Here is a 57,671-nt window from a genome sequence, read left to right as displayed (position 1 = left end):
CTGGACCCCGAGGCGGTCGAGCGTGACCGCGGCGCCCACGGCTCCGTCGCCGAACAGGGCGCTGCGACGTGGGCCCGGGGCGCCGATGCCGTAGCGCAGGAGCATGGCGACGTCGGCCTGCGCCGACTCTTCGTCGGTCTTGCCGGGGTTCATCGGTACCTCCGTTCCGGTCATCGCACGGTGACCGTGTAGATGAAGTACGCCGGGTCGTTGCCGGGGTTGCCCGTCGCGGTGCGGTCGTGGTCGGGGCAGTCGCCCAGCACGCAGTAGCTCATTTTGATCTTCGTGGTGCCCGCGGCAACGGCCTGGAAGGTGAAGGTCTGCGTACCGTCACCAGCCCCGTCGACACCGCTGTCGCCCTCGAAGTCCTCCTCCCGGCCGCCCTCCTGGCGCACCGTTGCATGGTCGGGCCCGGGGCGCACGATGCTCCAGTCCTGGCCCATCGAGGGGTTGGCCGGAAGCGTCAGCTCGAACGTGTCGCCGGCGTCCACTTCGATGGACCGCTCGTCGGCCTCGAACGTCTCGGGGCCGAAGAGGCCGCACCCGGACAGCATCACGGCCGTCAGCGGCAAGGCCAGGGCGGCGGACAGGCGGTGGCTGGACTTCACGGGGGTCGGCCTTCCGTTCACTGGGCGGGCAGGTGGACGCCGTAGGCGTCGGGCAAGTCCTTGTCGGAGGCCTTGTCCATGTTGCCGTTGACGAAGTCGTCCTCGCTGACCCAAGTGGTCGTTCCCCAGGGGTTGTAGACCTGCAGCATGTCGCCCTCCTGACCGACGATCATCATGGAGTGGCCGACCCGGTCGCCGTTCTCGTCCTCGCCCTCGACGCCGATCGGCACCGGTCTGCCCTCGGCGACGGCCCGCTGGATGTCGGGGAGCGCGTCCCGGCGGTCGTCCGCGCTCCTGACCTCCTGGAACTCGTACTCGCCGCCCGTGTGCGGGCTGATCTCCTTGTTGAGCAGTTCGTTCATCTCCGCCGGGKCGCGCCCGACCGGGCAGAAGTTGCTGCCGCTGACGGTCAAGAAGGACGCTTCGACCAGCGGACACGCTCACTGAAGTGAGTGAGGCGATGCGGCGCATCGTCGACGCATGAGCGTCCGTGGGGTGGTGTGACCTTGTGAGCCCCTCCTATCTGGGAGGGGCTCAGTGGTGTCCGGTGACCTCAGTGCGAACGGCACGCGCGAGGCACCGGACCCGCCGCAACGAACATGTTCGGTAGTCTCCTGTCATGACCTCCCGACCTCACCCCGTAAGCCGCCGTGAGCGTCCGGCCAAGCCGGCGCTGACCCGTGACGGGATCATCGCGACCGCGGTCCGCGTCATGCGTGCCGAGGGACTGCAGCGGGTGACGATGCGACGGCTGGCCCAGGAGCTCGATACGGGGCCGGCCTCGCTGTACGTCTACGTGGCCAACACCGCCGAGCTGCACGCGGCGATCCTCGACGAACTGCTGGGCGAGGTCGATCTGGCGCCCGCCGCCGCGGACGGGGACTGGCGGGAGCGGATCGATGCCGTTCTGTCCTCCTACAGCCGCCTCCTCTACCAGCACCCGAGCCTCGCTCAGTCGGCGGTGGTCGCCCGGCCTTCGGGCCCCAACTACCTGAATCTGCTGGAGGCGCTGCTGGCGCTGCTCAGCCAGGGCGGTGTGCCGGACGACCAGGCGGCATGGGGGGTGGACGTCCTGCTCCAGGTCGCCACCGCCAGCGCTGCCGAGCATGCCGGCCAGAAGGACTCGCCCCACTTCGCGGAGGAGTGGAACGCAGTCGCCGCCGCCGTGGCGAACGCCTCCGCGGCGAAGGTGCCCCATGTTGCCGCGCTCGGGTCCGAGCTGCTGTCGGGGACCCCGCAGGAACGCCAGATGTGGCGGACCCGGATGCTCCTCAACGGCATCCTGCAGACGCCGCGCTCCGCCTCTTGACCGACGCCGGTGCACCGGCACGGGCGGCATGCGGCTGAACGAACTGCGGCTGAACGAACCGCGGCTGGACGGTCTGCTCGACGCCGGCGTCAGGCCCGAGCGCGCGGCCTGGGAGTGGGGATCTGCGAGCGCGCCGACGAAAAGACGTTCCCGCGGCTCGCCCAGCTGCACCACGTGTTCTTCGCCGGACCGGGTTCCCGCCGTTTCGACTGGGCCCCGCACAGCCCCACCAACGGGCATCACGCACACCCCGCTGCCGCCTCGGGCGATACCTGAGCACTGGCCCTAGCGGACAGCGAAGCCCGCTAGGGCCAGTGTGCCCGCTCAGTGCCATCCAGCAGTTGGTCGCCGGCATCGGATCGGCCGTCATGATCACTGTCTTCTTGCACCTTCTTCCACCTTCTTCCACGCTCTCGGCGGCGGCCAGGCCCACGCGACGATGAACGAACTTGTTCGGTACGAACATGTTCGTTATGGTGGATGGAGTCCTCCATCCAGCCAACGCGTTCCCGAAAGGGGTGAGCCGTCATGTCCGCAACCACCGCATCCGCGGCCGACGACACGCCCGTCGTGCCGAAGAACATCCGCTGGGTCCTGCTCGGTGTCCTGATGGCGATGCTGCTGTCGATGCTGGACGGCCTGATCGTCGGCACCGCGATGCCCACCGTCGTCGCCGACATCGGTGGCATCGACCACATGTCCTGGGTGGTCACCGCCTACACGCTGACGACCGCCTGCTCCACTCCGGTGTGGGGCAAGCTCGGCGACTTGTTCCACCGCAAGTACATGTTCCTGGCCGCGATCGCGGACCGCGATGCCCACCGTCGTCGCCGACATCGGTGGCATCGACCACATGTCCTGGGTGGTCACCGCCTACACGCTGACGACCGCCTGCTCCACTCCGGTGTGGGGCAAGCTCGGCGACTTGTTCCACCGCAAGTACATGTTCCTGGCCGCGATCGCGGTATTCATGATCGGCTCGGTCCTCTCCGGCCAGGCCTCGTCGATGGGCGAGCTGATCGCCTTCCGCGCTCTACAGGGCGTCGGGGCCGGCGGCCTGATGGCGGGCGCGTTCGCGCTGATCGGTGTGCTGCTGCCGCCCCGCGAKCGCGGCAAATACCAGGGCATGGTGGCCATCGTCCAGGCCGTCGGCAGCATCGGCGGCCCGCTCGTGGGCGGCTTCATCACCGGCCACCTGGGCTGGCGCTGGGCCTTTTACGTCAACGTGCCCGTCGGCCTGATCTGCCTGGTGTGGTGCGGGCTGCTGCTGCACGTGCCGGCCGCCCGCCGTGGCAAGGTCGTCATCGACTGGCTCGGCATCACCCTCATGACCGCGATGATCAGCACCGTCGTCCTGGCCGCGACCTGGGCGGGCAGCACGTACGACTGGGGCTCCTGGCAGATCCTGAGCCTCGCCGCGGGCGCCGTGGTGCTGCTCGCGGCCTTCATCGCCTCCCAGCAGCGGGCCGCCGAGCCGCTGCTGCCGCCGCGGATCTTCACCGGGCACCGCAACTTTCTGGTCTCCGCCGTGCTGCTGCTGGTCGCCGGAGTAGCCATGTTCGGCGGCACGCTCTACCTGCCGCTGTACCAGCAGATCGTGCAGGGCGCCTCCGCCTCCCACTCCGGACTTCTGCTGCTGCCGATGATGGCCGGAACCGTCGCCGCGTCCACGACCGCCGGCAAGGTGATGGCGAAGACCGGCAAATACAAGATCTTCCCCGTCGTGGGTGCCGCCTCGCTCGCCCTCGGCATGGGACTGCTGTCCACCATGGACACCACAACCACCCGCTTCACCACCAGCGCCTACATGGTCCTGGTCGGAATCGGAACAGGCTTCACCATCCAGATGGCCAACACGATCGCCCAGAACGCCGTCGAACTGCGCGACATGGGCGCGGCCTCCGCGGCCACCAGCCTCTTCCGCACTCTGGGCGGCTCGCTCGGCGTCGCCGTTTTCGGCTCCCTGTTCACCCGCGCCATCCAGGGCCACGGCGGCGGCGCTCCGACCGACAACGGCGTCTCGGCCACACCCGGCATGTCCCAGTCGGCCAAGGACGCCTACCTGCAGGCCGTGTCCCACGGCACCCAGCAGATCTTCCTGGTCGGCGCCCTCTGCGCCGCGGCTGCCTTCGTCGCCGCGCTCTGGATAAAGGAAATTCCCCTACGCGGCAAGCCGGCCGGCTCCCCGCAGCCCGCGACCGAACCGGCCAAGACGGCCTGACCGTCGGGCGCAACGACCACGTCTTCCATCGCACCGACACCCCGAGTACACGCCGCAGGGACCCGACGCCGGCTCACCCCGGCGCGAAAGGAGTCACCATGAACACCCACCACCCCATCGCCATCGTCGGCGCCGGACTCGGCGGCCTGACCCTGGCCCGCGTCCTGCACATCAACGGCATCGAAGCCGCCGTCTTCGACCTGGAAGCCGACCGGCACGCCCGCACCCAGGGCGGCATGCTCGACATCCACACCCACAACGGCCAGATCGCCCTGAGCACCGCCGGTCTCCACGATGGCTTCCTTTCCCTGGTCCACTCCGGCGGCGAGGCCACCCGCGTACTGGACAAGCACGCCACCGTGCACTGGGAAGAGGCAGACGACGGCACCGGCGACCGACCCGAAGTCGACCGCGGCCAGCTGCGCGATCTGCTGCTCGACTCGCTGCCCGAGACCACCGTCCGCTGGGGCCGCAAGGTCACGGCCGCACGGCCGCTGAGCGACGGCCGACACGAGATCACCTTCGCCGACGGCACTGTCCACACCACTGACCTGCTCGTGGGCGCCGACGGAGCATGGTCCCGTATCCGCCCCCTGGTCTCGGACGCCTGGCCCGCCTACACCGGCATCTCCTTCATCGAAACCAATCTCCTCGACGCCGCGACCCGTCACCCCGACAGCCTGGCCGTCGTCGGAGACGGTGCGCTCTTCGCGCTCGCCGAGGGCAAGGGCTTCTTCGCCCATCACCAGACTGACGGCAGCCTGCACATCTACACCGCCCTGCGGGTCGCGGAGGACTGGCTCGACGCCATCGACTTCACCGACCCCGAAACGGCCGCGGCGGCAGTGCTCGCCCGGTTCGACGGCTGGAGCGACAGCATCCGAACGCTGCTCACCGCATCGGACACCGCCCTCGTTCCTCGTAAGGTCAACGCCTTGCCGATCGGCCACCGTTGGGACCGCGTTGCGGGTGTGACCCTGCTGGGAGACGCCGCACATGTCATGTCGCCGTTTGCCGGAGAAGGCGCCAATCTCGCGATGCTGGACGGCGCCGAACTCGGCGAGGCCATCGCCCATCACAAGAACGACACCGAGAAGGCCCTCACCGTCTACGAGGAAGCACTCTTCGAACGCAGCGCAGTGAAGGCCCAGGAGTCCGCCGACGGGCTGGAGCTCTGTTTCGGCCAGAACCCGATCGGCCAACTCGTCAGCCTCTTCAGTGGGGAAGCGGAGGAGACCGACTGAACTTCACCTCCCGCAGGCGAAGGTGATCTCGTACGAGATGCCCAGCCGACGTCGGAGCAACGGCGGCTGAGCAGTCGACAACGGCAACGGACCCTCAGCGCGTCGTCCGTGACCAGTTCAGCTGCTGCCGGGGGCCGAGCCATAGAGCGCAGCGATGTCCTTGGATGTCGCCCAGCCGCTGTAGGTGGGTGACTGGGGCCAGTCCGCGGGCGAGTCCTGCCATTCCTCCTGACGTCCGTACGGCAGGAGATCGATCAGGGCGAAGGTGTGGCCGAGCTGTTCGGTACCCCGGCCGTTGGTGTGCCAGGTGCGATAGACGGTGTCGCCGTCGCGCAGGAACACGTTGACCGCGAAACCTCCGTCGGGGGGTGCGCCGACATCGGTCCCGAAGGAGCTGTTCGCAGTCGAGTACCACGTCATCCGGTTGCCGACCCGTTGCCTGTAGGCGAGTGCCTCTTCGATCGGGCCCTGGGTGACGATGACGAATCGTGCGTCGTAGTTGTCCAGGAACTCCAGGCGGGTGTACTGCGAGGTGAACCCCGTACATCCCGGGCACTGCCATTCCTTGTCGGCGAACCACATGTGGTTGTAGACGATCAGTTGGCTCTTTCCTTCGAAGACGTCCGCCAGCCGGACGGGGCCGTCCTCGCCCTCAAGGGTGTAGTCGGGCATCTCGACCATCGGCAGGCGACGACGCTCGGCGGCGACGGCATCAAGCTCCCGCGTCGCGGCCTTCTCCCGGGCACGCAGTGCCCCGAGCCGGTGCTCCCAGGTTGCGGCGTCAACGACGGGTGGTAGCGCGTGTGCGTGGGTGGTCATGGTCGGTCCCCTCACAGAGCTCGTACGCAGCTTTCGCTTGTGCAGAGGCAGACCCCGCCGGGCTCCGGAACTCATCGGCCGTCGGCCGATGTGACAGCAGGATGCCCAAACCTGGGCGTCACCACTGTCAGGGAGGTTGGAGAGGGCGGCGGAGGGCGCCCATCAATCGCTTCACGGTCGCTCCGCCGCGTCATGGCTCCCGTTTGCCTCGGTGGTGGAGCGGGTGTGTGCTGGACGTGGTCGACGCCGCGGGCGGCAGGCCACGGATCGCGTCTGATGCGCAGCTGTGGCGGGTGGGCGGTGGGTGCGCCGAAGCGGGAGTCTGGCGTAGGGAGGTCACATGCGATGACCGGACCTGACCGCAGCCATGCGATGGATCACGTTGTCGCGGTTCTCTTCGAGAACCGGTCGTTCGACAACCTGCTGGGGAGGCTGTACGAGCCGGGTGAGGTGCCGAGCTTCGAGGGCGTGATCGGGAAGGACCTGGGCAACCCGATCCCGTCGTGGGCCGAGGACGGGGCGGACCGTGAGCGAGTGCCGTACGGTGTGGCGCCCGACATGGACACTCCGAACCCGGATCCGGGAGAGGAGTACCAGCACCTCAACACCCAGTTGTTCGGCGTGATCGATCCGCCGGGCAACCGGGGAGTGCCGGCCGAGAAGATGGCCTCGCCCTACAACGCCCCCTCCGACGCGGGCCGAGTGCCGACCATGGACGGCTTTGTCGCCGACTACATCAGCGCCGTCACCGCGGAGACCGGCCGTCAACCGGTATACGACGAGTACGCGCAGATCATGACCGGCTACGCCCCCGCACAGATGCCCGTGCTCTCGGCACTGGCCCGCGGGTTCGCCACCTTCGACCACTGGTTCTGCGAGGTACCGTCCCAGACCTTCACCAACCGGTCGTTCTTCAACGCGGGCACCGCCTCGGGCTACGTCGTCAACATGTCCCCGGCCGACTCCTTTCCCGTGCACAACACGGCGGAGACCGTCTTCGACCGGCTGGAGGCCCACGGGCTGACCTGGCGGGTGTACTGCAGCCCGCCCGCGCGACTGCCCTTCACCGGAATCATCCACGCCGCCCGGCTGCGCGACCGGTTCGCCAACTTCCACTCCACCGACCGGTTCTTCGAGGACGCGGCGAACGGGACGCTGCCGAACTACTCCTTCATCGAGCCCGCTCTGGTGTACGGCCACAACGACATGCACCCGCCCGAGGGCGCGCTGTTCCCCGGGCTGACCTTCGACACCCCGTCCTCGCTGCTCGGCGGCGAGGCACTGCTCGCCCAGCTCTACGACGCCGTCCGCTCCTCCTCGTCTCCCACCGGATCGAACGCCTACAACACTCTGTTCGTGGTCACCTTCGACGAGGCCGGAGGCACCTACGACCACGTCCCGCCCCCACCGGCACCGCCACCCGACCCCGCCGCGCCCGCGGGCCAGTACGGGTTCCGCTTCGACCGCTCCGGCATCCGCATCCCCACCGTCGCCGTCTCGGCCTGGGCACCCGAGCGCGCCGTCGTGACCGGCGTCCACCGCAGCACCTCGGTCATCCACACGCTGCGCGAACGCTGGTCGCTCGGACCGGCATTCTCCGCACGGGAAGCGATCGCCCCCGACCTGCGTGCCGTCCTGACGCTGGAGACCCCGCGCGATCCCCAGGACTGGCCCGATGTCCGCCCCCGGCCGGTTCCCGAATTCAACGAGGCCATGGTCCCGCCTGACCTGCCACTGCGCGGCCTGGCCAAAGCCATGTTCTTCGCCGCCATCGGCCTGGGCCGGGAACTCGGCCAAACCGTGCCCGACATCGGCCCCGACACCCCGCTCACCGGAGCCGAGGGGATCGCCATGATCCACGACGTATTCGGCCACATGTTCCCCAGCCTCAACAACCAGCGCTGACCGCGAGCCCCTTCCCGTCTGGGAGGGGGCTCTCGGCGTGGTGGAGTCACCTAGTGCATGAGGTCAGAACCGCCGTGGCTGGGGCGGTCGGCCGCACGACGACGGCGCACGTGCGGAACGCGGTGGGTCAGGCCGGAGTGTCGGCGTCCTGCGCGGATGCCGCGAACGCCTCGGGGCCCTGCTCCACCGCCGCCGGGTCCATCCACATGACCTGCCAGCCGTGGCCGTCGAGGTCGAAGAAGCTGCGTGAGTACATGAAGCCGTAGTCCTCCGCGTCATCTGCCTTGGAGCCGCCCGCCGCGAGCGCAGCGGCGCTGACCGTATCGACCTCGTCGCGGGATGACACGCTGAAGCAGTACAGCGCCAGCGTGTGTGTGGTGGGGTCGGCCATCGGCAGTTTCGCGAACTCTGCGAACTTCTCGCGGCTGAGCAGCATGACGAAGGCGTGCTCGCCGACCAGCATGCAGGCGGCGGTCTCGTCGGTGAACTTCGGGTTGAAGCTGAACCCGAGCTTGGTGAAGAACGCTTTGCTGAGCTCGAGGTCCGTAACGGGCATGTTCACGAACAGCATGCGGCCGGGGTGTGCGGGACTGGTCATGGTGGGTCTCCCATGGGTGGCTCGATGGTGTGCGTTCAGGTAGACCGGCCCAGTCGGCGGAACTCATCGGTGGATCTCGGCCAGGTCGCAGTCGCAGGGGAAAGGAGCGGGCCCAGGTCAAGCACGGCACCGGCTACTGAGTTTCTCCGGCCCCCGCGGTCGACCCGCGCTTCAGTGGTCCGTGGCCCTGTACTCCGCCACGGCCCTGCCGAGGTCGCGTTCGACGTCGCCGGGGGTCTGGAGGCCGCGGCTCGCCAGGTCGTCCAGGCGTTCGCGGGTTTCGGGCAGGGCGACCAGGCCGACGAACCTGGCCGCGTCGGAGCGGACGTGTGCCGGGTCCGGCAGTGTGAGGTCGTTGATGGCGCGCTTGGCGGCCTTGACCCCGGCGGGCGGGAAGCCGGCGATGCGTTTGGCCAGACGCTCGACGAAGGCGTCCAGTTCGGCGTCGGGCAGGGCGCGGTTGATCCAGCCGTAGCGTTCGGCGAGGTCGGCGTCGAAGTCGTCGGCGCTGGTGATGGCTTCGATGGCGCGGGTTCTGCCGAGCCGTCGGGCCAGATGCTGTACTCCGCCGGCGCCGGGCAGGGCGCCGGTGCCGGACTCGAACTGCCCGAAAACCGCGTTCTCGCGGGCCGCGAAGATCATGTCGCAGGCCAGGGCGAGCTCGTTGCCGCCGCCGCGGGCCCTGCCGCGCACCTTGGCGATGGTGATCACCGGGACGTGCGCCAGCTTGTACAGGAACATGCCGAGGGAGGCGTCTCCGGGTCCTCCGGCCTTCGCGGCTTCCGCGGTGTACTGCGGGATCGCCGTAAGGTCCACGTGCGCCGAGAAGTATTCGGCCGAGGCACTTTCGATGACGGCGACTCGCACGTCACCTGGGTCGCGGTACAGCGTGTCGACGAGCGAGACCAGGTCCCGGACGAGGTCGACGCCGATGAGATTGAGGGGGCCGGCGGCGAGGGTGGCGAACAGGACGCCGTCTTCCTGCCGGGTGTGGATCGACGCGTAGGCGAAGCTCATGATCACTCCTTGGCGACGAGTACTTTGCCGTTCGGGGCCGATCCGGTTACTCCACCCACTCCACGCACTCCACGCACTCCACTCGCTCCACTCTATGGGGAATGCGTGGTGCGCATCTCGTCAGGAGAATTGCGGTCTGCCGAACGGGGGAGCCCCGCGTGCGCAGGAATGGGGGACGTCAGAGCCTGGTGCCATGAGCATCCGCCCTTGGGTCGTCGTCGAGGCGCCGGACAGGCGTGGTCTTCGCCGGGTGACCATGGGCGGTGGGACGGTGGGCAGTGCCTGGTCGTCGGGTGATCTGCGCCGAATACTTCGACGGCTCGATTTCCCGGACGACATCGATCTGGACGACACGGCATTCATTTGCTGGCGCGGAGGTGGCAGCGGCACCTGGCCGGACCGTCCGTGGCGAAGACGCGCGACCWTCGCGCTGATGACGGCCGGACTGCTGGCTTCCATGGTGCTCAGCGCGATGGTCGGCTGGCCGGACGCAACCGGGGCGCTCACTTTCGCGCAACGAATGACCGGGGTTCTCTTCGTGCTGTCGGGCCTCGTGCAAGGCGTGGCCGCGGTGGCGGCGTTCGACTACTGGGAGAGACGGCAGGTCAGGATCTCCGGCGCGCTTGTTCTGCTGGGGGTGCTCATCGCGCTGGCCACGGACAGCCTCCTTCTCTTCATGTGGCTCGAAGAGAGGGAGTACACGCCCTATCTGCTGATGTTCCTGCCGCTTTGGTGCTGGTCTCTGTGGGCGCTCGTCGTGCTCGTGCGGGAGGACTGCTGGAAAGGGGTCCCGCGGCCCAAGAGGTTCGCCGCCGGAGTGGTCGTCACCGCGCTCCTGACCGGTGTCAGCCTGGCGTACTCGACCATGTACCAGCCCACCGCTGCCCCCATGCACCTTTCCTTGAAGGCGAAGTTCGGGACGGCGCGGGCGGATCGTGGGCTGCCCTTTGTCCATGTCCCGCTGTCGCTCTACATGAAGAACACCGGCGGGATTCCCGTCTATGTCACCAATGACATCTACACGGTCCGCGGTAGAGATGCCAAGTATTCCGAATTACCCGGCGCGGAGGACATGTTGAGGGAATGGCGGGAGACCGCGGGAAGACAGGGGAATCTGGGGGACGTCGAGTTCTACGCCGGTGATCTCAGGCGAACCATCATCAGTAGCAGTCAGGTCTACGGGCCCGGCAAGTGGCTCGAGGTCGGGCAGGAGTTTTCCGTCGAGCGCGTGTTCCAAATCCCCAAAGACGCGCCTTACGGCACCGTTTCCGTCAGTATGCAGGTTTCCTACATGAGGAAGGATCGAGGGAAGCTGGATGTGGACGAGTTCAAGACTCCGCACTATACGTGGCGTGAAAGCGAGGGCAGATACTACTGTCGATGGGAGGTGTGCGGGCAGCAGCTCATTTACAACGGGCGGGTCCGGCACAACAACAACCTCATCAACGTGACACGCAAGCCACGCTTTGTGAGAGCGACCTGGGTGCCGGGGGAACCTCCTACTTCTTCCATCTCGTCGATGCGCTTCTGGGACACGAAAAGTTCTCCGCGGGAAGTGAGGCGGGAGTTGGACAGGTACGGAGCTGCGAGCATTCGGGCCGATGCGGAGGTGCCCGTCGCGGAACTGCTGAGATCCGCCGGTCTGTGACGACGGTCTTCGCCGTCCTCCCGGCCTCCGGTCACCAGTCCTGGGTCGTGAGCCAGTCTCCCGCGGTGATGCCCTGCCGATCCAGGTACACAGCGGTCTGCTTGCAGTGGGCCGCCGGCTTTCCCGCGAGGGTTACGGTCAGATCCTTCTGCGGCACGACTTCGGCGAGGTTGGTGATGAGCCGCGCGACCTCGAAGGGGGCGTGGGTGTGCTCGTCGTTCTGCAACTGGGCGCGGACGTCGAGCAGGTCGTTTCCCTCGTCGCTGGCCTTCCAGAAGTCCTTGACTCCCGCGCTGTCCCAGCTTTGGGGAGTCACATCCTTCAGCCCCTTCGAGAGTTTCCGTTCCTGGACGGCTGCGAATATGGCGTTGGTGCACACCTCGGCGGCCTTCCCGAGCGAGGCGTCCGGCCGATCCCGAGCCGCGGCGGCCTCCTCCTGCGCATCCCTCATACGGGCCGTCCCCTCCCTCATCTCCTGCCGGGCTTCGTCCCGCTCCTGAGGCGAGGACTCGGGGTCACTGGCCTGCCTGATGTGCTTGCTGACCCGCGTCGACTCCTCCCCGACGTCCTCCCGCAGCCCCTTCGGTATGTCCGGGTCGGCAAGGGGCTCCGCCCCCGAGCTCGTCCACAGCGTTGCGAGGCCTTCCTCTCCACTGCCCTGGTTCTGCTCCGCCCCCTTGTTCACGTTGTTGATGAGCGTTTTCGCCTGCCCCCGCAGCTTCGGGGGCGTTTCGGGATCGCCGACCATCTTCAAAGCGGGAGTCGTCCGCTTCACCACCAGGAAGACCCTGGACCGGTCCTCGGGCCGCACATCCGTCTCCTGGCCCGCCTTGAGCGTGGCCGTCACCTGCTTCACCAGCGCGGTCAGCTGCTCCCGCACCTTGCCGGGGGTGCCGTCGTCGCTGATGACCTTCAGCGTCGAGTCCACGTCCTGCGCGCTGTCGGTGACCGCCTGTCTGTCCTGGGGTGACGTGTCCGGCTCTTCAACTGCCCGGAGTACGGCGGTCAGGGTGTCGACGGACGACGTGAGCTCCTCGGGTACGTCCTCCCGCCTCTCGTTCAGAGCCGCCGTCACCTCTTCGACCGCCTGCGTCTGCTCCGGCGGGGGCCCGGTCGTCTCCTCGCCCTCGGTGGCCGTACCTGACGTCCGATCAGTCGTCGACGTGCCGCCCGAATCTGTCGCATCGGTCGGAGCGGACTCGGTCGGTGCGGTGGTCGACGTGGTGGTCGGCTGCGTAGGAGGGGGAGTCGTCGTCGGGCCGGGCGGCGTCGAGGGCGGCGTGGACGCAGCGGATGGTGTCGTCCGAGCGGGTGCGTAGGGCCTGCTCGCGCTGTGCGTCGAGTGCGTCTGCTGCGCTGCCACCGCACTCGTCAGACCCGCCGGCACCGCGAGTGCCGCGGTCAGGAGGGATACGTGGACCCTGTGGAAGGCGTACCGCCGAGTGGTTCTGGCCATGATGGTTCCAGATGCGCTGGGCGTTGTACCGCATCAACTGTGGGCCGACCCGGGCCTGTGAATCCACTGTCAACCCGCTCCGCGCATCCCGCAATGCGAACGTCCGGCCTCGGGCGGGGTGTTGTTCCCGGGGGTTGTTCTCAGGGGTCCGTACATGGTTGGCGGTGGATGGTTGTGGGGTACAGCGGGATCCGGACAGGTGGCTCTGGCGTCTACACGGATATGGACCTTGAGAAGCCACCGCCCAGGCAGCAGCACCCAGCGCCTGAGGGGTGCCTTGCCGTCGCGATCCGGGTGCCCGTACGGATCGTGGTGCTCGTGCTGGTCGTGCCGGTGCGGATGGTGTGGGACGCGCTCGTCGTCGGCGGGCGGTTCCTGAACGACACGGTGTTCCGGCCGGTGGGCCGGGCGCTGCTGTGGCTCGGCCGGGCGGTGTTCGTGTGGCCGTTCGTGGCGCTGTGGCGGTACGTCGTCGTGCCCGTGGCCAAGGGGCTCGCCTGGCTGGGGAACGTGCTCGTCGTCATACCCCTGGTGTGGCTCTACCGGTACGTCCTGACTCCCGTCGGGCACGCGTGCGCGTGGGTGGCGCGGGGCATCGGGGCCGGGCTGACATGGCTGTACGCGCGCGTGCTCACTCCTCTCGGGCACGCCGTGATGTGGGTCCTCAGGGGGCTCGGCGCGGTGCTCGCCGCCGTCGGGCTCGGCGCGTTCGGCGCGGTGGCGTGGCTGGCGCGGTACCTCCTCGTCATCCCTGCCCTGTGGGTGTACGAGTGGATCCTCACGCCGGTCGGCCATGCCGTCGCCTGGTGCGCGAAGGGCGTCGCGTGGCTCGTGAGCACCGTCGCCACCGGCATCGGGATCGCCCTGTACTGGACCGCGCGCGTGCTGTTGGTGCTGCCCGCGCTGGCCCTGTACCGGTGGATCCTCGCCCCCGTCGGCCGGGCGCTCGCCGTCGTCGGCCGGGAGATCCGGGACGCGCTCGGGCACGCCTGGCGGGTCGCAGGCCGGATCTCGCTCGCCGTCGGGCGGTTCCTCGCGAATCTGTTCCGGTGGATCTTCGTCGAGCCGATGCGGTGGGCCTACCGGACCGTGCTCACGCCCATCGGGCACGTCGTCCGGGACACGGTGCTGCGGCCCGTCGCCGAAGCCGCGCGCAGCGTGGGCCGCACCACCCGGCAGGCCATCGCCTCCGCCAAAGAATCCGTACGACAGGCGCGCGCCGACTTCCGGCGGATGCTGTTCGGGGAGCCTCGGGAGCGTGAAGCGGTGCCCGGGCGGGAACCTCGCGGCCGCGAGACACGTACTCTTGGTAGCAGTACGACCGCTCTCACGAAGGACTGAACGACACTGGGCAAGCGACAGCCCGAAGGCCCGCCGCCCGCACCCGCGGTGCAGCGCATCCGACTGCGCTACACCAAGCGCGGCCGCCTCCGGTTCACCAGCCACCGTGACTTCCAGCGCGCCTTCGAGCGTGCGCTGCGCCGTGCCGAGGTGCCGATGGCGTACTCGGCGGGGTTCACGCCGCATCCGAAGGTGTCGTACGCCAATGCCGCACCCACCGGCACGGGCAGTGAGGCGGAGTATCTGGAGATCGCGCTCACCGTGGCGCGGGATCCCGAGAAGCTGCGGGTTCTCCTCGACGAGTCGTTGCCCACCGGCCTCGACATCGTCGACGCGGTCGAGGCCCGGATCTCGGGGCTCGCCGACCGGCTCACCGCTTCCGTGTGGGAGCTGCGGCTGGCCGGCGTGGAGCCGGCCGAGGCCGAGCGGGCCGTGGCGGCGTTCAATGCCGCGGAGGCGGTCGAGGTCCAGCGGATGACCAAGAACGGCGTCCGTACCTTCGACGCCCGCCCCGCTGTCGTACAACTTGAAACACAGAGTGAAACGGCTGATAGGCCGACCGACCAGGCCTGTGCGATACTGCGGCTGGTTGTTCGGCACGTGACGCCTGCCGTACGACCCGACGACGTCCTGTCCGGTCTCCGCGCCGTGGCCGACCTGGCGCCGCCGGTCCCCGCAGCGGTGACCAGGCTGGCGCAGGGGCTGTTCGATGAAGAGACAGGCACGGTGACCGACCCGCTCGCGCCCGACCGCGAGGCAGCGACGGCCCCAACCGAGGCCGAGCCCGCTGCCGCCGCGACGGCGCCGGCGTAAGGAAGGTTCCGCGTAGGGACGTACGTCGAAGCGCCGCCCTCGTACTCGGGAGCCACCTGGGTCGGGCAGCGCACCGACCACAAGACTTTCGCCAGGCCGTACGCATTCGGCGTACGGAACCGGTGAGACAGGACACAGAGAGCTCCCGTGCGGCGCCCGCGCCCCGGACGGCGGCAGTCGCGCACCGCGCGAGCCGCGGACGTCACCGGCATGCCGCCGGACCAGGCGCGGCGCCCGGGAGCCTGACGGGAGAAACGCCCGCATGCTCGAACCGACCGAACCCACCGAGGGTTCCGAACTGAACACTCCCAGCGACACCCTGCCGCCGCGCCGTCGGCGTCGTGCCGCGTCCCGCCCGGCGGGACCGCCCACGGCCGCCAACGAGACGCAGCCCGCAGAGGTCGTCGAGCCGGCCATACCGGTCGCCGATGCCGCCGATGTCGCGGCACTGACCGAAGAGGCCGAGAAGCCCGAGGACGGCATCGAGGCCGTCGTGGCCGTCGTGGCCGAGGCGACTTCTGAGGCCGCAGACACCGAAGAGACCCAGGAGACCGAAGAGACGCAGGAGACGGCAAAGGCCGCCCCTGCCGGTCGTACGCGTCGGCGCGCAGTGCGTCGCGCGTCCGCGCCGACCGCATCGCCGGCGGCTGCCGAGGCCGCCGAGACCGTGGTGCCGGTGACTGCCGCCGCATCCGTGGCCGAGCAGGCGAGCGAGGAAGCCGCCGGCGCGCCTGCGACCGAGAGTGCCGTGGAGGCCGAGGAGACGGCGCCGTCTCGTACGCGTCGCCGTGCCGTGCGCCGGGCGTCGGCGCCCGCCGGTGCTCCCGCGCAGACGGAGGCCGCTGAGACTGCGGTCGCCGAAACGGCCGCTGAAGTGTCTGCTGCCCCGGCCGAGGACGCCGAGGAGACCGCCGAGGCGGCCCCGCGTCGTACGCGTCGGCGTGCCACGCGGCGGGTGACCGCGCCCACCGGTGCCGACGAGGCCGCTGCCTCTGAGGTGGCCGACGAGAGCGCCGAGGCACCCGTGAGTGTCGAGGAGACCGCAGACGCCGAGGAGACCGCCGAGGCGGCCCCGCGTCGTACGCGTCGGCGTGCCACGCGGCGTGTGACCGCGCCGACCGGTGCCGACGAGGCTTCCGAGCCCTCCGAGGCCGCCGCTGACGAGGCTCCCGCCGAGACGCCCGTGACGTCCGGTGCCGAGACCGAGGCCCCCGCTGCCGAGGCTCCCGCCGATGAGAAGGCCGCCCCGCGCCGCCGTCGCCGTGTCGTCCAGCGGGCCGCCACCGGGTTCGCGGCGCCGGCTCAGTCCGCCGCCTCCGAGTCCGACGAGGCTCCGCGCCCCGCGCGTCCCGCCATGGCCGTGTTCCAGGCGCCCGTGTTCACCGAGCCGCAGTTCCAGACGCCCCAGCGCGCCGCCGCCGAGGCCGCCGCGGAGGCGGAGACCGAGGACGTCGAGGAGTTCCCGGAGGAGCAGGCCGGCGCGTCCAGGCGCCGTCGCCGCCGCCGTGGCGGCTTCGCCGAGGAGACCGAGACCCAGAGCGTCGAGACCGCCGCCGAGGACGAGACCGAGGAAGCCGAAGAGGCGGAGGCCGAGGACGTCGCCGAGGGTGACGAGACCGAGGAGACCGGTTCGCGTCGGCGCCGTCGGCGTGGTGGCCGGCGTCGTCGTCGCGGCGAGTCCGCGGACTCCGAGTCCGAGGGCGGTGACGAGGGCGAGGATGTCGCCGCGGCGCAGGCCGACCAGGACGCCGAGGACACCGCCGAGCAGGAGGAAGAGGACGAGGACGACGCCCGGGGCGAGGACGGCGGTTCCAGCTCCAGCAGCCGTCGCCGTCGCCGCCGTCGTCGTCGCGCCGGTGACTCCGGCGTCGACTCCGAGCCCGGCGACGGCGACCCCGAGCGCACCGTCGTCAAGGTCCGCGAGCCCCGTCCCCCGCGGGAAAGGGGTGCCGAGCCGTCCGACGAGGTGCAGTCCATCAAGGGCTCCACGCGTCTGGAGGCCAAGAAGCAGCGCCGCCGGGAAGGCCGTGAGCAGGGCCGCCGCCGCGTGCCGATCATCACCGAGGCCGAGTTCCTGGCCCGCCGTGAGGCCGTCGAGCGCGTGATGGTGGTCCGCCAGCACGGCGACCGTACGCAGATCGGTGTCCTCGAGGACAACGTGCTCGTCGAGCACTACGTCAACAAGGAGCAGTCGACCTCGTACGTCGGCAACGTCTACCTGGGCAAGGTCCAGAACGTGCTGCCGTCGATGGAGGCCGCCTTCATCGACATCGGCAAGGGGCGCAACGCCGTCCTGTACGCCGGTGAGGTCAACTTCGAGGCGCTCGGCATGGCCAACGGGCCGCGGCGCATCGAGGCCGCCCTGAAGTCCGGCCAGTCCGTCCTCGTGCAGGTCACCAAGGACCCGATCGGCCACAAGGGTGCGCGTCTGACCAGCCAGGTCTCCCTGCCGGGCCGCTACCTCGTGTACGTCCCCGAGGGCTCCATGACCGGCATCAGCCGCAAGCTGCCCGACACCGAGCGGGCGCGGCTGAAGACCATCCTCAAGAAGATCGTCCCCGAGGACGCGGGCGTCATCGTGCGCACCGCCGCCGAGGGTGCGAGCGAGGACGAGCTGCGCCGGGATGTCGAGCGGCTGCAGTCGCAGTGGGAGGACATCCAGAAGAAGGCCAAGAACGGCAACGCGCCGACGCTGCTGTACGGCGAGCCGGACATGACCGTCCGGGTCGTCCGGGACATCTTCAACGAGGACTTCTCCAAGGTCGTCGTCAGCGGTGACGAGGCCTGGCAGACCGTCCACGGGTACGTCTCGCACGTCGCGCCCGACCTGGCCGAGCGGCTCCAGAGGTGGACGTCCGAGGTCGACGTCTTCGCCACGTACCGGATCGACGAGCAGCTCGCCAAGGCGCTGGACCGCAAGGTCTGGCTGCCCAGCGGCGGTTCGCTGGTGATCGACCGGACCGAGGCGATGGTCGTCGTCGACGTCAACACCGGCAAGTTCACCGGCCAGGGCGGCAACCTGGAAGAGACCGTCACCAGGAACAACCTGGAGGCGGCGGAGGAGATCGTCCGTCAGCTGCGGCTGCGCGACCTCGGCGGCATCATCGTCATCGACTTCATCGACATGGTGCTGGAGTCCAACCGGGACCTGGTGCTGCGGCGCCTGCTGGAGTGCCTGGGCCGGGACCGTACGAAGCACCAGGTCGCGGAAGTGACCTCGCTGGGGCTCGTGCAGATGACCCGCAAGCGGGTCGGCCAGGGTCTGCTGGAGTCCTTCTCCGAGACCTGCGTCCACTGCAACGGCCGCGGTGTCATCGTGCACATGGAGCAGCCGACGGCCGTCGGTGGCGGCGGCGGTGGCAAGCGCAAGAAGCGTGCGCGTGCCGGTGCCGGTCCTGAGCACGTGCACGAGGCGTCCGTCGCCGTCGAGACGGCCGAGGAGGAGGCGGAGACCGAGGCCGAGGTCGCTGCCGAGGTCGCCGAGCCGGCCGCGCTCGCTGAGCCCGCCTTCGCGGCGGACGAGGAGCTGTACAGCAGCGTCGCCGAGGCGGAGGCCGCCGTACGCGGTGGTCGTTCGCGGCGCCGTGGGGGCCGGCGGGTGTCGGCTCCGGCGGGCGCGCCGCGCAAGGCGGAGGCGGCTGCGACCGCTCAGGACGTGACCGTCGCCGAGGAGGTCGAGCGTCCGGTGCAGCCGGAGCCGGCCGCGCAGGCGAAGGCCGAGCCGGCGGCTGTGGAGGACGCGGTCGTGTCGACTGAGGCCCCGGCGGCCGAGGAGGCTGCGCCCAAGGGTCGTACGCGCCGTCGCGCCACCCGCAAGGTGTCCGCGCCCGCCGGGTCGCCCGCGGGGGCCGAGGCCGCCGTGGTGACGGTCGGGGAGAGCCCGGCCGAGGCTCCGGTCAAGGCCGAGGAGGCTGTCGAGGCTCCCGCCGAGGCGGTTGCCGAGAGCGCCGCTCCGGCCCGTCCGCGGCGCCGTGCCGTGCGCAAGGCCACCGCGCCGACCGCGTCCGACGAGGCGGCCGTCCTGGTCGTCCCGGCGGCCGAGGCGCAGGCCCCGGCCGTGGAGGAGGGCGCCGAGGAGGCGGCTCCGGCCAAGAAGACGGCCCGTAAGACGGCCAAGAAGGCCACGGCGAAGAAGGCCGCCACCAAGAAGACCGCGGCCAAGAAGACGGCCGCCAAGAAGGCGACCGTCAAGAAGGCGGCGAAGACCGCCAAGACGGCCGCGGCCAAGTCGACGGCGAAGAAGACCACGGTCTCCGCCGCCACCGACGAGTGACGCTCACCGACGGGTGATGCTCACCAACCAGTGAGGTGCGGCCGGTCCCTGTGACCGGCCGCACTCCGCTTGGGCCCGGCCCGGTTTGACCCCCTCGGCCACCGCCCCGTAACCTTGACCGTCGGCGTGTCCGTAGATATAGGCACGCCACATCCCCGTAAACCTCATCCTCCGGAGCACACGGTGTCCCGGAGAGGCCGCCCGTCTGTCGGGTGGCTGGACTGCGGGGGTGCCGTTCCCGAGCGAGAGAGTGAGATCCGCGTGTACGCCATCGTGCGCAGCGGTGGTCGCCAGCACAAGGTTGCTGTCGGCGACATCGTTGAGGTTGACAAGATTTCCACTGCCAAGGTTGGCGACACGGTCGAGCTCTCGACCCTGCTCGTTGTCGACGGCGACGCTGTGACCAGCGACCCGTGGGTGCTGGCCGGCATCAAGGTCCAGGCCGAGGTCGTGGACCACCACAAGGGCGTCAAGATCGACATCCTTCGCTACAAGAACAAGACCGGTTACCGTCGTCGTCAGGGCCACCGCCAGCAGTACACGGCGATCAAGGTCACTGAGATCCCCGCGGCTGCGAAGTAAGGGACTGAGGAGAAATGGCACACAAGAAGGGCGCATCGTCCACCCGTAACGGTCGTGACTCCAACGCTCAGCGCCTCGGCGTGAAGCGCTTCGGCGGTCAGGTCGTCAACGCGGGCGAGATCCTGGTCCGTCAGCGCGGCACCCACTTCCACCCTGGCTCCGGCGTCGGCCGCGGCGGCGACGACACGCTGTTCGCGCTTCAGCCGGGTGCGGTGGAGTTCGGCACCAGCCGTGGCCGCAAGGTCGTGAACATCGTTCCGGTCGCCTGAGTCTTCTGACTTCACGGCTTCGACCGAACGATTCGCGAGGCGGACCTCACTTCCCAGGTGGGAAGGCGGGTCCGCCTTTCGCGTGTTACAGCAGAGACATACCCGTACGTTTTTGAAGTGCTGGAGGCACCCGGATGACCACCTTCGTGGACCGCGTCGAACTGCATGTCGCCGCGGGTAACGGAGGCCACGGCTGTGCCTCCGTCCACCGTGAGAAGTTCAAGCCGCTCGGCGGGCCCGACGGCGGCAACGGCGGGCGCGGCGGGGACGTGATCCTCACCGTCGACCAGTCGGTCACCACGCTGCTCGACTACCACCACTCACCGCACCGCTCGGCCACGAACGGCAAGCCCGGCGAGGGCGGCAACCGGTCGGGCAAGGACGGCCAGGACCTGGTGCTGCCGGTGCCCGACGGCACCGTGGTGCTCGACAAGGCGGGCAATGTGCTCGCCGACCTGGTCGGGCACGGCACGTCGTACGTCGCCGCGCAGGGCGGCCGGGGCGGTCTCGGCAACGCCGCGCTGGCGTCGGCGCGACGCAAGGCGCCGGGGTTCGCGCTGCTCGGTGTGCCGGGGGACCTCCAGGACATCGTCCTTGAGCTGAAGACGGTCGCCGACGTGGCGCTGGTCGGATATCCGAGCGCCGGCAAGTCCTCGCTGATCTCCGTGCTGAGCGCCGCCAAGCCGAAGATCGCGGACTATCCCTTCACGACCCTCGTGCCGAACCTCGGCGTGGTGACGGCCGGCTCGACCGTGTACACCGTCGCCGACGTGCCGGGGCTCATCCCGGGCGCGAGCCAGGGCCGGGGCCTCGGCCTGGAGTTCCTGCGCCACGTCGAGCGGTGCAGCGTGCTCGTGCACGTCCTGGACACCGCGACGCTGGAGTCCGACCGCGACCCCGTCTCCGACCTGGACATCATCGAGGCGGAGCTGCGGGAGTACGGCGGGCTGGACAACCGGCCCCGCATCGTCGTCCTGAACAAGATCGACGTACCGGACGGCAAGGACCTCGCCGAGATGGTGCGGCCGGACCTGGAAGCTCGGGGATACCGGGTCTTCGAGGTGTCGGCGGTGGCGCACATGGGGCTGAAGGAGCTGTCGTTCGCGCTGGCCGACATGGTGGCCCAGGCGCGGGCCGCGAAGCCGAAGGAAGAGGCGACGCGGATCGTGATCCGGCCCAAGGCGGTCGACGACGCCGGGTTCACCGTGACGCGCGAGGAGGCCGGCGGGGAGCTGCTGTTCCGGGTGCGGGGCGAGAAGCCCGAGCGCTGGGTGCGCCAGACCGACTTCAACAACGACGAGGCGGTCGGGTACCTCGCCGACCGGCTCAACCGGCTCGGTGTCGAGGAGGAGTTGATGAAGGCGGGCGCCCGCTCCGGGGACGGCGTCGCCATCGGACCCGAGGACAACGCGGTCGTCTTCGACTGGGAGCCGACCCTGATGGCCGGGGCCGAGATGCTGGGCCGCCGTGGCGAGGACCACCGCTTCGAGGCGCCGAGGCCTGCGGCGCAGCGGCGGCGGGACAAGGATGCCGAACGGGATGAGGCGGCGCAGGAGTTCGACGACTTCAAGCCGTTCTGAGACAGCCGGTTCTGAGGACGCCGGGGTGCCGAGAGGCGCCCCGGCGTTGTCGTGCCCGAACTCGGCACTGGCCGAATTGGTGAACGGCGGGAAAATTCCCGGGGTATCCGAGGGCAACCACCCGGCATGCCGGTGAGTCGTACTGGGCGTCGTGGATGAGGATCTTGGACCTCGTCACGCACTCCAACCGCCTTTCCGACCGTCGGAGTTGCCGTGCCCTCGCGTTCCCACCGCCGCACCCTCCTGTCCCGCCGCAGACGCCTGGCGCTCGCCACCGGCGTCGCGCTCCTCTCCGGTGCACTGGTGGTCCCCGCCGTGAACGCCGCCACGGAGGCGACGACCGCAGCGCCGAGCAGCAAGCGGCTGCATGACGACTTCAACGGTGACGGGTATCCCGACGTGGCGATCGGAGCCCCGGGCACCGCGCTCGGCAGGGAGACGAAGGCCGGGGCCGTCAGCGTGCTGTACGGCTCGTCGAGCGGTCTGGCGACCTCGCGCAAGCAGGTGCTGACCTGGTCGAGCCGGACGGGAGTTTCACCGGCGCGGACCGAGTACGGCTCCGCTCTCCAGAGCGCCGACCTCGACCGGGACGGATACGCCGACCTGCTGTCGACCACGAGGTCGAGCCCGTTGAGCGGCTACGAAGGACGGTTCGTCGTCGTCAACTGGGGAGGGCCCAAGGGGCTCTCCGCCGAGCCGACCTTCCTTCGGGACATACCGGCCACGAGCCTGGGCGCCTTCGCCGTGGCGGACGTCGACGGGGACAAGAACCCCGATGTGACGATGATGGGCGACCCGTACGGCGACGAGCTCGGCCAGGGCGACGGCAGTGTGCTGCGCGGTCCGTTCACCCGCGACGGCGGCTCGGCGAGCGCCGAGCGTTTCACCGTCGACCCCGACGGCATGAGCTTCTTCGGACTGATCGCGGCCGGTGACGTGACCGGCGACGGCATCGCCGACCTGGCCGTGGGCAGCACCTCCACCGAGGAGCCCGACTCGCGCGTGGTGTCGCTGCTCGTCGGCGGGCCCGGCGGCTTCACCGACAAGGGCGTACTCAAGGACGGTCAGGGCCGCATCATCGGTGGCGAGGACATCGAGATCGGTGACCTGAACAAGGACGGGTACGCCGACATCGTCGTCGGCCACTCAAACGACAGTTACGACAGCGACGTCGAACTCCCCACCAAGGGCGGCGCGTTGATCGTGGTGTACGGCGGATCCGGCGGCGTCTCCACCACCCGCAAGCCGGTGTGGATCAACCAGGACAGCCCCGGTGTGCCGGGTGCCGGTGAGTACCACGACGGCATGGGCTCGGGTCTGTCCGTCGGTGACACCAACGGCGACGGCTACCTCGACGTCGCGACCGGGCTGCCCGGCGAGGACTTCGACGGCATCACCGACGCCGGCACCGTGCTGGTGCTGCGAGGCAGCGCGAGCGGGCTGACCGCGAGCGGATACAGGTCGTTCAGCCAGAACACCGCCGGGGTGCCGGGCACCGCCGAGAAGGCGGATCGGTTCGGCGCGGAGAGCGCCCTCGTCGACGGCAACGGTGACAAGAAGGACGGCCTGGTCGTCGGCGACCCGGCCGAGAACGCGGGCAACGGCTCCCTGTGGGTCCTCTCGGCCACCTCCGGCGGCATCACGGCGAGCGGCTCCTTCTCGTTCGGCTCGGCCACCATGGGCCTGCCCGCGACCGGGGCCCTGTTCGGAGCCTCGACGGCCGACTGACGGCGACCACATCCCCGTACGAACGCGACACAGGAGAAAGCGACATGAACAAGCACCGTGGCACGCTCCGCAGGGGCCTCGCGGTTGTCATGGCCGTGACCGGCGCCGTCGTCCTCCCGGCGGCGCACGCGGGGGCCGGTCCCGCGCCGGCCGCCGCCGAGCTGCACGACGACTTCAACGGCGACGGCTACTCCGACCTCGCCGTCGCGGCGCCCGAGGCGACCGTCGACGGGAAGTCGAAGGCCGGATACGTCGCCGTGCTGTACGGGTCGGCGAGTGGGCTGAAGACCGCCTCCAAGCAGGTCGTCAGCCAGAACACCCCCGGCGTCACCGACTCCGCCGAGACCGACGACCGGTTCGGCAGCGCTGTGAGCAGCGCCGACCTCGACCGGGACGGGTACTCGGATCTCGTCGTCGGCGTCGCGGGTGAGGACTCGGTCGAAGGGGGCGCCGAGACCGGGCTCGTGCAGGTCGTCTGGGGCGGGCCGAGGGGGCTGTCGGGCGGGGCGCCGCTGGCGTACGGGCACCACACCTACGACCGGCTCAGCGACCAGGGGCAGCTCACCCTCGGCGATGTGAACGGCGACGGGGCGACGGACCTCGTCGTCGTGGAGAGCCTGTACAAACTGCGGGTTGTCAAGGGTCCCTTCGGGCGGGACGGGTCCGCGAGCGGCGGGGAGCAGATCGTCGTCGACGACTCCGACCCCCGCTTTCTGGACCTGGCCACCGGCGACGTCGACGGCGACGGCATCGACGACGTCGTCGGGACCATGCACGACGGCGACGAGTATGACGCCCGCCGCGTCACCTACTGGCGGGGCACGCCGGACGGGCTCGCCGAGGGGATCGTGCTCCGCGACAGCAGGGACTGGCGGGTGCAGGGCGGCGAGTCCCTCGACCTCGGTGACGTGAACGGGGACGGTTACGAGGACATCGTGGTGGGCCGGCCCGTCGACGGCTACGACAGCGACCTCGACACCCCGATCCCCAAGGGCGGCCGGGTCGCCTTCATACCGGGCTCCGCGAACGGGCCGGTCGGCACGAAGGTGACGTACGTCAACCAGGACAGCGCCTCAGTGCCCGGCGCCGCCGAGCGCGGCGACGGGTTCGGCTCCGACATCTCGGTCGCCGACGTCGACGGCGACGGGTACGCCGACATCTCCACGGGCGTGCCCGGCGAGGACTTCGACGGGCTGAGCAACGCGGGCGGCGCCGTCGTACTGCGCGGCGGCGCCAGCGGTCCGACCGGCGCCGGCGCGAAGGGCGTCAACCAGAGCACCGTCGGCGTGCCGGGCGCGGCGGAGACCAACGACGCCTTCGGCCGCACCACCCACCTTGTGGACGCGAACCACGACGGCCGCGCGGAACTCGTCGTCGGCGCGCCGGGGGAGAACGCGAACGCCGGATCCGTCTGGGTGTTCAGGTCCACCTCGGCCGGCATCACCCCGACCGGCTCGTTCACCTTCGGGGCCGGGACCCTCGGCACGGTCGCGGCGAACGCGAAGCTGGGCTCCGGGTTCAATCACTGACCGAGGGGGATTGACCGACTGACCGACCGACAGACCCGTTGCGGCAAAGGCGCGTTGCCGTGCTCGCAGCGGGTCTTCTGTTGTCTCCCTAGTTGTCATGCACGCGAAGCTCGCAGTTCAGCGGACGGGCCGCCCTCGGGCGTGAGCATCCGAAGTGTCCAAGAGGCCAGCGAGGCAAGGGAGTTCGCCGATGACCGGAGAGTACAGATCCGTGTCCCCCGACCGACGCCGTTTCCTGACCGCCGGAGCAGCCGTGCTCGGCGCCGCGGCCTCCGCCCAGCTGTGGCTGCCGACCTCCGCCCGGGCCGCCGAAACCCCGCTGCCCGACGGCGTGTTCAGCCTCGGCGTGGCGTCCGGCGACCCGCTGCCCGACGGCATCGTGCTGTGGACGCGGCTCGCCCCCGACCCCTTCAACGGCGGCGGGATGCCCGACGCCGCCGTCCCGGTCGAGTGGGAGCTCGCCGAGGACGAGCGGTTCCGCAAACCGGTGCGCCGCGGTGTCGCCCAGGCCCGGCCCGAGCTGGGGCACAGCGTTCACGTGGATGTACGGCGGCTGCGCCCGGGCCGTACGTACTGGTACCGCTTCCGCGCCGGCGGCCAGATCTCGCCGACCGGCCGCACCCGCACCGCGCCGCACCCCCACAGCTCCGGCGGCCGGCTGCGCATGGCGCTGGCCTCCTGCCAGAACTGGCAGCACGGCTACTTCACGCCGTACGCCGACATGCTGGAGCAGGACCCCGACTTCGTCCTGTTCGTCGGCGACTACATCTACGAGTCGACGCCGTCGTCGACGGGCGTGCGCCGGCACGAGGGCACGGGCGAGCCGTACAGCCTGGTCCAGTACCGCAACCGGTACGCCCAGTACCGCACCGACCCGGACCTCGCGGCGATGCACGCGAACGCGCCCTTCGTGGTGACCTTCGACGACCACGAGATCGACAACGACTTCGCCGGCGAGATCCCGCAGGACCCGGACAAGCAGTCGCACGACGCCTTCGTGGCCCGGCTGACCGCCGGCTACCAGGCGTACTACGAGCACATGCCGGTCCGGGCGAGCGCCATCCCGAACGGCCCGCACATCCAGATGTACCGCCGACTGGAGTTCGGCCGCCTGGCCCGGCTCAGCGTGCTGGACACCCGCCAGTACCGCAGCGACCAGGTCAAGACCCAGGAGGCGGCCCAGGACCCGTCGCTCACCATGCTGGGCGCTGAGCAGAAGGAGTGGCTGATCGACGGGCTGCGGCACTCGCCGGCCCGCTGGAACATGATCGGCTCGCAGATCATGATGGCCGAGACCGACCTCCAGGTCGGCCCGGGCAAGCTCTGGTTCTACGACGCCTGGGACGGCTACCAGGCCGAGCGCAACGCCCTGATGGAGGAGCTGAAGCACGTCCGCAACCCGGTCGTCCTCACCGGCGACCGCCATCTGACGATGATCAGCGACCTCAAGGAGGACTACGCCGACCCGGACTCCGACGTCGTCGGCGCCGAGTTCGTCGGTACGTCCATCTCCAGCAACGGCGACCAGGATCAGGCCGCGTTCCACAAGGAGTGGGACCCGCGCGTGCCTGACAACCCGCACTGGAAGCTGCTCGACGCCCACCGCGGCTACCACCTCTTCGACGTCCGCCGTGACGGCATCGACGCACAGGTCAGGGTCGTGGACACGGTACGCAGCCAGACGGCGACTCCGAGCACGCTGGCACGGCTGCGGGTCGAGGCGGGGCGGCCGGGCGTCGAGGTCGTCTAGCCGCTGGGACGGGCCTGGGACTCATCCTCGTCCCAGGCCGCTCTCAGGGCACTCTTAGCAAGCTCTCTTACCGTCCTCTGACCATGGAGACGGACTGTACGAGAGACGAACCCAGGGGCAACGGTGGCGTCATCACCCCGCTGCCCACCGGCACCCGCCTGCTGCACATCGGCCCCCACAAGACCGGCACCACCTCGATCCAGGGCGCGCTGTTCGCGGCCAAGGACGACATGGCACGGCACGGGGTCGAGTGGCCGGCCGCCACCCGGCACCCGATGGAGGCGGTTCTGGCCGCCTGCGCCCGCGCCGAAATGCTGGGGGACACCCCGCCCACCGAGCGGCACTGGGAACGGCTGCTGGAGCGGGTGCGCGCCACGGGCCGGCGTACGTCCGTGCTCAGCAGCGAGTTCTTCGCCGACGCGCCCGACGACGACACCATCGGGCGGATCGTCGGGCAGCTCGGCGGCGACCGCGTGCACGTCCTGGTCACGCTGCGCCCCCTCGCGCGGATCATGCCCTCGCAGTGGCAGCAGTACGTGCAGAACGGCCTGCGCATGAGCTATCAGGACTGGCTGGAGCACATGCTCAGAAAGCCGCCGTACGAGAAGCCCAACCCCAGCTTCTGGCGCCGGCACCGGCACGACCGGCTGGTCGAGCGGTGGGCCCGGGTGGTCGGAGCGGAGCGGGTCACCGTCGTCGTGGTGGACGACCGTGACCGGGAGGGGCTGATGCGCACCTTCGAGGCGCTGCTCGGGCTGCCGGAAGGTCTGCTGCGCCTCGTTCCGGACGCGGCGAATCGTTCGCTCACCCTCGCCGAGACCGAAATGCTGCGGAATCTTAATAGGGAATTCCGCGCCAATGAACTGCCCGAGGAGCTGTATTCACAGCTCGTCCGGAACGGCGCCGTGATGCATATGAAGAACACGTGCGCTCCAGGTCCCGGCGATGTGAAGATCGGTACCCCGCAGTGGGCCGTCGAGGCCGCCGCCGAGATCGGTGCGGAGATGGCGGAACGTATCGGGGTGATGAGTGTGCGGGTCCTCGGTGACATGCGCCTTTTGTCCGCCGTACCGAAGCCCGCAACCCGTACCGAGGCACAGCCGCGCATCGCCCCCGAGGCCGCCGCGCAGGCGCTGTACGGAGCCCTCGCCGCGGCCGCCGCCGCGCCCGTACGGCACACCGCGCCCGCCAAGTCGCGCACGGTTCACCAGACGTCGTCGGGAGAGCTCGTGCGGGTACTCGGGCATCGCTGCCTGAAGCGGCTGCGGCTTCGCTGATCCCTCGGCCGCAACCTGTGCGGTTACTCACAGCAATTACCAGGAACCCCCGGAGGGCCCCTCGGCAATGACCATGCGTACAAGGTGAATGACAGGTTGCGCGCACATATGCAGCCGGGGACGCTCACCTTGCACTGCGGTAACCACAAGTGGGACCATTTCCAAGTTCCCAGTCGCCACAAGGTAGGTCACCTGTGTCCCAGCACATAGCCAAGCCCCGTACCACCGCAGTGATCCTGGCCGGTGGCACCGGTCAGCGGGTGGGTCTGTCGATCCCCAAGCAGCTGCTGAAGATCGCCGGCAAGGCAGTCATAGAGCACACCTTGACCACCTTCGAGAAGGCCGACTCGATCGACGACATCATCGTGCTGATGGCGCCCGGTTATGTGCCGGACATCGAGAAGATCGTCGCCAAGGCCGGGTTCACCAAGGTCAAGAAGATCATCGAAGGCGGCTCGACGCGAAACGAGACGACCGAGCGGGCCATCGAGGCCCTCGGTGAGGGCCTGGCCGAGGGCGAGGACCTGAACGTCCTGTTCCACGACGCCGTCCGCCCGCTGCTGTCACAGCGCGTGATCGACGACTGTGTCGTGGCGCTGGAGCGCTTCCAGGCCGTCGACGTCGCCATCCCGTCCGCGGACACCATCATCGTCACGCGCACGCACGGCGAGGACGGCGAGTTCATCACCGAGATCCCGGACCGCTCCCGGCTGCGCCGCGGCCAGACGCCGCAGGCCTTCAAGCTGTCCACGATCAAGCGGGCCTACGAGGTCGCCGCCGGTGACCCCAACTTCCAGGCCACGGACGACTGCTCCGTCGTGCTCAAGTACCTGCCGGACGTGCCGATCCACGTCGTCGCGGGCGACGAGTACAACATGAAGGTCACCCAGCCCGTCGACGTCTTCATCGCCGACAAGCTCTTCCAGCTGGCCTCCACCGCCACGCCCGAGCAGGTGAGCGAGGAGACCTACCGCGAGCTGCTGACCGGCAAGACCGTCGTCGTCTTCGGCGGCAGCTACGGCATCGGCAAGGACATCGCCGAACTGGCCGAGTCCTACGGCTCCAAGGTGTACGCGCTGGGCCGCTCCACCACCGGCACGCACGTCGAGAACCCGGAGGAGGTCGACGACGCGCTGTCCAAGGCGTACGCGGAGACCGGCCGGATCGACTACGTCGTCAACACCGCCGGTGTGCTGCGCATCGGCAAGCTGGCCGAGACCGACAACGCCACCATCGAGGAGGCGCTGAAGGTCAACTACCTGGCCCCGGTGCAGATCGCGCGGTCCTCGTACAAGTACCTGTCCGAGACCAACGGCCAGCTGCTGCTGTACACCTCCAGCAGCTACACCCGCGGTCGCGCCGAGTACAGCCTGTACTCCTCGACCAAGGCGGCCATGGTGAACCTCACCCAGGCCCTGTCCGACGAGTGGGCCGGTGACGGCATTCGGGTGAACTGCATCAACCCGGAGCGCACCGCCACCCCGATGCGCACCAAGGCCTTCGGCCAGGAGCCCTCGGGCAGCCTGCTCTCCTCCGAGGCAGTCGCCCGCACGTCCCTCGACGTGCTGCTTTCCGAGCTGACCGGCCATGTCATCGACGTCCGCCAGCAGGACCCGACGGCGTCCGCAGGTCAGGCCTCCGGCTTCGAGCAGGCGCTGGCCAGTGTGCTGGACCGCCAGGACGGCATGGCATAATCAAGATTTAATAGCCTTATGGAATTCAGGCCTCTGCGTTTCTTCGTTCACGAAGAATTCACAGGGGCCTGAGTCCTTCGCCCCTTCTCTCTGCACTCCTTCAGACCGGCCCCTCTCCCTGAGCAGGTTCTCCGTGATATCCACCGCTATTCGCGTCGCCCGGGTGGGCAGCGCGGCCGAGCTGGCCGCGGCGGCCCTCATGATGCTGGGCTTCCCGGCACTCATGCTGGCCGCGCTCGTCCCGAGCGTTCCCGCCTTCGCGGCCGCGGCCGCCGTGACGTACCTGGCGGACCACTATCTGCACCGCAAGGGCAGCTATCTGGTCAACCGCCTGAGCAAGGTGCGGGCAGGTCTGTCGATCCGTTTCCTGATCAGGCAGCTGCTGCTGATCCTGCTGCTGGCCCGGCTCGGCCTCGCGGACGACCTGATCTACTACGGTGCGATCGCCTGCTTCATCGCCTTCTACGGCCTTCAGGCCCCGCACGGCGCGCTGGTCACCCTGATCCGCAACCGCCGCCGCATGCCGGTCGCCACCCGCAACGTCGACCTCGCCTCGCGCATCCGCATCCCGGACGCCCCGCCGCGGCGGCTGATGCACCGCTCCGCCGAGAAGATGCTGCACCTCGACCTCGCGGCCGTCGCCGGCATCCTCGTCTCGGCCTCCTTGGAGTCGGCCGTCGCCGGCTTCGTCGGCATCGGCATCACCGTGGGCCTGGGCTGCCTGTACGTGCTCGCGCTCGTGCCGTACGTGCGGGGCGCGAAGGTCCCCCCGAACGCGGAGAGGGTCCTGGCCGCCGTGGACGACTGGCTGGCCGAGTACCGGCCCGAGACGGTGCTGTACTTCTCCGGCTCCAAGGACTCCGCGTACCAGCTCAACATGTGGCTGGAGACCATGGAGCAGCTGGACTCCAAGCCGCTGATCATCCTGCGCGAGCGGGTCATCCTCAACAACATGGCGGCCACCACGGTCCCCGTCATCTGTGTGCCCGGCGGTGTGCACCTGATGAACCTGGACCTGACCAACGTGCGCGTCGCCCTGTACGCGGCGAACGTCGGCAAGAACATCCACCTGCTGCGCGTCCCCACCATGAAGCACGTCTTCATCGGCCACGGCGACAGCGACAAGCTGGCCAGCGTCAACCCGTACAGCAAGGTCTACGACGAGGTGTGGACCGCCGGCCGTGCGGGCCGTGACCGCTACGCCATCGCCGACGTCGGCGTCCGCGACGACGACATCGTCGAGGTCGGCCGCCCGCAGCTGGCGCCGATCCAGGGCTGGAGCGGTGTCCCCGAGGGCCGGATCCCGACGGTTCTCTACGCCCCGACCTGGGAGGGCTGGGACGGCAACCCCGGCAACACCTCGATCGTGCTGGCCGGCGAGAACATCGTGAACCAGCTGGTCAAGGCCGACCCGCCGGTCCGCGTCCTGTACAAGCCGCACCCCTTCACCGGCACCGTCAGCAAGGAGGCCGGCGCCGCGCACCACCGGATCACCGCCCTGGTCGAGCAGGCCGCCGCCGAGCGCGTCACCGACCCGCGCTTCCTGGCCGACGCCGCCGCGCAGACCCTCGCCAAGGCCGAGCTGACCCGGATCGAGGCCCGTCTCGCCGAGCTGTCCGGCAAGGGCAACGGCAAGGGCAACGGCAAGGGGGGCGACGAGGCCGAAGCCACTCGTGACGGCCTGGTCGACATCGCCCGGCACGAGGAGATCGCCCGGCTGCGCGCCGAGTGGAACACCGAGTACTGGCGTTCCTTCGGCAGCCACGAGCACCGCGTCATCACGGGCGCCGAGCCGCGTCTGTACGACTGCTTCAACGTCTCCGACGCGATGGTCTCCGACATCTCCAGCGTGGTCTCGGACTTCATCGCCAGCGGCAAGCCGTACGCCGTCACGGACTCCGCCGAGCTGGGCGTGGAGGAGTTCAAGCGGGCGAACACCGCGGTACGCGCGGCGACGATCCTGTCCAACAGCGCGGGCGAGCTGGGCGAGCTGCTGGATGCCGTACGCGACCCGGCGGCCGACCCGCTGGCCGAGGACCGCGGCGACCTCAAGCGGTACCTGCTGGGACCGGACGAGCCGACGTCCATCGAGCAGTTCAACACCGCGGTGTCGAACCTCGCGATCAAGGCCGAGACCCGCAATGTCGGCCAGGAGTCACGGGCGGCGGCCCTGCCCGAGCAGCGGGTGTCGGTGGCCGGGGACGACCTGACGGCCTGACTCGCACACCGCACGAACGGCTCGGCCCCCGAGGAGCGAATCCTCGGGGGCCGAGCCGTTTTCTGACGCGCCGTTCGCACTGCTCTCGCGGGCCTCTTACGTTTCCCGAATACCGTGAGTCCATGTCAGTTCGCGATGTGAACTGGCTCACCAAAACAGGCCGATGAGGCAACCGCTTGCAATGCCCAGCCGTCTATCAGGTAGCGAATGAGGCGATACGGGGGAAATATCCCGTTGACAAGGGGGAAACGTGACCGTCACGCAGCCTGATGTGACTGTGATCATCGGGGCGTACGAAGCGATGCCGTACCTGGTCGAGTGCCTGGCTTCGGTCGAGGCGCAGACCATCGAGCCGGGGCGCATCGAGGTCATCGCGGTGGACGACGGTTCCACGGACGGAACGGGGGAGTGCCTGGAGGAGTTCGCGGCACGCGTGCCCATGCAGGTCACCGTCATCCGGCAGGAGAACTCCGGCGGCCCGAGCGGCCCGCGCAACGTCGGACTGGGCAAGGCGACCGGGCGCTACGTCTTCTTCCTGGACGCCGACGACCGGCTGGGCCCCGAGGCCCTTGAGCGCATGGTCGCGATGGCCGACCGATGCGGCACGGACGTGGTGCTCGGCCGCATCGAGGGCGTCAACCGCACCGCGCCGAAGTCCATGTGGGGCAAGACGCTGGAGCGGACCGACGTCTTCTCCTCCAACATCAAGTTCACGCTGAGCGCGCAGAAGCTGTTCCGCCGCGACCTGCTGACCCGGCACAACATGCGCTTCGACGAGTCCCTGTGGACCGGCGAGGACGCGCTGTTCACGATGGAGGCCTATCTGCGGGCCGACGGGGTCTCCGTGATCGCCGACTACACCTGCTACTACCTGGTGGGCCGCGACGACGGCAAGCACGTGACGAAGAGCGGCGGTTACGCCCTGCGCTTCGACTCCGCGCGCGCCCTGATGAACCTGATAGCCGAGCACGTGCCCGCGGGGGAGCGCCGCGAGCTGCTCCTGCTCCGGCCCTTCCTCATCACCCTGCTGCCGCAGTTCGGGCCCAAGTACGCAAAGGACAGCGAGAAGGTCCGCCGGCACAAGCTCGAACTGGCGAAGCCCCTCATGGACGCCTACTGGACGCCGGGCATCGCCCGCCGCCTCAAGGTCGACGAGCGGCTGCGGCTGCACCTGGTCGCCGAGCAGCGCCCCGAACTCCTGCTGCCCGTCGTGGAGTTCGTCAAGGCCAAGAAGCAGCCGGCGGCCCTCCTGGAGAAGAAGGGCCGCCGGGTCTACCTCGCCTACCCGCACTTCCGGGACACGGCGGCGGGGATCCCCGACGCGGTGTACCTCGCCGAACCGCGCCAGGCCCGCGCCTACCCCGGCTACCGGGAGGGCGGCGCGGACTCGTTCCTGCGGCGTGCGGTGCGCAAGGCGCGCCGGGTGCTGCGGTCCTCCGGCGGTGCTACGCCGGGTGGGCGGGCTGCGGCGGCGTAGCGGACCGGCGCTGGTCCGGGATCTCCGTGGCGACCTCCGCCGCGAGCCGCTCCGCCATCCGGGCCCGGTGCTCGCAGGCCGCCGAACCCAGCGCCTGCACGGCCTCGTTGAACCGCTCCTGTGACGCCGGCTCGTCCGGCCCCAGCAGGTGACGCTTCAACTCGGCCCGCGCCTTTGCCAGTTCGTCCTTCTCGGGGTGCCGCACCGTCTCCAGCAGGTCCGGCACCCCGGCCGCGTCCGGCGTCAGCACGGTCGCCGCGCGCACCGTCGGGAAGGCCTTGCGGAACACGTCCTCCGCAAGGCCGCTGGTGTTCGCCACGGCGTACGGCTTCCCGCTCGCCAGGAAGTCGCTGATCACGCTCGACACATCGCTGATCAGCAGATCCGCCCGGTTGAAGCAGGAGTACAGCGTGGGCCGCGCATCGGTCACGACCTGGTGCTCCGCCTCGGGCAGCGAGGCCCAGTACGCCTCCTCCCAGGCCGCTGTGGCCGCCGCCACCGCGTCCGCCCGCCCCGGCTCCGGCTCCCCCTGGAGCAGCATCCGCTCGAGCTGATCGGCGCCCCCCCGCACCGCGGTCGTGGTCAGCCGGTCCAACTCCCTTGTACGAAGGTCGAGTTCCCCGGTGTCCCGCGACCGCTCGGCCGCCTGCTCCCGGCTCGCCGCCCGGATCAGCTCACGGATCCGCAGATCGGCCGCCCCCGCCCGCGGGTCCACCGACCCCGTCAGCGGATGCGGCTTGTACAGCAGCCGCACGCCCGGGTCCGCGAGCAGCGCCCGGACGAGGTTCTCGCCGGCCTCCATCACCGACGTGTTGCCCGGGTTGCCGTCCCAGCCCTCCCAGGTCGGCGCGTACAGCACGGTCGTCCGCGCGCCGGCCGGGGCGCCCTCGTACGGCCGTACGGCGTCCAGCTGCGGGCGGCCGATCTCCACCACGTCCTTGTCCTCGACGCCGACCTCGGCCAGCGCGTACCGCTCCCGTGCCGCAGGCCCGGCGACCCACACCTCGTCGTAGGCCTTCGCGTACGGGTTGCAGGACGACAGCTTGTCGCTCTCCCCGTGGTTGACGAAGGTGTGCTTGAGCGTGGGGATGCGCAGGACCTGGGAGGTCTTGCCGGAGTTCGAGGGGTGGATGAGGACCTGGAGCGAGGATTCCTCCAGGCGCATCAGCGTGGAGACCTTCGGCAGACACAGGATCGGGACGTCGGTCGGGCCGATCTTCGGCACCATGAACCGCTCGCGCAGCACGATCAGCGGACGGCCCTGAAGCTGTGCGAGCGGTTCCAGCCACATGTTCGCCTGGTACGCCGAGGAGGCGCCGCCGGAGAAGTACAGGCCGACCGTCGGCCGGTACTCCGCCAGCCAGGCGTCCAGCCACTCCAGCGTCTCGCGCTCGCCCGCCGGGCGACGGCCCGGCAGCAGCCGTACGAGAAGGTCGTACAGGCCCAGCAGGGCGAGTGCCAGGGACAGGGCGATGCCGAGGGCGGCGCAGCGCGGGTCGTCGGTGGCGGCTGTGGCCAGCAGGCCCGCCGTGGCCGGGAGGCCGAAGACCAGCAGACGGTCGCCGGGGCGGCGCAGCAGGACCGGTGGGGCGGGGGACAGGCGCAGGGCGGAGGCGTCGATGTTGCGGGTGACCACCGGCAGGGTGCGGGTGCGGCGGACCAGCACCGAGACCGCCTGGATCGCGCAGTGCAGGGCGTAGAAGGCGAGCAGGCCCGCGACCAGCGGCGTGTACAGCGTCTCGCGCTGCTGCTCGCCGAGCCGCAGCAGGGCCACGACCAGCAGCAGGTCCCGCAGCACATGCCGCACGGTGATGTCCGCGTGCGACTTGGCGAACACCGAGAGCATGCCGCGCTGCCAGCGGTACATCACGCCCTCGACGGCCAGGGACATGACCGTCGAGGCCAGCAGCAGCGGGACATTCGGCCGCAGCGCGGCCACGGCTTGAGCGCAGAAGGCTGCGACCAGGAGCGCTGCGACCAGGGCTCTGGCCGGGATGCTGGACAGGGGTGTGGGCAACTGCGGTCACTCCAAGGTCGGCGGGGGAAGTATGCGCTCCGGTTAACGCGCGGCAGCGTACAGACGACACGCACATGTCTTGAAGGCCTTGGGTGGCTGAAAATGGTCACGTTTTGGCTGTCCGGAGACTGGACCGATGCGCGCCGCTCGATCCGCTTCGCGTAGATTTCCGGTGCAGGCAACGGGCATCCGCGCGAGGGGAAACAGCACAGGTGGCAGGGGCAAGGCAGGGTGTGCACGAGGCCCGCAGGGTCGTCGTCAAGGTGGGCTCCTCGTCGCTGACCACCGCGTCCGGCGGCCTGGACGCGGACCGCGTCGACGCCCTGGTCGACGTCCTCGCCAAGGGCCGCAGCGGCGGGGAGCGGGAGATCGTCCTGGTCTCCTCCGGCGCCATCGCGGCCGGGCTGGCCCCGCTGGGGCTGCGCCGCCGCCCCAAGGACCTCGCCCGCCAGCAGGCGGCCGCCAGCGTCGGGCAGGGCCTCCTGGTCGCCCGCTACGCCGCCTCCTTCGCGCGCTACACCGTCCGGGTCGGCCAGGTGCTGCTGACCAGCGACGACATGAGCCGCCGGGCCCACCACCGCAACGCCTCGCGCACCCTCGACAAGCTGCTCGCGATGGGCGCGTTCCCGATCGTCAACGAGAACGACACCGTCGCCACGGACGAGATCCGCTTCGGCGACAACGACCGGCTCGCCGCCCTCGTCGCCCACCTCGTGCGCGCCGACCTGCTGGTGCTGCTGTCCGACATCGACGGCGTGTACGACGGCGACCCCAGCAAGCCCGGCACCTCGCGGATAGCGGAGGTACGGGGACCGCAGGACCTGGCACACGTCGAGATCGGCAGCGCGGGCAAGGCCGGCGTAGGCACCGGCGGCATGGTCACCAAGGTCGAGGCGGCCCGGATCGCGGCCGCCGCCGGCATCCCGGTCGTCCTGACCAGCGCGATCCACGCCGCCGACGCCCTGTCCGGCGGCGACACCGGCACCTACTTCCACGCCACCGGCAAGCGCTCCGCCGACCGCCTGCTGTGGCTCCAGCACGCGTCCACGCCCCAGGGGTCGCTCACCCTCGACGACGGTGCGGTACGGGCGGTCGTCGAGCGCCGCAAGTCGCTGCTCCCGGCCGGGATCGCGGCCGTCGAGGGCGAGTTCAGCGCGGGCGACCCGGTCGAACTGCGCGACAGCACAGGGCGCGCGGTCGCCCGCGGCCTCGTCAACTTCGACGCCAAGGAGATCCCGCAGCTGCTCGGGCGCTCCACGCGGGAGCTGGCGCGCGAGCTGGGCGCGGAGTACGAGCGGGAGGTCGTACACCGGGACGACCTGGTGGTCCTGGAGCCGTAAGGTCCCCGCCCTCCGGCCGAAAACGGGGGGAACGCCCTGTTTCAAGGGCCGCCCTGAGGTGGACGTTCCGCAAAATCGCCCCGCGAGCCCTTGCGGCCTGCTCAACTTTGTCTACGGGACACATTCCGCACGACCACCGAGTCGGTCACTGCGTAAAGGAGGCCGTCGTGAGACGAGTGCGCCCTGGGGCGGCGTCCCGCAGTGCCGGTGGGGCCTCGTCCCGTGCGGCCGGTGAGGAGCGCGCCTTGACGAGCGTCGCGGCCGGCGACCGCTACGAGCAGCCCGAGGACCTGCCCCGCCTGTGGCACGTCACCCTCAGCGTCTCCGGCCGGGAGGCCCCGCTGAAGGAGGTGCGGCGCGCTCTCGAACAGCTCGCCCACGACCACCCCTTTCTGCTGACCAGCCGGTACGCGGGCGACCACGCGGAGATCCGCTACTGGGAAGAGGCCCGCGACCTGCACGACGCGGCCGCCGTGGCCCTGCGCCTGTGGGGCGAGCACCGGCAGAGCGCGGGGCTGCCGCCCTGGGAGATCGTCGGCCTGGAGGTCATCGACCGCGAGACCTACCACCAGCGCATCGCCGAGGGCTACGGACCGCCACCGGCGACACCGGTGGGCGTCCACCCCTATTGAGCAGCCCCCGGGCGGCTTGTCTCGCGGTTCGGAATGCACGAGGGAACCGCCTCGCGACCGCACTACCCTTCTTTCATGACCACGCTTTCGCCGTACGACTCCATGTCCCCGGTCAACCGGGCCGCCTACCGCGCCAAGGCCGCCGCCGCCGACCTCGCCCCCCTGCCGCGGGCCGAGAAGGACGACGCGCTGCTCGCCATCGCGGACGCCCTGGAGGTCCGTACGAGTGAGATCGTCGAGGCCAACGCCAAGGACATCGCCAAGGCCCGCGAGGCCGGCACCAGCGAGGCGATCATCGACCGGCTGACGCTGACGCCGGAGCGCGTGCGGACCATCGCCTCCGACGTCCGGGACGTCGTGGCGCTGCCCGACCCGGTCGGCGAGGTCGTGCGCGGGTCCACGCTCCCCAACGGCATCGACCTGCGCCAGGTCCGGGTCCCGCTGGGCGTCGTCGGGATCATCTACGAGGCCCGCCCGAACGTCACCGTGGACGCCGCCGCCCTGTGCCTGAAGTCCGGCAACGCGGTCCTGCTGCGCGGCTCGGCCTCGGCGTACGAGTCGAACTCCGCCCTCGTCCGGGTGATCCGCGACGCCGTGGGCGGGGCCGGGCTGCCCGCCGACGCCGTGCAGCTGGTGCCCGGCGAGAGCCGCGAGAGCGTCCGCGAGCTGATGCGGGCGCGCGGCCTGGTCGACGTGCTGATCCCGCGCGGCGGCGCCTCGCTGATCCAGACCGTCGTCTCGGAGTCGATCGTCCCGGTCATCGAGACGGGCACCGGCAACTGCCACGTCTACGTCGATGCGAACGCCGACCTCGACATGGCGGTCGAGATCCTGATCAACTCCAAGGCCCAGCGCGTCAGCGTCTGCAACGCCGCCGAGACCCTCCTGGTCCACCAGGACATCGCCCCCGAGTTCCTGCCGCGCGCCCTGGACGCCCTCGCCGAGGCCGGGGTGACCGTGCACGCGGACGAGAGGGTGATGGCGTACGCCAAGGACTCCAAGGCGACCGTCGTGGAGGCCACGGCGGAGGACTGGGAGACCGAGTACCTGTCGTACGACATCGCCGCGGCGGTCGTGGACTCGCTGGACAAGGCCGTCGAGCACATCCGGCTGTGGACCTCCGGCCACACCGAGGCCATCGTCACCACTTCGCAGCAGGCCGCCCGCCGTTTCACCCAACTGGTCGACTCCACGACGGTCGCGGTGAACGCCTCCACCCGCTTCACCGACGGCGGCCAGTTCGGCTTCGGCGCGGAGATCGGCATCTCCACGCAGAAGCTGCACGCCCGTGGCCCGATGGGGCTGCCGGAGCTGACCAGCACGAAGTACATCGTCACCGGCGACGGCCACGTACGGCGCTGAGCCCCTACGGCGTAGGGGCGCGCGGTCAGGGCATATGCGTCCGACACGCGCCCCCGGACTGCCTCCGTGGCGCACGGGAGGTGTCTCACAAGGCGGATGAATTTCCATACCGTCTGCCCAAATTGACCCCCCAGGTCTACTCTGGAGCCGTGCCGGAGGACGTGGGGGGCACGCCGTTCCCTGACGGCTGGGATCCCGACGACGACCACGACCGCGGGGTGTCGGACGAAGAGTTCGCCTCCGTGGTCTTCGACGAGGCCTTCGTACAGGCGGCCGCGGTGCACGAGCCGACCGCGGTCGAGCGGCTCCTGGCCGCCGCCCAGGCGAGAGCAGAGGCCTCCGAGGCGGAAGCACGCCGGGCCCACGGCCGGGGCGAGCGGTACGACGAGGGGTACGGCCCCGACGACCGCACCGGATTCGGCCATGATCCCGATCTGGACGATCTGGACGACACGGACATCCTCGAAGGCCACTACGGCGCCCCCGGGACCTACGGCAAGCAGGTCCGCTGGCACCGTCCCGTCGCCTGGATGCTCGCCCTCGTGATGGGCATCGGCATGGTCGCGCTGGCCTTCACGGCGGTCTATCGCGGCGCCTCCTCGGGCAGCCGGGACCGGGTCCCGGCACCGGCCTCGACCGGTCTGGAGCAAGGCAGCGGACCCGCTCCCTCCGCCTCCGCCGAGTACTCGCCGCCGGCCGTCCCGGCGACCCCGCGCACGCCCTGACGCGGAGTCGACCGATGGCCTGAGCGCTACGGAGAGCTGTCGGGTGAACCTGGTGAGAACCTGTCAGAAGTTGTCGTGCAGCAGGGCGTTTACCGGAGCTCCCGGCGACCTACCCTGAAGATATGGGAGGGCCCGGAGACCCACCTGAGGGGACACCCGAAGGCGGCCCCGCAGGTGGTGGAGAGGACGAGTACCGATCCGTCGTCTTCGACGAGTCGTTCGTCCGTGCTGCCCGCCTTCAGGAGTTCTCCGCACAGGAGCGGATGGCCGACCACGCCCCTGCCGTACGCCGCCGTGCACCCATGCGCCGGGGACTGTCCCGGCAGGCTTTCGTCCTCGTCCTGCTGATCGCCGTCGCCTTCGGTACGGCGATCTACATGGGTGTACGGCACCCCTACCAGAGCCCGGCCGGTTCCGGGCCGCCCGCCGAGCCCCTGCGGATGACCGTCATCCCGCTCGCCCCCGGCGGCGAGGTGCCCGGGGCTAGCGACACCGACCACCTGTACGCGAGCAGTCCCGCGGCCCAGTTCCGGATCGGCGCGGAGGGCATTCCGCTGCCGGCCGCGCGGCGCACCGCGCACTTCTCGGACGGTCAGGTCACGAACGCGCTGAGCATCGCGAAGGACTACATCGTGCGGTCAGCGCTGTATCCCGAGGTGCTGACCGGCGACCAGGTCCGGCCGGTGCGGGTGCTGCTGGACCCCGACCAACTCGACCAGTTCGACCAGAGCTTCGGGCACCCGGCCGCGGACGGCCGGCATGCGCCGACCGGCTGGCTGGTTCGCTTCGACTCCTCGCAGGCCGAGCTGGCCGATCGCAGCATCCGGGTGCAGGGCACGCTCCAGGCCGCCGAGACCGACTCGTCGACGCTGGAGGTCACGGCCGACCACACGTTCGTGTACGCCCTGCGGGCGGTGGCGGACGGTTCCGGTCAGAGGGCGGACGCCGGGGCGAAGACGGCCGAGGCCTCGCTGTTCACCGTGCGCCGGGAGCTGCAGTTCCGCTTCGACCGCGAGGACCTGCGGTTGCACCAGGCCCAGCTGGTCGTCTCCTACGTCCAGGCGGGGCCGCTGTCCTGCGCCGAGGACTCCACCAACCGACTGCATCCCTTGCTGGCCGGGCAGACGGCGAAGGAGGGCGGTCCGGCGGGTACCGACCCGTATGCCACGGGTGGGGCGACGGCGCTGTGCGGATCGCTGGCGGAGGGGTCGCAGCCGAAGGTGTGAGCTGGGGGTTCCTGAAGGGGCCTCGTCCTCACCCCCAAGCTCTTCGAGAAACTCCCCAAGCTCTTCGAGCAGGAGGGACCCGGACGGGCTGAAGAAGGCCCGCCCGGGGTTCGCAGTGGCCGCTGCGTCAGGCCTTCGGCCCGCTGTCGCCCTCGCCGTCGCCCTCGCCCTCGCGCCTCGGCTCGTCGTTCGACGGTGCGCTCGTGAAGCCGCCGAAGCCGCGACGTACCCGGCCGCCCAGGTCGCCCGCGCCGCCGGCGATGTCCGTGACCAGCTTCATCAAGGGGTCCTTGGAGGACTTCACGTGGGTGGCGTAGTGCGACGCCGACTCGCGGAAGGAGTCGGTGACCGAGGTGTCCTTGTCCTCGCTGCGCCGCGGGTAGTGACCGTCCATGATCCGCTGGTAGTCGCGGGTCTCGGCCCACTTCTTCAGCTCGGCCGCCCGGACCGTGGTGAACGGGTGCGAGCGCGGCAGCACGTTCAGGATCTTCAGCACCGAGTCGCGCAGGTCGCCGCCCGCCTCGTACTCCTCGGCCTGCTTCAGGAACGCGTCCACGTTCATCTCGTGCAGATGGTGGCCGCCCGCGAGCTTCATCAGGCCGCGCATCGAGGCCTGGAGGTCCTGGCCGACGAGCAGGCCGGCGCGGTCCGCGGAGAGCTCCGACTTGCGGAACCACTCCCGCAGCGCGGTGACGATCGCCATGATCGCGAGGTTGCCCAGCGGGATCCAGGCGACCCGGACGGCGAGGCTGGTCAGGAACAGCAGTATCGTGCGGTACACCGAGTGACCGGAGAGGGCGTGGCCCACCTCGTGGCCGACCACCGCCCGCATCTCCTCCTCGTCGAGCAGCTCGACCAGGCCCGTGGTGACCACGATGATCGGCTCGTCCAGGCCGATGCACATCGCGTTGGGCACCGGGTCCTGGTTGACGTACATCGGCGGGACCTTCTCCAGGTCCAGGATGTAACAGGCGTCCCGCAGCATGTCGTTGAGGTGCGTGAACTGCTGCTCCGACACCCGCACCGAGTCGGAGAGGAAGAGCAGGCGCAGACTGCGCTCGGGGAGCAGGCCGCTCAGGGCCTTGAAGACCGTGTCGAAGCCGGTGAGCTTGCGCAGGGCCACCAGGGCAGAGCGGTCCGCCGGGTGTTCGTACGCCCGCGAGGAGATCCCCGGGAAACGCCTGCGCTGCCTGCTCGGTACGTTCTCGTGCCCGTTGTGCTCGTGGCCGTCGGACATGTCTTCCCCCATGTGCGTGTGGATGGGTATCTGCCGGCCCTTTGCGGAGCCTTGTTCCGCCCTTTGCGCCCCCGAAGCAGAGCCCAGCCTAGGCGGAGTTACCGTGGACGGGCACTACAGCGAAGGAGTTCCGCGTCATGGAGTACAACCCCTCGGCCGCCTGGCTCACCGAGGCCGCGAGGGCGGCCGAGCAGCAGGGGGCGGGGAATCTGCTCCGGGTCGTACTGATCGTGATGGTCGTGGGCTGTGTGCTGACCGCGTGGTTCCTGTTGCGGGGCTACAGGCAGAAGGACGACTGAACGGCCGGGAAGGTTGCCCGTCGGTCCGTCCGCGGCGCCCCAACGGTGGAGTCGGCGTGATCGCCGTCATGGCGCCCGCTTACGATGGGCCGACAGCCTTATCCCGCCCTCACCGATAGGTCACGCCGAAGATGAGCCTCCACAGCGCAGCTGCCCAGTTGGTCACCCTCGCCGCCGAGGGCGAGGAGCACGGCGGCGGCCACAGCAGCATCAGCCCGTTGGCCACCGGTGGCGGCGCGTTCATCATCCTCATGCTGCTGCTGTGGATCACCACCCGCTTCAACCGCGACCGCTGAGTCCCGGCCAGGCCCCTCGCTCCGCCCGCGCGACAGTCGGCCGGAGCTCTCAGACGGGGCCGGTAGGGTCTGCACGCATGGGAGAGCAGGACATGCCTACCGGCCCCGCACACGGCCCGTCGAACCCCGGCAAGCGCCGCCTCGGCGTCATGGGCGGAACCTTCGACCCGATCCACCACGGGCACCTCGTCGCGGCCAGTGAGGTCGCCGCGCAGTTCCACCTGGACGAGGTCGTGTTCGTGCCGACCGGCCAGCCGTGGCAGAAGAGCCACCGGCACGTCTCCCCGGCCGAGGACCGCTATCTGATGACGGTCATCGCCACCGCCGAGAACCCGCAGTTCTCCGTCAGCCGCATCGACATCGACCGGGGCGGCCCGACGTACACCGTGGACACCCTGCGCGATCTGCGCTCGCTGAACCCCGACACCGACCTCTTCTTCATCACCGGCGCCGACGCCCTCGGCCAGATCCTGACCTGGCGGGACTCGGAGGAGCTGTTCTCCCTCGCGCACTTCGTCGGGGTCACCCGGCCCGGCCACCACCTCGACGACGACGGGCTCCCCGAGGGCGGTGTCTCGTTGGTCGAGGTTCCCGCGCTGGCCATCTCGTCCACCGATTGCCGCGCGAGAGTCGCAAAGGGAGATCCCATCTGGTATCTGGTGCCCGACGGAGTCGTGCGCTACATCGACAAGCGTGAGCTGTACCGCGGCGAGTGAGGCGAGTGAGCCGAGAGGGGCTACCGGTGAACGACCGATACGACGCGGGGGCGGCAGGATACGAGTCCGACCAGTACGAACTCGTCGGCTACGACGAGTACGGCCGGCCGGTGTACCGACAGATCCCGCCGCCGCAGCAGACCCAGCAGCAGTACGACACCTACGCACAGCAGGGCTACGGCTACGACCCGTACGCGACCGGCCAGCAGCAGGCCCAGCCGTACGACCCCTACGGCGGCGGTGACACCGGCCGGCAGCCGGCCCAGCCGCCCTACGACCCGTACGGCACCGGTACGCACCAGCAGCAGGCCGGTGGGCACTCGGCGCAGTACGACCCCTACGGCCGTACCGCCACCAGCGGTCAGCAGCCGAGGGTCGCCGAGCAGACCGCCTACATCCCGCACCAGGCCGGGCCCGTCGAGGAGCCCGTGGCCCAGCAGCGGGGCGACCGGGACTACCGCACCGAGCAGTTCGCCTTCGTCGAGGAGCCCGACCAGGACTCCGAGGACGTCATCGACTGGCTGAAGTTCACCGAGAACCGCACCGAGCGCCGCGAGGAGGCCAAGCGACGGGCACGCGCGCGTGTGATCGCCCTCGTGGTCGTCCTGGCGCTCGCCGCGGCCGGCGGCGTCGGCTACCTCTGGTACGCCGGGAAGCTGCCCGGCCTCGCCTCGTCGGACGACAAGACCGACACCGCCACGGCCGTGGGCGCCCAGAAGCGCGACGTGATCGTCCTGCACCTGCACAACACCAAGAAGGGCGGCACCTCCACGGCGCTGCTCGTCGACAACACCACCACCAAGCAGGGCACCACCGTCCTGCTGCCCAACTCCCTCGCCCTGACCGGCGACGACGGCAGCACGACCACGCTCGCCAAGTCGGTCGACGACGACGGCTCCTCCGGCACGCGCGACGCGATCGACACCGCCCTCGGCACTCAGATCCAGGGCACCTGGCGGCTGGACACCCCGTATCTGCAGAACCTCGTCGACCTGGTCGGCAACATCGACATCGACACCAACGCGAACGTCCCCGACCCCGACGCCAAGGCCAAGGGCAGCGCCCCCCTCGTGCGCAAGGGCGGCGCGCAGACCCTCAGCGGCAAGATGGCCGTCGCCTACGCCACCTACCAGGGCTCGGGCGAGGCACAGAACGCCCAGCTGGAGCGGTTCGGGCAGGTCATGCAGGCGGTGCTGCGCAAGCTGACCTCGGACGCACAGGGCGCGACCACCACCGTGCAGACACTCGGCATGATCATCGAGCCGCCGCTGACCGACAAGGACCTCGGCGCCTTCCTCGCCAGGCTCGCCGACCTCGCCAAGGGCGGCGACTACAAGACCGCCCTGCTGCCGGTCCAGACCGACGGCACGCTGAGCGCCCAGGCGAGTGCGAGCGTCGTCAAGGACGTCCTCGGCGGCACCGCGAAGAGCCCCGACAAGGACGCCGCGATCCGGGTGTCCGTCCGCAACGCCAGCGGCGTCAAGGACAACACCGGCAAGGCACGCGTGGTGCTGCTGAACGGCGGCTTCACGTTCCTGGAGGGCGGTACCTCGTCCGCCGCGGCCACGTCGAAGGTCGTCTACGCCGACGCCGCCGACAAGGACAACGCCACCGAGGTCGCCAAGACCCTGGGCCTGTCCGCCGACGCGGTCACCAAGGGCGACGTGTCCGGGAACGCCGATGTCTCGGTGGTCCTGGGCCAGGACTACGAGCCGTCGTCCTCGTAGCCGCAGCCCGCACATCACCGCAGGCCACCCCACGTGAACCGATAATCACGTGGGGTGCTGTCACTGGTCCGTGAGACCCTTGATGTCGAGTGAAGTCAAGAGTCCGCCGACCGAAAGCCTTGTAGTGACCGCTACCGACCGTTCCCTCGAGCTCGTCAACACCGCTGCCCAGGCAGCCGCCGACAAGCTCGCGCACGACATCATCGCCTACGACGTCAGCGACGTCCTGTCGATCACGGACGCCTTCCTGCTGGCCTCCGCGCCCAACGACCGCCAGGTCAAGTCGATCGTCGACGAGATCGAGGAGCGCCTCGCCAAGGAGCTCGGCGCCAAGCCGGTGCGCCGCGAGGGCGACCGCGAGGCCCGCTGGGTCCTGCTCGACTACGTCGACATCGTCGTCCACGTCCAGCACAGCGAGGAGCGCGTCTTCTACGCCCTGGAGCGGCTGTGGAAGGACTGCCCCGAGATCGCGCTGCCCGAGGACGCCAAGGCCACCCGCGGCAAGGCCGCGGAGCACGCCAAGCTCCAGGCTGCCGAGGAGGCGGCCGAGCTGGGCGGTGAGTGGCGATGAGCGCCACCGGCGAGGTGTCCGCGGGCCAGCCCGGCCGCGGACGCCGCGTCATCCTGTGGCGGCACGGCCAGACGTCCTGGAACGTGGAGCGCCGCTTCCAGGGCTCCACGGACGTCCCCCTGACCGAGGCCGGCATCTCCCAGGCCCGCCGCGCCGCCCGGCTTCTGGTGAACCTCAAGCCCGACGCGATCATCGCCTCCGACCTCCAGCGCGCCGCGAACACGGCCGCCGAGCTGGCCGGGCTCACCGGCCTGGAGGTCACGCACGACGAGGCCCTGCGCGAGACCTACGCGGGCGTCTGGCAGGGGCTCACGCACGACGAGATCATCGCCCGGCACGGCGAGGAGTACGCCGCGTGGAAGCGCGGTGAGCCGGTGCGCCGCGGCGGTGGCGAACTGGAGACCGAGGTCGCCGACCGCGCCGCGCCCGTGGTGCTCCGGCACGCCGAGAAACTCCCCGACGAGGGCACGCTCGTGGTGGTCAGCCACGGCGGCACCATCCGTACGACCATCGGCCGTCTCCTCGGCCTCCAGGCCCAGAACTGGGAGAGCCTCGGAGGTCTGACCAACTGCTGCTGGTCCGTCCTGGGCGAGGGCGCGCGCGGCTGGCGCCTGCTGGAGCACAACGCCGGCACCCTGCCGGAGCCGGTGCTCGGCGACGACGACTGATGCCGGGTCCCGGCCGGGACGGCCCGGGAACCCGGATTTCACTTTCCGGCAGGTCACAGGCTAAGGTTCTTCTTGTTCGCCCCGCTGCACAGCGGATGAACGCAAGGGGCTATAGCTCAGTTGGTAGAGCGCCTGCATGGCATGCAGGAGGTCAGGAGTTCAATTCTCCTTAGCTCCACAGTCAGACAACAAGATCCCGCCGATCGCTCCGATCGGCGGGATCTTCTGGTATCCGAACTGTTCGGGTCCGGCTTGAGTCACTTGGGCCTCGCAGGCGTATACCTCTCAGGAGAGGCGCGTTGGGGTGCGGGTTCGCACGGTTCGCCCGGCCACGGAGGCTGCCGTGTCCGGACTGGTACTGAGGCGTCGCTGACCGTATTGGTCCGGCCGTGGCAGAATCAAACGGCCGGAGGGGGCGCGGCCCGACGGGAGGGAGTAGCGATGCCTGCGAGCATCCTCGAAGAGGTCGGTCACCTCTTCGAGGCAGCATTGACACGGGACACGATCACCCGCCTCAGCTGCCCTTCCTGCGGTTCCGTCCACGTCGCACAGCTCCTCGGTGACAACGGCGGAATTTCCTACGTGTGCACGGCCTGCGGCCACAGCTGGAGCTGATCGATGGGTGCACACAGGCGAAAGTGCGACTGGTGCGGCAGCGGAACGCCGATCGTCCGTGACATGGAACCGGTGAACCCCGACTACCAGTACTGGTGCGAGGAATGCGCGCGGGCGCTGATCATAAAGGGCGACCCGATCGAGACCTACCGTGAACTCGAGGGCGAACCGATCTATGGCCGCCTCCTCGAAGAGCACTGCACGCTCAAGCGTTTCTATTCCTTCGTCACGGCTTGAGGCCCGCGCCGCGGATTCGGACATTTAAGGTCGTATCGGCGTGCGCGGGAAACGATTTGGAGCTGCGCAGGGTCGCCCGGTAAAGTTGGCGTCGCCGCCGGGGAGACCGGGCGGACCAAGCAAGGGGCTATAGCTCAGTTGGTAGAGCGCCTGCATGGCATGCAGGAGGTCAGGAGTTCAATTCTCCTTAGCTCCACAGTAGATCCCGCCGGGTCGGCAAGACCCGGCGGGATCTTTTTCGTCCGACAACACCAGAGGGGCCGTCCGGCTCGGACGGCCCCTCTGTGCGTACGTGCTCGCCTCTCAGCGCCCCAACGCCCGCCTGCCGCGCCCCTGGGAGAGGACCGGCAGGTTGCGGGACGACTCCTGCGCGCGGGTGTCCTCCTCCAGGCGCAGCGCGAGGGCCGGGCAACGGCGCACCGCGCGCAGGGCCTTGGCCTCGGCGTAGCGCGGGACCATCGCCTGGGCGACGGTCGGGAAACCGTCGGCGCCGAGCTGGAAGACCTCCGGGAGGATGTCCGCGCACAGGCCGTGGCCGCGGCACAGCGTCCAGTCGACGTAGATCTTCTGGCGGCTGGGACCGTCCTCCTCCGACTCGGCGCCACCCTGGATGCCCGCGGGTCCCCTGCCGCCCTCGAAGAGCGGCAGAACGCCCTCCACGGGCCGTCCGCAGCCGTTTCCGAGGACGTGTGCCGCGAGGTCGTCGGTGAACGCCTTGATGGTCGACTCCAGGAACATCGCGGAGCCGTCCGGGTGCGAGCACGCACCACGCCGCTTCACGTTCTTGGCGACCTGCTTCAGGGCCTCCAGAGCGGCCGGCCCGCCGCCGTTCAGGATGTCCTCCAAGCCGCGCGCGGCGGCCGGCAGGCCGAGGTAGCAGGGGCCGCACTGGCCCGCGCTCTCCTCGGCCAGCCACTGCGCCACGCGCAGCGACTCGCCCAGTGGGCAGGTCTCCTGAGTGATCGGCAGGATCGCGCCGGCGCCGAGCGCGCCGCCGACCGCGTCCAGGGAGTTGCGCGAGACGATCGCCTCGTTGACCGTCGCCGCGTCGATCCACTTGCCGTGGTAGCCACCGGTCAGCACGCCCTGCGGTACCGGCGGGGCGCCGGCGAGCTGGAGGACGTAGCGCAGCGGGACGCCCGTCGGGACCTCGATGACCATCGGGCGGGCGACCGCGCCGGAGACCGTGAGCATGACGGTGCCCGGCTCGTCGTACAGGCCGGTGTTGCCGTAGCGCTCCGGGCCGATGCGGGCGGCGATGGCGAGCTGGGCGAACGTCTCGGCGTTGGACAGCAGGGTCGGGGCGCCGCCGACGCCGTTCTGCGAGGCGCTGACCTTGCGGCCGGGCGGGATCGCCGGGCCGCCGTCGATGGAGCGGATCACGGAGGCGGCGGCGCCGGTGACCATGCGCACCGGGTTGCGCTGGACGAACGCGCGTAGCGCGGACCGACGGCTGTTGCTGAGGCCGCGTTCGGCGAGCGCGGCCTCCATTGAGCGCTGGGTCGATTCCCGGGTGACCGCCACCACGAGCGTGCGGGCACCCATGGCCTCGGCGCACAGCAGCGCGCCGTCCAGGATGAGATGCGGGGCACGGTTGATCATCACCGTGTCCTTGCGGCAGGCCGGTTCGTCCTCACTGCCGTTGACCACGACGACCGGCCGCACGCCGCGCTTGATCGCGGCCTCGGCGACCGAGCGCAGCTTCTTGTGGAAGGGGAAGCCCGCGCCGCCGCGGCCCTTCAGGTTGATGTTCTCGGCGAGCTTCGCCAGCTGCTCGCCGCCCAACGGTTCGAGCGGCCCGTGCACCTTCAGATGCATGGGCAGGTCAAGTCTCTCGACAAGGTCGAAGCCCGACGTGAGCTGGGGAAGTCCGACCACGCGGACTTCGGGTACGTCGGGCAGGGCCTCGTTCACTTAAAGCCTCCGGAAGGCGTGTTCCAAGGTTCGCCCGAACCCGGTGCGTCGAAGTCGTAGGAGGCACCGGGCGTTGTTTCGGTTGCGGGACCGCTGTTGTTGTACGTGTCGTTCTGGTTGTACGTACCGAAGACGGCGTTCGTCTCAGATGTGTCGTACACATCACTCGAGCCGTAACCCGCGGAGTTGGAGCCGTAGCCCGAGGTGTTCGAGCCGTAGGTCGTGGTGCCGGAATTGTCGTAGACGGGGATGTTGTATCCGGTGTCGTTGAGCGGGTCGTAGGCCGACGGGGGCGCCTCGCCGACCGGAGGCGGGGAGGGGATGGGCCAGTTGCCCGTGCCGCCTCCGGCGCCGTCGACGCGCGGGATCGCCTCCGTCGGCTGCATGTCCATGGGCAGGTCCATGCGTGAGGTCTGGTCGGCGTACGGCTGTTGCTGCCCGCGGGAGCGGGGGGAGACGGCGCGGTAGGCGGCGGCGAAACCGCCCGTGGTCTCCGCGGCCGAGGGGGCCTGGGAGGGCATGCCGGGCAGGGGGCCCGGTCGTTCGTCGCGTGAGCGGCGTGCCGAGCGGGACGGCCGCTGGTCCTCGTAGCCCGGCAGGGAGGAGCCGGACGCGGCCCTGGCACGGCTCTCCTCCAGGTTCTCGCGGGCGTCCGGCTCGTTGCCGATGATCTGGGCGATCCGGTCGGCGAACTTGCGCTTGACCGGGCGCGGGGCGGCGCGCAGGGCGAGGGCCGCGGCGACGGCGACGACGCAGAGTTCGTAGCTGACCATGAAGAACGTCTTCGCCGGGCGGCCCGCGAACAGGCCGTGGATCAGGGCCGAGCACCAGGCCGGGTAGGCCAGCATGTGCATCGCGCGCCAGCGTGCGGCGACCGGCGCCGGGGAGGCGAACTGGTTGCGCAGGGCGCCGGTGATGCCGACGAAGATCATGAGCAGGGCGGCCAGGGAACCCAGGCCGATGAGGAAGGCGCTGCCCGGGATCTCGGTGCCGCCGGCGAACACCAGGCTGAAGGGGATCAGTGCGGCGATCGGGCTGGCGTGGTCCAGCGCCAGCTTGACGCCGATGTGCACCAGGAGGAACGCGATCGAGGCCACCGCGGTCACCCGGTGGATGCCCTGCGCGATGATCCGCTGGCGGGTGTTGAGGATCATCCGGTCCTGGGCGACCAGGCCCCAGATGACCGAACAGGTCAGGCAGACGAGCGACAGGACACCGGCACCGAAGTTGAGGAACTCCTGGAGCCAGGTACCGCCGAGCAGCACGACCAGGGGTATGAGCAGCAGAACAGCAGCGGTCGCAACCCCGTAGGCCGACCGGCCCGGTGAGGGAAGCGAACTGTTACTACGACGAGGGTTCATGGGGGCAACTCCGAGCGGTTCGGGAAGGCGGTCCCGCTGCCGCACTCTAAGTGGCTCCATACCGGGGGGTACGGCGTTTGAGTTATTGCGTTGTTATCTACGGGCTGTAAGGGGCTTGCGGTGTCCCTTAGCGACTGTTACGCCAGGTAACAGTTGAACCTTGTTCAGCTTTTCCATGTCTTCACAACTCTCAGGTACGGAGCCGGGGGCACGATTGTTCATGCGTGAGCCCCTAGTGAGCACCGTCATGCGCCCCGCCGGAAGTCCGTCGCGGCCCGCTCCGGCGCTGCGGTACCCTGACGCCATGCGTGCCGTACGCCTTCTGCTTAGCGAGCCGCGCTGATCACTCCCGACCACCGGGCGAATCGGATGGTCGGAATCGGCGCGGCGTCCCCTCCTGTGCGAGGGGATTTTTCGTTTCCCGGGAAATCGCAGCCGCTGGCAGAGACGATCGATGGAGCTTTGAGGATCATGAGCGAGACGAACCCCGCTGCCGCCGAGGTGGCAGCGCCGCACCGCTACACGGCGGCCATGGCCGCCGAGATCGAGGCACGCTGGCAGGACTTCTGGGACGTCGAGGGCACGTACGCGGCGCCGAACCCCAAGGGTGATCTGGCGGGCGATCCCGAGCTGGTCGCCAAGCCCAAGAAGTTCATCATGGACATGTTCCCGTACCCCTCCGGTGCGGGTCTGCACGTCGGCCACCCTCTGGGCTACATCGCCACCGACGTCTTCGCGCGCTTCCAGCGCATGACCGGCCACAACGTCCTGCACACCCTGGGCTTCGACGCCTTCGGCCTGCCCGCCGAGCAGTACGCCGTGCAGACCGGCACGCACCCGCGTGTCTCCACCGAGGCCAACATCGAGAACATGAAGGTCCAGCTGCGCCGGCTGGGCCTGGGCCACGACAAGCGCCGGTCGTTCGCCACGATCGACCCGGACTACTACAAGTGGACCCAGTGGATCTTCCTGCAGATCTTCAACTCCTGGTACGACGACGAGGCGGACAAGGCCCGGCCGATCGCCGAGCTGGTCGCCGAGTTCGAGTCGGGTGAGCGCGCTGTGCCGGACGTCGACGGCGGCACGCGCGCGTGGAGCGAGCTGAGTGCCGACGAGCGCGCCGACGTCCTGGGCGGGTACCGCCTGGCGTACGCCTCCGACGCGCCGGTCAACTGGTGCCCCGGCCTGGGCACCGTCCTGGCCAACGAGGAGGTCACCGCCGACGGTCGCTCCGAGCGCGGCAACTTCCCGGTCTTCAAGGCCAAGCTGCGGCAGTGGAACATGCGGATCACCGCCTACGCCGACCGGCTGCTGGACGACCTGGACGAGCTGGACTGGCCCGAGGCCATCAAGCTGCAGCAGCGCAACTGGATCGGCCGCTCCGAGGGCGCCCGCGTCGACTTCCCCGTGGACGGCGAGCGCATCACGGTCTTCACCACGCGCCCCGACACCCTGTTCGGCGCGAGCTACATGGTGCTGGCGCCCGAGCACCCGCTGGTCGACAAGTTCACCCCGGACGCCTGGCCCGAGGGCACGCACGACGTGTGGACCGGCGGCCACGCGACCCCGGCCGAGGCCGTCGCCGCCTACCGCGCGCAGGCCGCCTCGAAGTCCGACGTCGAGCGCCAGGCCGAGGCCAAGGACAAGACCGGCGTCTTCATCGGCTCGTACGCGACCAACCCGGTCAACGGCGAGCAGGTCCCCGTCTTCATCGCCGACTACGTCCTGATGGGCTACGGCACCGGCGCGATCATGGCCGTACCGTGCGGCGACCAGCGTGACTTCGAGTTCGCGCGCGCCTTCGAGCTGCCGATCATCTGCATCGTCGAGCCGACCGACGGCCGTGGCACGGACACCTCGACGTGGGAGAACGCCTTCGGGTCGTACGACGCGAAGATCATCAACTCCACCGGTGAGGGTGTCTCCCTGGACGGCCTGGGCGTCGTCGAGGCCAAGGCCCGCATCACGGAGTGGCTGGAGCGGTCCGGTGTCGGCGAGGGCACCGTCAACTTCCGGCTGCGCGACTGGCTGTTCAGCCGCCAGCGCTACTGGGGCGAGCCCTTCCCGATCGTCTACGACGAGGACGGCATCGCGCACGCGCTGCCCGAGTCGATGCTGCCGCTGGAGCTGCCCGAGGTCGAGGACTACTCGCCGCGCACCTTCGACCCGGACGACGCCGACACCCAGCCCGAGACGCCGCTGTCGCGCAACGAGGAGTGGGTCAACGTCACGCTGGACCTGGGCGACGGACGCGGTCCGCGCCCGTACCGGCGTGAGACCAACACCATGCCCAACTGGGCCGGTTCCTGCTGGTACGAGCTGCGCTACCTGGACCCGCACAACAGCGAGAAGCTGGTCGACCCGGAGATCGAGCAGTACTGGATGGGCCCGCGCGAGGGCCAGCCGCACGGCGGAGTCGACCTGTACGTCGGCGGCGCCGAGCACGCCGTGCTGCACCTGCTGTACGCGCGCTTCTGGTCCAAGGTGCTGTTCGACCTGGGGCACGTCTCCTCGGCCGAGCCGTTCCACAAGCTGTTCAACCAGGGCATGATCCAGGCCTACGTCTACCGCGACAGCCGTGGCATCGCGGTGCCGGCCGCCGAGGTGGAGGAGCGCGACGGCGCGTACTACTACCAGGGCGAGAAGGTCTCCCGGCTGCTGGGCAAGATGGGCAAGTCCCTGAAGAACGCGGTCACTCCGGACGAGATCTGCGCCGAGTACGGCGCCGACACGCTGCGTCTGTACGAGATGGCGATGGGCCCGCTGGACGTCTCCCGGCCGTGGGACACGCGTGCGGTGGTCGGCCAGTTCCGGCTGCTGCAGCGGCTGTGGCGCAACGTCATCGACGAGACCACCGGTGCGGTGACGGTCGTCGACGCCGAGCCCGACGAGGAGACGCTGCGTGCCCTGCACAAGGCGATCGACGGGGTGCGTGGGGACCTGGAGGGCATGCGGTTCAACACCGCCATCGCCAAGGTCACCGAGCTGAACAACCACCTGACCAAGGCGGGAGGGGCGGTGCCGCGCTCCATCGCCGAGTCGCTGGTGCTGATGGCCGCGCCGCTGGCCCCGCACATCGCCGAGGAGCTGTGGCGCAAGCTGGGGCGTACCGGCTCGGTGGTGCACGAGGACTTCCCGGTCGCCGACCCGGCGTACGTGGTCGACGAGACCGTGACCTGCGTCGTGCAGATCAAGGGCAAGGTCAAGGCGCGGCTGGAGGTCTCGCCGGCCATCTCCGACGAGGAGCTGGAGAAGGTCGCGCTGTCCGACGAGAAGGTCGTGGCGGCGCTGGACGGGGCCGGGATCCGCAAGGTGATCGTGCGGGCACCGAAGCTGGTGAACATCGTTCCGGCGTGAGTCTGCATCCGGCGTGAGTCTGCATCCGGCGTGAGTCTGAATCCGGCGTGAGTCTGCCTCCGGCGGTTGGGCCGAGCCGGCCGCCGTACTCCGTGTGATCTTGACTCGGGGTGATCCCCTACGGGCAGGTTCGGGGTTCCTTTGGAACTCCGGGCCTGCCCGCTGCGTTTACCGTTGAAGAGTGACGCGACGTGGCATGGGTCGCGGCCGGTCCGAGGAGGAGTTCGTGGAAGCAGTGATCGCAGTCGTCGCCCTGCTCTTCGTGCTCTTCGTCGCGCTCGGCGCGTACGCCACGGTGAAGGTGGTCGGTGCCGCCAAGCGCCGGGTGGACGAGACGATCACTCACGCCCGGCGCACGGTCGAGGACCACACCCTGCGGGCCAAGTCCTTCGCCCAGCCCGGTGCGCCCGGTGAGCTCGCCCAGCTGCGGCTGAAGCTGCGCACCTCGATGCGCGCCACCCAGGACGCCCTCCATGCGGGCGTGAGCGAGGACGAGTCCCTCAAGGAGTCCCTCGGCCTCTTCGAGCGCCTCAGCGCACATGGGCACGAACTCGACGCGGAGCTGCGGCGCCTGGAGTCCGAGCCAGACCGCACGATGCTCGTCGCGCGACTGCCCGACCTGCGCGAACGCACCGAGCGCATCGTCGAGGCGGCGGACTCCCTGCGCTGGGCGGCCCGCGACCGGGCCCGCCGCTTCGCCGACGACGACCTGGACACCCTCAGCACCCAGATCGACGTGGAGACCGGCGCGCTGCGGCACTGGCAGACGACGGAATCCCCCACCACGGGATCCTCGTCGCCGTCGCCGTCGCCGACTCCGTCATCGGAGCGGCCGGCGTCCCCGCCGCCCCCATGGCCGGAGGCGCCCGCCGCCGAGTCCGGTGCGACGAGCGAACAGACCTGGCCGGACACCCCTCGGACACAGCGGGCCGAGGAGCCGACGAGGCCCGCCCTCAACCCGTCGGGACCTCGCCCGACGTACCCGTGGCAGAAGAAACCCCGCCCCGAGAGCACGACTTGAGCACGCGCGAGCGCGAGCCGCTCCGGTCAAGGCTTCACCGGCTGAGCGGGGTCGGGCTGCCGCCCGGGCGCTACGCCAGGTAACCTCCAGCTCATGTCCCGCCATGTCGCTATCGTCACCGATTCAACGGCCTACCTGCCGCCCCGGACGATGGAGCGCCACGGCATCACAGCGGTACCCCTGACCGTGGTCGTCGGCGGCCAGGCGCTCGACGAGGGCACCGAGATCTCGACCCGTTCCCTTGCCCAGGCGTTGCAGAAGCGACGCCCTGTCACCACCTCGCGCCCGAGCCCCGAGGCCTTCGCGCAGCACTACCGCGAGGTGGCCGAGTCCGGCGCCACCGGCATCGTCTCCCTGCATCTGTCCGCCGAGCTCTCCGGCACCTACGACGCGGCGGTGGTCGCGGCTCGCGAGGCGCCCGTGCCGGTGCGGGTGGTGGACACGGGCATGGTCGCCATGGCCCTCGGCTTCTGCGCGCTCGCGGCGGCCGAGGCGGCGGAGACGGGCGGCACGGTGGACGAGGCCGTCACGGCTGCCGAGAAACGGGCCGGGGCCACGGCCGCCTACTTCTACGTCGACACCCTCGACTATCTGCGCCGCGGCGGCCGCATCGGCGCCGCGCAGGCCCTGCTGGGCTCCGCGCTCGCGGTGAAGCCGCTGTTGCAGCTGGAGAACGGCCGGATCGGCCCGCTGGAGAAGGTCCGCACGGCTTCCAAGGCGATCGCCCGCCTGGAGGAGATCGCGGCCGACCGGGCGGGCAGCGCGCAGGTCGACATCGCGGTCCACCATCTCGCCGCACCGGACCGGGCGTCGGCGCTGGCGGATCGTTTGCGGGCGCGGGTGCCGGGGTTGGCGGACCTGCATGTGAGCGAGGTGGGGGCGGTGATCGGGGCGCATACCGGGCCCGGGTTGTTGGGGGTTGTGGTTTCGCCGCGGTGAGGGGGCGGCGGAGGGGTGGCTTGGTCGCGGGCTGAGTGATCCCTGGTGGTGAGGGGGCGTTGCGTGGGTGGTGACGGGCCTCAGCGTGGGTGGTGACGGGCCGCTTCGTGGGTGGTGAGTGACGGGCCACTGCGTGGTTGGTTGAGCCCTCTACGTGGTCGAGCCCCCTACGTGGGTGTCACTCGTGTGGGTGGCCGAGATATCCACAACTCGTCGGTAATCCCCGGGAATTGAGCAAGATCATCGCGGGTGGGGCGAGGTGTCGGATCCTCGTCGCATGGCACTTCGATCACGTACACGTACACGTACAGTCACGGGTCCGGGCGCGCGTCCGGGCACGCTTTCCGGCACACGCACGGGCGCCCGTATCGCGACCGTGACCAGCGGCCCGGGGCGTGGGCCGCACTCCGACGGGCGTGCCCGTCACCGGCGAGGCATGCCTGGCACGGGGAGGGCACGTCAGCGCCATGCGTCGGCGGAGGGGGAGGAGAGCGATGGCCGCAACCCGGCGGGCGACGAAGGCTGCCGGTGCTCGCCGGCGTCGGCCGAGGGCCCCCAGCCCCCGTCGACGATCATCAACACGGGCGCCCGCGTCGTCACCGCCGTGCCGTTCGGTTCCTCGACGCGTCGTACGTCCGCGTCGACCAGCACGGAGGTCGGCGCCATGTGATCGCCCTTGATGCGGGGTCGGGTGAGCCGGGGGTCGGAGGTGATCTCGACCTCGGCGGTCACCGTGGCGTACTCCTCCGCCAGCCGTGGCACCGGCCCTCGCCGCAGATCGGCCCCGTGCAGCCCGGCGGAGGTGGCGGCCGCGGCGACACAGAGCAGTACGGCGGCGGCCGAGGTACGGGGCCAGGTCCGGCGCGTGGGCACCTGGCCCTGCCCGCCGGCCCCACGCCGTCGCATCAGCAGCAGTGTGCCCACCGCGAGCAAGCAGACCACCGCCGCACCGGCCACCCACTCCGGCGGGGCGTCCAGCATCAGCGCCGCTGTTGCCCAAGCGGCGAGTGCCGGTGGGACCAAGCGCAGGTCCGCCGGTCCTTCCTGTCGGGGGTGAGCGGCGCCGAGCCGTCGTCCGGACGCGGCGTGAACAGCGGCTCGAGAGGGGGCGAGGCCCCGTACGAGGGCGTCGTGGCCGTCCTGCCTCATGGCCGTACGAGATTCTGCAGATCGGCGAAACGGCGGTCGCCGATGCCATTGACCTCGCGCAGTTCGTCGACCGAGCGGAAGCCGCCGTGCTGGGTGCGGTAGTCGATGATGTGCTGGGCCAGCACCGGGCCGACGCCCGGGAGGGTGTCCAGCTGGTCCACGGTGGCGGTGTTGAGCGGGATCGGTGCGGTGGGTGCGGCGCCTGGGGCCGCCGCACCGCCCGTCCCCGGAGCGCCACCCGTGCCCGGGCCGGCGGCCCCGGGTAGGGCGGCCGGAGCTCCGACGATCACCTGCTCCCCGTCCACCAGGAACCGGGCCCGGTTGAGACTGTCGGTGTTCGTGCCGGGGCGCGCCCCGCCCGCCGCCCGCAGAGCGTCGGCCACGCGCGAGCCCGCCGGAAGGCGATGGATCCCCGGCTTGCGGACCTTGCCACCGACGTCCACCACGATCTCGGGCGCGGCTGTCCCCACGGCCCCCGACGCCCCGGCCGCCGAAGCCGCCGACCCGGCCTCACCGCCCTGCTCCCCGCCGGGTTCCCCTCCGCCGTACGGAGCCACCGCCCGCACCACCTCGGGGGCCCGCACGGACTGCGCCCGTCCGGCCCAGAAGTGCTGCACCGCGAAGCCGGCGGCAAGGACGAGCACCACGGTGAGCGCGACCACGCTCCGCCGCTCCAGCCCACACCGCACCTGCAACCAGACCGGCATCCGCTCGGTCGACGAACTGCGCGAGGTCAATGGCATCGGCGACCGCCGTTTCGCCGATCTGCAGAATCTCGTACGGCCATGAGGCAGGACGGCCACGACGCCCTCGTACGGGGCCTCGCCCCCTCTCGAGCCGCTGTTCACGCCGCGTCCGGACGACGGCTCGGCGCCGCTCACCCCCGACAGGAAGGACCGGCGGACC

48 protein-coding genes and 2 tRNA genes (1 of these 50 running past the window's edge) are annotated in these 57,671 nt (G+C 70.0%); 36 read left to right on the top strand and 14 right to left on the bottom strand.

Features of this window, described 5'->3' with window-relative positions; translation table 11 throughout:
- The 3 genes in view from EAO75_RS35355 to EAO75_RS35345 are tightly spaced (at most 17 nt apart) and all read right to left on the bottom strand, a layout consistent with a single transcriptional unit that may run on beyond the window.
- A protein-coding gene (locus tag EAO75_RS35355; RefSeq protein WP_147999232.1) for a hypothetical protein crosses the window boundary here: on the bottom strand, window positions 1-153 show its 5' portion. The gene continues 36 nt to the left of window position 1, outside the view; only the first 153 of its 189 coding nucleotides appear in the window; its start codon is at window positions 151-153; the stop codon falls past the left edge of the window.
- Between the two features lie 17 nt (window positions 154-170).
- The gene (locus EAO75_RS35350) at window positions 171-608 is read right to left on the bottom strand and encodes a protease inhibitor I42 family protein (RefSeq protein WP_147999231.1); all 438 of its coding nucleotides are present in this window, start codon (window positions 606-608) and stop codon (window positions 171-173) included.
- Between the two features lie 17 nt (window positions 609-625).
- A complete protein-coding gene (locus tag EAO75_RS35345; protein ID WP_187284716.1) occupies window positions 626-970 on the bottom strand; it encodes a hypothetical protein in 345 nt (114 codons plus the stop codon).
- A gap of 257 nt (window positions 971-1,227) precedes the next feature.
- Here EAO75_RS35345 and EAO75_RS35340 point away from each other — a divergent pair, with 257 nt between their 5' ends.
- Window positions 1,228-1,917, top strand: coding sequence for a TetR/AcrR family transcriptional regulator (locus EAO75_RS35340; protein WP_147999230.1), 690 nt, complete (start codon window positions 1,228-1,230; stop codon window positions 1,915-1,917).
- Between the two features lie 305 nt (window positions 1,918-2,222).
- Here EAO75_RS35340 and EAO75_RS46215 read toward each other — a convergent pair whose 3' ends face one another.
- On the bottom strand, window positions 2,223-2,630 hold the full coding sequence (locus EAO75_RS46215; RefSeq protein ID WP_187284715.1) for a hypothetical protein: 408 nt from the start codon (window positions 2,628-2,630) through the stop codon (window positions 2,223-2,225).
- 101 nt (window positions 2,631-2,731) lie between these two features.
- On the opposite strand from EAO75_RS46215, the gene EAO75_RS35330 reads away from it, so the two are divergent.
- Window positions 2,732-4,138 carry an MDR family MFS transporter gene (locus EAO75_RS35330; protein ID WP_147999229.1) on the top strand — a complete coding sequence of 469 codons (1,407 nt, stop codon included), beginning with the start codon at window positions 2,732-2,734 and terminating at the stop codon, window positions 4,136-4,138.
- Between the two features lie 98 nt (window positions 4,139-4,236).
- Window positions 4,237-5,382: an FAD-dependent oxidoreductase gene (locus EAO75_RS35325; RefSeq protein ID WP_148000471.1), complete on the top strand. Its 1,146-nt coding sequence runs from the start codon at window positions 4,237-4,239 to the stop codon at window positions 5,380-5,382.
- Between the two features lie 117 nt (window positions 5,383-5,499).
- On the opposite strand, the gene EAO75_RS35320 is transcribed toward EAO75_RS35325, so the two are convergent.
- Complete coding sequence (locus EAO75_RS35320) at window positions 5,500-6,201, bottom strand: DUF899 domain-containing protein (RefSeq protein ID WP_147999228.1); 702 nt, start codon at window positions 6,199-6,201, stop codon at window positions 5,500-5,502.
- A 345-nt stretch (window positions 6,202-6,546) separates the two neighbouring features.
- On the opposite strand from EAO75_RS35320, the gene EAO75_RS35315 reads away from it, so the two are divergent.
- Window positions 6,547-8,106 (top strand): alkaline phosphatase family protein, encoded by a 1,560-nt coding sequence (locus tag EAO75_RS35315; RefSeq protein WP_187284714.1) that lies wholly within the window; start codon window positions 6,547-6,549, stop codon window positions 8,104-8,106.
- A gap of 127 nt (window positions 8,107-8,233) precedes the next feature.
- On the opposite strand, the gene EAO75_RS35310 is transcribed toward EAO75_RS35315, so the two are convergent.
- Complete coding sequence (locus EAO75_RS35310) at window positions 8,234-8,704, bottom strand: VOC family protein (protein ID WP_187284713.1); 471 nt, start codon at window positions 8,702-8,704, stop codon at window positions 8,234-8,236.
- 171 nt (window positions 8,705-8,875) lie between these two features.
- A complete protein-coding gene (locus tag EAO75_RS35305; protein WP_147999226.1) occupies window positions 8,876-9,721 on the bottom strand; it encodes an enoyl-CoA hydratase/isomerase family protein in 846 nt (281 codons plus the stop codon).
- 433 nt (window positions 9,722-10,154) lie between these two features.
- Between EAO75_RS35305 and EAO75_RS46210 the strand changes: the two genes are divergently transcribed.
- Window positions 10,155-11,369, top strand: a complete 1,215-nt coding sequence (locus EAO75_RS46210; protein ID WP_187284712.1) for a hypothetical protein — start codon at window positions 10,155-10,157, stop codon at window positions 11,367-11,369.
- Between the two features lie 31 nt (window positions 11,370-11,400).
- Here EAO75_RS46210 and EAO75_RS35295 read toward each other — a convergent pair whose 3' ends face one another.
- Window positions 11,401-12,825 (bottom strand): hypothetical protein, encoded by a 1,425-nt coding sequence (locus tag EAO75_RS35295; protein ID WP_147999225.1) that lies wholly within the window; start codon window positions 12,823-12,825, stop codon window positions 11,401-11,403.
- Window positions 12,826-13,047: 222 nt separating this feature from the next.
- Here EAO75_RS35295 and EAO75_RS35290 point away from each other — a divergent pair, with 222 nt between their 5' ends.
- From EAO75_RS35290 to EAO75_RS35230, 13 genes are all read left to right on the top strand, one after another.
- Complete coding sequence (locus tag EAO75_RS35290; protein WP_147999224.1) at window positions 13,048-14,166, top strand: hypothetical protein; 1,119 nt, start codon at window positions 13,048-13,050, stop codon at window positions 14,164-14,166.
- Between the two features lie 48 nt (window positions 14,167-14,214).
- Window positions 14,215-14,979: a TIGR03936 family radical SAM-associated protein gene (locus EAO75_RS35285; RefSeq protein WP_147999223.1), complete on the top strand. Its 765-nt coding sequence runs from the start codon at window positions 14,215-14,217 to the stop codon at window positions 14,977-14,979.
- Between the two features lie 262 nt (window positions 14,980-15,241).
- A complete protein-coding gene (locus tag EAO75_RS35280) occupies window positions 15,242-19,252 on the top strand; it encodes a ribonuclease E/G (protein ID WP_147999222.1) in 4,011 nt (1,336 codons plus the stop codon).
- Window positions 19,253-19,513: 261 nt separating this feature from the next.
- Window positions 19,514-19,834 carry a 50S ribosomal protein L21 gene (gene rplU, locus EAO75_RS35275; protein WP_007381993.1) on the top strand — a complete coding sequence of 107 codons (321 nt, stop codon included), beginning with the start codon at window positions 19,514-19,516 and terminating at the stop codon, window positions 19,832-19,834.
- Window positions 19,835-19,848: 14 nt separating this feature from the next.
- On the top strand, window positions 19,849-20,103 hold the full coding sequence (gene rpmA, locus EAO75_RS35270) for a 50S ribosomal protein L27 (RefSeq protein WP_007492765.1): 255 nt from the start codon (window positions 19,849-19,851) through the stop codon (window positions 20,101-20,103).
- Window positions 20,104-20,237: 134 nt separating this feature from the next.
- A complete protein-coding gene (gene obgE / locus EAO75_RS35265) occupies window positions 20,238-21,683 on the top strand; it encodes a GTPase ObgE (protein ID WP_147999221.1) in 1,446 nt (481 codons plus the stop codon).
- A 213-nt stretch (window positions 21,684-21,896) separates the two neighbouring features.
- Entirely contained in the window at window positions 21,897-23,411 is a 1,515-nt protein-coding gene (locus EAO75_RS35260) for an FG-GAP-like repeat-containing protein (protein WP_147999220.1), read from the top strand.
- Window positions 23,412-23,455: 44 nt separating this feature from the next.
- Window positions 23,456-24,940 carry an FG-GAP repeat protein gene (locus EAO75_RS35255; RefSeq protein ID WP_147999219.1) on the top strand — a complete coding sequence of 495 codons (1,485 nt, stop codon included), beginning with the start codon at window positions 23,456-23,458 and terminating at the stop codon, window positions 24,938-24,940.
- A 190-nt stretch (window positions 24,941-25,130) separates the two neighbouring features.
- Window positions 25,131-26,690: an alkaline phosphatase D family protein gene (locus EAO75_RS35250; protein ID WP_147999218.1), complete on the top strand. Its 1,560-nt coding sequence runs from the start codon at window positions 25,131-25,133 to the stop codon at window positions 26,688-26,690.
- A gap of 83 nt (window positions 26,691-26,773) precedes the next feature.
- Window positions 26,774-27,967 carry a hypothetical protein gene (locus tag EAO75_RS35245; RefSeq protein WP_147999217.1) on the top strand — a complete coding sequence of 398 codons (1,194 nt, stop codon included), beginning with the start codon at window positions 26,774-26,776 and terminating at the stop codon, window positions 27,965-27,967.
- A 194-nt stretch (window positions 27,968-28,161) separates the two neighbouring features.
- On the top strand, window positions 28,162-29,661 hold the full coding sequence (locus EAO75_RS35240; RefSeq protein ID WP_147999216.1) for a bifunctional cytidylyltransferase/SDR family oxidoreductase: 1,500 nt from the start codon (window positions 28,162-28,164) through the stop codon (window positions 29,659-29,661).
- Window positions 29,662-29,794: 133 nt separating this feature from the next.
- A complete protein-coding gene (locus tag EAO75_RS35235) occupies window positions 29,795-31,879 on the top strand; it encodes a CDP-glycerol glycerophosphotransferase family protein (protein ID WP_261989560.1) in 2,085 nt (694 codons plus the stop codon).
- Window positions 31,880-32,129: 250 nt separating this feature from the next.
- Window positions 32,130-33,356 carry a glycosyltransferase family 2 protein gene (locus EAO75_RS35230; RefSeq protein ID WP_147999215.1) on the top strand — a complete coding sequence of 409 codons (1,227 nt, stop codon included), beginning with the start codon at window positions 32,130-32,132 and terminating at the stop codon, window positions 33,354-33,356.
- On the opposite strand, the gene EAO75_RS35225 is transcribed toward EAO75_RS35230, so the two are convergent.
- Window positions 33,325-35,373, bottom strand: coding sequence for a hypothetical protein (locus EAO75_RS35225; RefSeq protein ID WP_147999214.1), 2,049 nt, complete (start codon window positions 35,371-35,373; stop codon window positions 33,325-33,327). The two genes, EAO75_RS35230 and EAO75_RS35225, sit on opposite strands and share 32 nt — an antisense overlap.
- Before the next feature lie 212 nt (window positions 35,374-35,585).
- Between EAO75_RS35225 and proB the strand changes: the two genes are divergently transcribed.
- The 5 genes from proB (at window position 35,586) to EAO75_RS35200 (ending at window position 40,658) form a co-directional block, all read left to right on the top strand.
- A complete protein-coding gene (gene proB / locus EAO75_RS35220) occupies window positions 35,586-36,713 on the top strand; it encodes a glutamate 5-kinase (RefSeq protein WP_147999213.1) in 1,128 nt (375 codons plus the stop codon).
- A 176-nt stretch (window positions 36,714-36,889) separates the two neighbouring features.
- Complete coding sequence (locus tag EAO75_RS35215; protein ID WP_148000468.1) at window positions 36,890-37,345, top strand: hypothetical protein; 456 nt, start codon at window positions 36,890-36,892, stop codon at window positions 37,343-37,345.
- A 75-nt stretch (window positions 37,346-37,420) separates the two neighbouring features.
- Window positions 37,421-38,707, top strand: coding sequence for a glutamate-5-semialdehyde dehydrogenase (locus EAO75_RS35210; RefSeq protein WP_147999212.1), 1,287 nt, complete (start codon window positions 37,421-37,423; stop codon window positions 38,705-38,707).
- A gap of 122 nt (window positions 38,708-38,829) precedes the next feature.
- Window positions 38,830-39,432: a hypothetical protein gene (locus tag EAO75_RS35205; RefSeq protein ID WP_147999211.1), complete on the top strand. Its 603-nt coding sequence runs from the start codon at window positions 38,830-38,832 to the stop codon at window positions 39,430-39,432.
- 122 nt (window positions 39,433-39,554) lie between these two features.
- The gene (locus tag EAO75_RS35200; RefSeq protein WP_147999210.1) at window positions 39,555-40,658 is read left to right on the top strand and encodes a hypothetical protein; all 1,104 of its coding nucleotides are present in this window, start codon (window positions 39,555-39,557) and stop codon (window positions 40,656-40,658) included.
- A gap of 127 nt (window positions 40,659-40,785) precedes the next feature.
- Here the strand turns inward: EAO75_RS35200 and EAO75_RS35195 are convergent, their stop codons facing one another.
- Window positions 40,786-41,907: a M48 family metallopeptidase gene (locus tag EAO75_RS35195; protein WP_147999209.1), complete on the bottom strand. Its 1,122-nt coding sequence runs from the start codon at window positions 41,905-41,907 to the stop codon at window positions 40,786-40,788.
- Window positions 41,908-42,032: 125 nt separating this feature from the next.
- On the opposite strand from EAO75_RS35195, the gene EAO75_RS46205 reads away from it, so the two are divergent.
- The 10 genes from EAO75_RS46205 to EAO75_RS35160 all read left to right on the top strand — a co-directional run bounded on the left by EAO75_RS46205 (window position 42,033) and on the right by EAO75_RS35160 (window position 47,220).
- Entirely contained in the window at window positions 42,033-42,194 is a 162-nt protein-coding gene (locus EAO75_RS46205) for a hypothetical protein (RefSeq protein ID WP_030948199.1), read from the top strand.
- 131 nt (window positions 42,195-42,325) lie between these two features.
- On the top strand, window positions 42,326-42,490 hold the full coding sequence (locus EAO75_RS46200) for a hypothetical protein (RefSeq protein WP_187284710.1): 165 nt from the start codon (window positions 42,326-42,328) through the stop codon (window positions 42,488-42,490).
- A 77-nt stretch (window positions 42,491-42,567) separates the two neighbouring features.
- Window positions 42,568-43,206 carry a nicotinate-nucleotide adenylyltransferase gene (nadD, locus tag EAO75_RS35190; RefSeq protein ID WP_147999208.1) on the top strand — a complete coding sequence of 213 codons (639 nt, stop codon included), beginning with the start codon at window positions 42,568-42,570 and terminating at the stop codon, window positions 43,204-43,206.
- 26 nt (window positions 43,207-43,232) lie between these two features.
- Window positions 43,233-44,933: an LCP family protein gene (locus EAO75_RS35185; protein ID WP_147999207.1), complete on the top strand. Its 1,701-nt coding sequence runs from the start codon at window positions 43,233-43,235 to the stop codon at window positions 44,931-44,933.
- Between the two features lie 124 nt (window positions 44,934-45,057).
- On the top strand, window positions 45,058-45,504 hold the full coding sequence (gene rsfS, locus EAO75_RS35180; protein WP_147999206.1) for a ribosome silencing factor: 447 nt from the start codon (window positions 45,058-45,060) through the stop codon (window positions 45,502-45,504).
- Entirely contained in the window at window positions 45,501-46,172 is a 672-nt protein-coding gene (locus EAO75_RS35175) for a histidine phosphatase family protein (RefSeq protein WP_147999205.1), read from the top strand. Before rsfS ends, EAO75_RS35175 begins: the two co-directional genes overlap by 4 nt.
- Window positions 46,173-46,277: 105 nt before the next feature.
- A tRNA-Ala gene (locus EAO75_RS35170) sits at window positions 46,278-46,350 on the top strand.
- A 263-nt stretch (window positions 46,351-46,613) separates the two neighbouring features.
- Window positions 46,614-46,787, top strand: coding sequence for a hypothetical protein (locus EAO75_RS46195; protein WP_107049938.1), 174 nt, complete (start codon window positions 46,614-46,616; stop codon window positions 46,785-46,787).
- Between the two features lie 3 nt (window positions 46,788-46,790).
- Window positions 46,791-47,024 (top strand): hypothetical protein, encoded by a 234-nt coding sequence (locus EAO75_RS35165; RefSeq protein WP_003976229.1) that lies wholly within the window; start codon window positions 46,791-46,793, stop codon window positions 47,022-47,024.
- A gap of 123 nt (window positions 47,025-47,147) precedes the next feature.
- Window positions 47,148-47,220: transfer RNA gene (locus EAO75_RS35160), tRNA-Ala, on the top strand.
- A 107-nt stretch (window positions 47,221-47,327) separates the two neighbouring features.
- On the opposite strand, the gene EAO75_RS35155 is transcribed toward EAO75_RS35160, so the two are convergent.
- The gene (locus EAO75_RS35155; RefSeq protein WP_147999204.1) at window positions 47,328-48,938 is read right to left on the bottom strand and encodes an NADH-quinone oxidoreductase subunit NuoF family protein; all 1,611 of its coding nucleotides are present in this window, start codon (window positions 48,936-48,938) and stop codon (window positions 47,328-47,330) included.
- Window positions 48,935-50,299, bottom strand: coding sequence for a ferric reductase-like transmembrane domain-containing protein (locus tag EAO75_RS35150; protein WP_147999203.1), 1,365 nt, complete (start codon window positions 50,297-50,299; stop codon window positions 48,935-48,937). Before EAO75_RS35150 ends, EAO75_RS35155 begins: the two co-directional genes overlap by 4 nt.
- A gap of 471 nt (window positions 50,300-50,770) precedes the next feature.
- Between EAO75_RS35150 and leuS the strand changes: the two genes are divergently transcribed.
- From leuS to EAO75_RS35130, 3 genes are all read left to right on the top strand, one after another.
- Entirely contained in the window at window positions 50,771-53,656 is a 2,886-nt protein-coding gene (gene leuS, locus EAO75_RS35140) for a leucine--tRNA ligase (RefSeq protein WP_147999202.1), read from the top strand.
- 226 nt (window positions 53,657-53,882) lie between these two features.
- A complete protein-coding gene (locus EAO75_RS35135) occupies window positions 53,883-54,677 on the top strand; it encodes a hypothetical protein (protein ID WP_148000467.1) in 795 nt (264 codons plus the stop codon).
- Between the two features lie 93 nt (window positions 54,678-54,770).
- The gene (locus EAO75_RS35130; RefSeq protein WP_147999201.1) at window positions 54,771-55,616 is read left to right on the top strand and encodes a DegV family protein; all 846 of its coding nucleotides are present in this window, start codon (window positions 54,771-54,773) and stop codon (window positions 55,614-55,616) included.
- Between the two features lie 459 nt (window positions 55,617-56,075).
- Here EAO75_RS35130 and EAO75_RS35120 read toward each other — a convergent pair whose 3' ends face one another.
- The gene (locus EAO75_RS35120; protein WP_410092558.1) at window positions 56,076-56,597 is read right to left on the bottom strand and encodes a hypothetical protein; all 522 of its coding nucleotides are present in this window, start codon (window positions 56,595-56,597) and stop codon (window positions 56,076-56,078) included.
- A gap of 164 nt (window positions 56,598-56,761) precedes the next feature.
- Entirely contained in the window at window positions 56,762-57,655 is an 894-nt protein-coding gene (locus tag EAO75_RS35115; protein WP_410092828.1) for a helix-hairpin-helix domain-containing protein, read from the bottom strand.
- Between the last annotated feature and the right edge of the window lie 16 nt (window positions 57,656-57,671).

The sequence above is a fragment of the Streptomyces sp. UW30 genome (assembly GCF_008042075.1).
Classification (GTDB): domain Bacteria; phylum Actinomycetota; class Actinomycetes; order Streptomycetales; family Streptomycetaceae; genus Streptomyces.
This window is presented reverse-complemented; position numbering and strand designations above follow the sequence as displayed.

Excerpts from the sequence above, each read along its gene's own strand:
- EAO75_RS35200 (WP_147999210.1), top strand. The coding sequence starts at position 39,555 with ATGGGAGGGCCCGGAGACCCACCTGAGGGGACACCCGAAGGCGGCCCC.
- EAO75_RS46200 (WP_187284710.1), top strand. The coding sequence starts at position 42,326 with ATGAGCCTCCACAGCGCAGCTGCCCAGTTGGTCACCCTCGCCGCCGAG.
- EAO75_RS35120 (WP_410092558.1), bottom strand. The coding sequence starts at position 56,597 with ATGCTGGACGCCCCGCCGGAGTGGGTGGCCGGTGCGGCGGTGGTCTGC.
- EAO75_RS35255 (WP_147999219.1), top strand. The coding sequence starts at position 23,456 with ATGAACAAGCACCGTGGCACGCTCCGCAGGGGCCTCGCGGTTGTCATG.
- EAO75_RS46195 (WP_107049938.1), top strand. The coding sequence starts at position 46,614 with ATGCCTGCGAGCATCCTCGAAGAGGTCGGTCACCTCTTCGAGGCAGCA.
- EAO75_RS35165 (WP_003976229.1), top strand. The coding sequence starts at position 46,791 with ATGGGTGCACACAGGCGAAAGTGCGACTGGTGCGGCAGCGGAACGCCG.
- EAO75_RS35175 (WP_147999205.1), top strand. The coding sequence starts at position 45,501 with ATGAGCGCCACCGGCGAGGTGTCCGCGGGCCAGCCCGGCCGCGGACGC.
- EAO75_RS35310 (WP_187284713.1), bottom strand. The coding sequence starts at position 8,704 with ATGACCAGTCCCGCACACCCCGGCCGCATGCTGTTCGTGAACATGCCC.
- EAO75_RS35250 (WP_147999218.1), top strand. The coding sequence starts at position 25,131 with ATGACCGGAGAGTACAGATCCGTGTCCCCCGACCGACGCCGTTTCCTG.
- EAO75_RS35295 (WP_147999225.1), bottom strand. The coding sequence starts at position 12,825 with ATGGCCAGAACCACTCGGCGGTACGCCTTCCACAGGGTCCACGTATCC.
- EAO75_RS35245 (WP_147999217.1), top strand. The coding sequence starts at position 26,774 with ATGGAGACGGACTGTACGAGAGACGAACCCAGGGGCAACGGTGGCGTC.
- EAO75_RS46210 (WP_187284712.1), top strand. The coding sequence starts at position 10,155 with ATGACGGCCGGACTGCTGGCTTCCATGGTGCTCAGCGCGATGGTCGGC.
- EAO75_RS35195 (WP_147999209.1), bottom strand. The coding sequence starts at position 41,907 with ATGGGGGAAGACATGTCCGACGGCCACGAGCACAACGGGCACGAGAAC.
- EAO75_RS35305 (WP_147999226.1), bottom strand. The coding sequence starts at position 9,721 with ATGAGCTTCGCCTACGCGTCGATCCACACCCGGCAGGAAGACGGCGTC.
- EAO75_RS35345 (WP_187284716.1), bottom strand. The coding sequence starts at position 970 with ATGAACGAACTGCTCAACAAGGAGATCAGCCCGCACACGGGCGGCGAG.
- rpmA (WP_007492765.1), top strand. The coding sequence starts at position 19,849 with ATGGCACACAAGAAGGGCGCATCGTCCACCCGTAACGGTCGTGACTCC.
- EAO75_RS35280 (WP_147999222.1), top strand. The coding sequence starts at position 15,242 with ATGCTCGAACCGACCGAACCCACCGAGGGTTCCGAACTGAACACTCCC.
- leuS (WP_147999202.1), top strand. The coding sequence starts at position 50,771 with ATGAGCGAGACGAACCCCGCTGCCGCCGAGGTGGCAGCGCCGCACCGC.
- EAO75_RS35290 (WP_147999224.1), top strand. The coding sequence starts at position 13,048 with ATGGACCTTGAGAAGCCACCGCCCAGGCAGCAGCACCCAGCGCCTGAG.
- obgE (WP_147999221.1), top strand. The coding sequence starts at position 20,238 with ATGACCACCTTCGTGGACCGCGTCGAACTGCATGTCGCCGCGGGTAAC.
- EAO75_RS35340 (WP_147999230.1), top strand. The coding sequence starts at position 1,228 with ATGACCTCCCGACCTCACCCCGTAAGCCGCCGTGAGCGTCCGGCCAAG.
- EAO75_RS35320 (WP_147999228.1), bottom strand. The coding sequence starts at position 6,201 with ATGACCACCCACGCACACGCGCTACCACCCGTCGTTGACGCCGCAACC.
- EAO75_RS35150 (WP_147999203.1), bottom strand. The coding sequence starts at position 50,299 with ATGAACCCTCGTCGTAGTAACAGTTCGCTTCCCTCACCGGGCCGGTCG.
- EAO75_RS35210 (WP_147999212.1), top strand. The coding sequence starts at position 37,421 with ATGACCACGCTTTCGCCGTACGACTCCATGTCCCCGGTCAACCGGGCC.
- EAO75_RS35325 (WP_148000471.1), top strand. The coding sequence starts at position 4,237 with ATGAACACCCACCACCCCATCGCCATCGTCGGCGCCGGACTCGGCGGC.
- nadD (WP_147999208.1), top strand. The coding sequence starts at position 42,568 with ATGGGAGAGCAGGACATGCCTACCGGCCCCGCACACGGCCCGTCGAAC.
- EAO75_RS46205 (WP_030948199.1), top strand. The coding sequence starts at position 42,033 with ATGGAGTACAACCCCTCGGCCGCCTGGCTCACCGAGGCCGCGAGGGCG.
- EAO75_RS35315 (WP_187284714.1), top strand. The coding sequence starts at position 6,547 with ATGACCGGACCTGACCGCAGCCATGCGATGGATCACGTTGTCGCGGTT.
- EAO75_RS35130 (WP_147999201.1), top strand. The coding sequence starts at position 54,771 with ATGTCCCGCCATGTCGCTATCGTCACCGATTCAACGGCCTACCTGCCG.